Annotated in this window: 47 protein-coding genes (1 of these 47 only partly in view); 19 read left to right on the forward strand and 28 right to left on the reverse strand. The window is 67.8% G+C overall.

Translation table 11 applies throughout. The features are described from left to right. Positions 1 to 10 precede the first annotated feature (10 nt). Positions 11 to 2,596: an ATP-dependent DNA ligase gene (locus tag ABV606_RS03680; protein WP_353988391.1), complete on the reverse strand. Its 2,586-nt coding sequence runs from the start codon at positions 2,594 to 2,596 to the stop codon at positions 11 to 13. A gap of 76 nt (positions 2,597 to 2,672) precedes the next feature. Between ABV606_RS03680 and ABV606_RS03685 the strand changes: the two genes are divergently transcribed. After that, positions 2,673 to 3,935, forward strand: coding sequence for a Ku protein (locus ABV606_RS03685; protein ID WP_353988392.1), 1,263 nt, complete (start codon positions 2,673 to 2,675; stop codon positions 3,933 to 3,935). Positions 3,936 to 4,038: 103 nt separating this feature from the next. Here the strand turns inward: ABV606_RS03685 and ABV606_RS03690 are convergent, their stop codons facing one another. The 4 genes from ABV606_RS03690 to ABV606_RS03705 form a co-directional block, all read right to left on the reverse strand. After that, on the reverse strand, positions 4,039 to 4,569 hold the full coding sequence (locus tag ABV606_RS03690) for a septum formation family protein (protein WP_353988393.1): 531 nt from the start codon (positions 4,567 to 4,569) through the stop codon (positions 4,039 to 4,041). Between the two features lie 147 nt (positions 4,570 to 4,716). Continuing rightward, the gene (ahcY, locus tag ABV606_RS03695) at positions 4,717 to 6,183 is read right to left on the reverse strand and encodes an adenosylhomocysteinase (RefSeq protein ID WP_353988394.1); all 1,467 of its coding nucleotides are present in this window, start codon (positions 6,181 to 6,183) and stop codon (positions 4,717 to 4,719) included. 104 nt (positions 6,184 to 6,287) lie between these two features. Further along, complete coding sequence (locus ABV606_RS03700; RefSeq protein ID WP_435415367.1) at positions 6,288 to 6,998, reverse strand: response regulator; 711 nt, start codon at positions 6,996 to 6,998, stop codon at positions 6,288 to 6,290. Positions 6,999 to 7,051: 53 nt separating this feature from the next. Beyond that, positions 7,052 to 8,290 (reverse strand): sensor histidine kinase, encoded by a 1,239-nt coding sequence (locus ABV606_RS03705; protein ID WP_353988395.1) that lies wholly within the window; start codon positions 8,288 to 8,290, stop codon positions 7,052 to 7,054. A gap of 195 nt (positions 8,291 to 8,485) precedes the next feature. Here ABV606_RS03705 and ABV606_RS03710 point away from each other — a divergent pair, with 195 nt between their 5' ends. Then, complete coding sequence (locus tag ABV606_RS03710; RefSeq protein ID WP_353988396.1) at positions 8,486 to 9,178, forward strand: hypothetical protein; 693 nt, start codon at positions 8,486 to 8,488, stop codon at positions 9,176 to 9,178. 31 nt (positions 9,179 to 9,209) lie between these two features. On the opposite strand, the gene ABV606_RS03715 is transcribed toward ABV606_RS03710, so the two are convergent. After that, positions 9,210 to 9,440 carry a DUF3499 family protein gene (locus ABV606_RS03715; RefSeq protein ID WP_353988397.1) on the reverse strand — a complete coding sequence of 77 codons (231 nt, stop codon included), beginning with the start codon at positions 9,438 to 9,440 and terminating at the stop codon, positions 9,210 to 9,212. Positions 9,441 to 9,484: 44 nt separating this feature from the next. Between ABV606_RS03715 and ABV606_RS03720 the strand changes: the two genes are divergently transcribed. Then, positions 9,485 to 9,913 (forward strand): metallopeptidase family protein, encoded by a 429-nt coding sequence (locus ABV606_RS03720; RefSeq protein ID WP_281489219.1) that lies wholly within the window; start codon positions 9,485 to 9,487, stop codon positions 9,911 to 9,913. A gap of 51 nt (positions 9,914 to 9,964) precedes the next feature. Here the strand turns inward: ABV606_RS03720 and ABV606_RS03725 are convergent, their stop codons facing one another. From ABV606_RS03725 to ABV606_RS03735, 3 genes are all read right to left on the reverse strand, one after another. After that, positions 9,965 to 11,458 (reverse strand): DUF5719 family protein, encoded by a 1,494-nt coding sequence (locus ABV606_RS03725; protein WP_353988398.1) that lies wholly within the window; start codon positions 11,456 to 11,458, stop codon positions 9,965 to 9,967. Further along, positions 11,445 to 14,579: a glycosyltransferase gene (locus ABV606_RS03730; protein WP_353988399.1), complete on the reverse strand. Its 3,135-nt coding sequence runs from the start codon at positions 14,577 to 14,579 to the stop codon at positions 11,445 to 11,447. The genes ABV606_RS03725 and ABV606_RS03730 overlap by 14 nt, the downstream gene beginning before the upstream one ends. 115 nt (positions 14,580 to 14,694) lie before the next feature. Further along, positions 14,695 to 15,015, reverse strand: a complete 321-nt coding sequence (locus ABV606_RS03735; protein WP_353988400.1) for a WhiB family transcriptional regulator — start codon at positions 15,013 to 15,015, stop codon at positions 14,695 to 14,697. Between the two features lie 433 nt (positions 15,016 to 15,448). On the opposite strand from ABV606_RS03735, the gene ABV606_RS03740 reads away from it, so the two are divergent. The 3 genes from ABV606_RS03740 to ABV606_RS03750 all read left to right on the forward strand — a co-directional run bounded on the left by ABV606_RS03740 (position 15,449) and on the right by ABV606_RS03750 (position 19,474). After that, the gene (locus ABV606_RS03740; protein ID WP_353988401.1) at positions 15,449 to 16,657 is read left to right on the forward strand and encodes an acyl-CoA dehydrogenase family protein; all 1,209 of its coding nucleotides are present in this window, start codon (positions 15,449 to 15,451) and stop codon (positions 16,655 to 16,657) included. A gap of 39 nt (positions 16,658 to 16,696) precedes the next feature. Further along, the gene (locus ABV606_RS03745; protein ID WP_353988402.1) at positions 16,697 to 18,079 is read left to right on the forward strand and encodes an O-antigen ligase family protein; all 1,383 of its coding nucleotides are present in this window, start codon (positions 16,697 to 16,699) and stop codon (positions 18,077 to 18,079) included. Positions 18,080 to 18,178: 99 nt separating this feature from the next. After that, positions 18,179 to 19,474, forward strand: coding sequence for an O-antigen ligase family protein (locus ABV606_RS03750; protein ID WP_353988403.1), 1,296 nt, complete (start codon positions 18,179 to 18,181; stop codon positions 19,472 to 19,474). Positions 19,475 to 19,482: 8 nt separating this feature from the next. On the opposite strand, the gene ABV606_RS03755 is transcribed toward ABV606_RS03750, so the two are convergent. The 5 genes from ABV606_RS03755 to ABV606_RS03775 all read right to left on the reverse strand — a co-directional run bounded on the left by ABV606_RS03755 (position 19,483) and on the right by ABV606_RS03775 (position 26,812). Beyond that, positions 19,483 to 19,728, reverse strand: coding sequence for a hypothetical protein (locus tag ABV606_RS03755; protein ID WP_353988404.1), 246 nt, complete (start codon positions 19,726 to 19,728; stop codon positions 19,483 to 19,485). A gap of 156 nt (positions 19,729 to 19,884) precedes the next feature. After that, entirely contained in the window at positions 19,885 to 20,898 is a 1,014-nt protein-coding gene (locus ABV606_RS03760; RefSeq protein WP_353988405.1) for a glycosyltransferase family 2 protein, read from the reverse strand. Positions 20,899 to 20,902: 4 nt separating this feature from the next. Further along, on the reverse strand, positions 20,903 to 21,868 hold the full coding sequence (galE, locus tag ABV606_RS03765; RefSeq protein WP_353988406.1) for a UDP-glucose 4-epimerase GalE: 966 nt from the start codon (positions 21,866 to 21,868) through the stop codon (positions 20,903 to 20,905). Between the two features lie 19 nt (positions 21,869 to 21,887). Beyond that, the gene (locus ABV606_RS03770) at positions 21,888 to 23,939 is read right to left on the reverse strand and encodes an acyltransferase family protein (RefSeq protein ID WP_353988407.1); all 2,052 of its coding nucleotides are present in this window, start codon (positions 23,937 to 23,939) and stop codon (positions 21,888 to 21,890) included. Further along, positions 23,936 to 26,812 carry a hypothetical protein gene (locus ABV606_RS03775; RefSeq protein WP_353988408.1) on the reverse strand — a complete coding sequence of 959 codons (2,877 nt, stop codon included), beginning with the start codon at positions 26,810 to 26,812 and terminating at the stop codon, positions 23,936 to 23,938. The genes ABV606_RS03770 and ABV606_RS03775 overlap by 4 nt, the downstream gene beginning before the upstream one ends. A gap of 187 nt (positions 26,813 to 26,999) precedes the next feature. Between ABV606_RS03775 and ABV606_RS03780 the strand changes: the two genes are divergently transcribed. From ABV606_RS03780 to ABV606_RS03790, 3 genes are read left to right on the forward strand one after another with little or no spacing between them, the layout of a single operon-like run. Next, positions 27,000 to 27,602, forward strand: coding sequence for an acyltransferase (locus tag ABV606_RS03780; protein WP_353988409.1), 603 nt, complete (start codon positions 27,000 to 27,002; stop codon positions 27,600 to 27,602). Beyond that, a complete protein-coding gene (locus tag ABV606_RS03785) occupies positions 27,602 to 28,678 on the forward strand; it encodes a DegT/DnrJ/EryC1/StrS family aminotransferase (RefSeq protein ID WP_353988410.1) in 1,077 nt (358 codons plus the stop codon). Before ABV606_RS03780 ends, ABV606_RS03785 begins: the two co-directional genes overlap by 1 nt. Next, positions 28,675 to 29,658: a Gfo/Idh/MocA family oxidoreductase gene (locus ABV606_RS03790; protein ID WP_353988411.1), complete on the forward strand. Its 984-nt coding sequence runs from the start codon at positions 28,675 to 28,677 to the stop codon at positions 29,656 to 29,658. The genes ABV606_RS03785 and ABV606_RS03790 overlap by 4 nt, the downstream gene beginning before the upstream one ends. 47 nt (positions 29,659 to 29,705) lie before the next feature. Here the strand turns inward: ABV606_RS03790 and ABV606_RS03795 are convergent, their stop codons facing one another. Continuing rightward, positions 29,706 to 30,053, reverse strand: a complete 348-nt coding sequence (locus ABV606_RS03795; protein ID WP_353988412.1) for a DUF2304 domain-containing protein — start codon at positions 30,051 to 30,053, stop codon at positions 29,706 to 29,708. A gap of 4 nt (positions 30,054 to 30,057) precedes the next feature. Then, on the reverse strand, positions 30,058 to 30,723 hold the full coding sequence (locus tag ABV606_RS03800) for a glycosyltransferase family 2 protein (RefSeq protein WP_353988413.1): 666 nt from the start codon (positions 30,721 to 30,723) through the stop codon (positions 30,058 to 30,060). A gap of 70 nt (positions 30,724 to 30,793) precedes the next feature. Here ABV606_RS03800 and ABV606_RS03805 point away from each other — a divergent pair, with 70 nt between their 5' ends. The 4 genes from ABV606_RS03805 to ABV606_RS03820 are packed head-to-tail and all read left to right on the forward strand — an operon-like array spanning position 30,794 to position 36,168. Continuing rightward, positions 30,794 to 31,981 (forward strand): glycosyltransferase, encoded by a 1,188-nt coding sequence (locus ABV606_RS03805; protein ID WP_353988414.1) that lies wholly within the window; start codon positions 30,794 to 30,796, stop codon positions 31,979 to 31,981. Next, entirely contained in the window at positions 31,978 to 33,174 is a 1,197-nt protein-coding gene (locus ABV606_RS03810; RefSeq protein WP_353988415.1) for a hypothetical protein, read from the forward strand. Before ABV606_RS03805 ends, ABV606_RS03810 begins: the two co-directional genes overlap by 4 nt. 29 nt (positions 33,175 to 33,203) lie before the next feature. Then, entirely contained in the window at positions 33,204 to 34,316 is a 1,113-nt protein-coding gene (locus ABV606_RS03815; protein WP_353988416.1) for a glycosyltransferase family 4 protein, read from the forward strand. A gap of 34 nt (positions 34,317 to 34,350) precedes the next feature. After that, positions 34,351 to 36,168 (forward strand): ABC transporter ATP-binding protein, encoded by a 1,818-nt coding sequence (locus tag ABV606_RS03820; RefSeq protein WP_353988417.1) that lies wholly within the window; start codon positions 34,351 to 34,353, stop codon positions 36,166 to 36,168. A gap of 1 nt (position 36,169) precedes the next feature. Here ABV606_RS03820 and wecB read toward each other — a convergent pair whose 3' ends face one another. Both wecB and ABV606_RS03830 read right to left on the reverse strand, forming a co-directional pair. Next, positions 36,170 to 37,243 (reverse strand): non-hydrolyzing UDP-N-acetylglucosamine 2-epimerase, encoded by a 1,074-nt coding sequence (gene wecB, locus ABV606_RS03825; RefSeq protein WP_353988418.1) that lies wholly within the window; start codon positions 37,241 to 37,243, stop codon positions 36,170 to 36,172. Positions 37,244 to 37,265: 22 nt separating this feature from the next. Further along, positions 37,266 to 39,536: a glycosyltransferase gene (locus ABV606_RS03830; protein WP_353988419.1), complete on the reverse strand. Its 2,271-nt coding sequence runs from the start codon at positions 39,534 to 39,536 to the stop codon at positions 37,266 to 37,268. Positions 39,537 to 39,666: 130 nt separating this feature from the next. Between ABV606_RS03830 and ABV606_RS03835 the strand changes: the two genes are divergently transcribed. Continuing rightward, on the forward strand, positions 39,667 to 40,956 hold the full coding sequence (locus ABV606_RS03835; protein ID WP_353988420.1) for a nucleotide sugar dehydrogenase: 1,290 nt from the start codon (positions 39,667 to 39,669) through the stop codon (positions 40,954 to 40,956). On the opposite strand, the gene ABV606_RS03840 is transcribed toward ABV606_RS03835, so the two are convergent. The 8 genes from ABV606_RS03840 to ABV606_RS03875 all read right to left on the reverse strand — a co-directional run bounded on the left by ABV606_RS03840 (position 40,940) and on the right by ABV606_RS03875 (position 51,243). Further along, complete coding sequence (locus ABV606_RS03840) at positions 40,940 to 42,514, reverse strand: DUF2142 domain-containing protein (RefSeq protein WP_353988421.1); 1,575 nt, start codon at positions 42,512 to 42,514, stop codon at positions 40,940 to 40,942. The genes ABV606_RS03835 and ABV606_RS03840 overlap by 17 nt on opposite strands. Positions 42,515 to 42,601: 87 nt before the next feature. Further along, on the reverse strand, positions 42,602 to 45,094 hold the full coding sequence (locus tag ABV606_RS03845; protein WP_353988422.1) for a glycosyltransferase: 2,493 nt from the start codon (positions 45,092 to 45,094) through the stop codon (positions 42,602 to 42,604). Continuing rightward, on the reverse strand, positions 45,087 to 46,202 hold the full coding sequence (locus tag ABV606_RS03850; RefSeq protein ID WP_353988423.1) for a glycosyltransferase family 2 protein: 1,116 nt from the start codon (positions 46,200 to 46,202) through the stop codon (positions 45,087 to 45,089). The genes ABV606_RS03845 and ABV606_RS03850 overlap by 8 nt, the downstream gene beginning before the upstream one ends. 23 nt (positions 46,203 to 46,225) lie before the next feature. Continuing rightward, positions 46,226 to 47,149: a hypothetical protein gene (locus tag ABV606_RS03855; RefSeq protein ID WP_353988424.1), complete on the reverse strand. Its 924-nt coding sequence runs from the start codon at positions 47,147 to 47,149 to the stop codon at positions 46,226 to 46,228. A 44-nt stretch (positions 47,150 to 47,193) separates the two neighbouring features. Then, positions 47,194 to 48,693 carry an acyltransferase family protein gene (locus ABV606_RS03860; protein WP_353988425.1) on the reverse strand — a complete coding sequence of 500 codons (1,500 nt, stop codon included), beginning with the start codon at positions 48,691 to 48,693 and terminating at the stop codon, positions 47,194 to 47,196. Then, on the reverse strand, positions 48,690 to 49,559 hold the full coding sequence (gene rfbA, locus ABV606_RS03865; RefSeq protein ID WP_353988426.1) for a glucose-1-phosphate thymidylyltransferase RfbA: 870 nt from the start codon (positions 49,557 to 49,559) through the stop codon (positions 48,690 to 48,692). The genes ABV606_RS03860 and rfbA overlap by 4 nt, the downstream gene beginning before the upstream one ends. A gap of 110 nt (positions 49,560 to 49,669) precedes the next feature. Further along, on the reverse strand, positions 49,670 to 50,410 hold the full coding sequence (locus tag ABV606_RS03870) for an ABC transporter ATP-binding protein (protein ID WP_353988427.1): 741 nt from the start codon (positions 50,408 to 50,410) through the stop codon (positions 49,670 to 49,672). Further along, on the reverse strand, positions 50,407 to 51,243 hold the full coding sequence (locus tag ABV606_RS03875; RefSeq protein ID WP_281489180.1) for an ABC transporter permease: 837 nt from the start codon (positions 51,241 to 51,243) through the stop codon (positions 50,407 to 50,409). Before ABV606_RS03875 ends, ABV606_RS03870 begins: the two co-directional genes overlap by 4 nt. A gap of 154 nt (positions 51,244 to 51,397) precedes the next feature. On the opposite strand from ABV606_RS03875, the gene ABV606_RS03880 reads away from it, so the two are divergent. Then, complete coding sequence (locus tag ABV606_RS03880; RefSeq protein WP_353988428.1) at positions 51,398 to 52,339, forward strand: glycosyltransferase family 2 protein; 942 nt, start codon at positions 51,398 to 51,400, stop codon at positions 52,337 to 52,339. 200 nt (positions 52,340 to 52,539) lie between these two features. Here ABV606_RS03880 and ABV606_RS03885 read toward each other — a convergent pair whose 3' ends face one another. Further along, positions 52,540 to 53,145: a dTDP-4-dehydrorhamnose 3,5-epimerase family protein gene (locus tag ABV606_RS03885; protein WP_353988429.1), complete on the reverse strand. Its 606-nt coding sequence runs from the start codon at positions 53,143 to 53,145 to the stop codon at positions 52,540 to 52,542. 184 nt (positions 53,146 to 53,329) lie between these two features. On the opposite strand from ABV606_RS03885, the gene rfbB reads away from it, so the two are divergent. The 4 genes from rfbB to ABV606_RS03905 all read left to right on the forward strand — a co-directional run bounded on the left by rfbB (position 53,330) and on the right by ABV606_RS03905 (position 57,289). After that, positions 53,330 to 54,325 carry a dTDP-glucose 4,6-dehydratase gene (gene rfbB, locus ABV606_RS03890; protein WP_353988430.1) on the forward strand — a complete coding sequence of 332 codons (996 nt, stop codon included), beginning with the start codon at positions 53,330 to 53,332 and terminating at the stop codon, positions 54,323 to 54,325. Between the two features lie 2 nt (positions 54,326 to 54,327). Next, positions 54,328 to 55,212 (forward strand): dTDP-4-dehydrorhamnose reductase, encoded by an 885-nt coding sequence (gene rfbD / locus ABV606_RS03895; RefSeq protein WP_353988431.1) that lies wholly within the window; start codon positions 54,328 to 54,330, stop codon positions 55,210 to 55,212. A gap of 10 nt (positions 55,213 to 55,222) precedes the next feature. Next, complete coding sequence (locus tag ABV606_RS03900) at positions 55,223 to 56,401, forward strand: glycosyltransferase family 4 protein (protein ID WP_353988432.1); 1,179 nt, start codon at positions 55,223 to 55,225, stop codon at positions 56,399 to 56,401. 126 nt (positions 56,402 to 56,527) lie between these two features. Then, positions 56,528 to 57,289, forward strand: coding sequence for an HAD-IIB family hydrolase (locus ABV606_RS03905; RefSeq protein ID WP_281489174.1), 762 nt, complete (start codon positions 56,528 to 56,530; stop codon positions 57,287 to 57,289). Between the two features lie 77 nt (positions 57,290 to 57,366). Here ABV606_RS03905 and ABV606_RS03910 read toward each other — a convergent pair whose 3' ends face one another. Further along, positions 57,367 to 57,671, reverse strand: partial view of an LCP family protein gene (locus ABV606_RS03910; protein ID WP_353988433.1) — the 3' portion only. It continues 1,075 nt past the right edge of the window; 305 of the gene's 1,380 nt are visible here — the last part of the coding sequence; the start codon falls outside the window, past its right edge; its stop codon occupies positions 57,367 to 57,369.

Consider the following 57,671-nt stretch of genomic DNA (forward strand, 5'->3'; position numbering starts at 1 on the left):
TGCTCGACACCTAAACGCCGGCGTGCTCCTCGATGATTTGGTCGGGACGCTTGTCGGCCCGCAGGCCGCGCCACACGGGATGCCGGAGCCGGCGCGTGTCAGTCCACTCGGTGAAGCTGACCTCGCCGACCAGTTGCGGGCTCACCCACACGGCGTCGGCCGCGTCGGCGTCGGGAACCCCGGTGATCGCGGGCTTCGCCCGTTGCAGGGGCTCCAGCATCCGTAGGAGCGCTGCCCGGGATGCGGTGTCGAATCCGGTTCCGACGCGGCCCGCATAGCGAAGGGCATCGCCCTCGGGCACTGCCACCAGCAGCGAGCCGAGACTGCCCTTTCGCTCGCCTCGGCCCGGCCGCCAACCGCCGATGACCACCTCCTGAGTGCTGTGGAACTTGATCTTCGTCCAGGCGCCGCTCCGTCGCCCCTGCTCGTAGTCGGAGCCGACCCGCTTGGCGACCACACCCTCGAGATCGAGCGCACTCGCCGCATTGAGCGCGGCATCCACATCGCCGTCGAACGCCGGAGGCACGTCGAGCACGCCATCGACGGGCGTGATCGTCTCGCCGAGGGCCTGCCGTCGCGCCCGGTAATCGCGGCCGACCAGTGGTAGCCCATCGCGCTCGAGCAGGTCGAAGGCGTAGAAGCGGACGGGCACCGCGCGTGCTGCCGCGCGGATCTCGCCCGGTTTCGTTCGGTTCATCCGCTGCTGCAACCGGCCGAAGCTCGGCCGGCCGCGCGAGTCGAGCGCCACGATCTCGCCGTCGATCACGGCCGACGACGACCGAACGCCCTGCGCGATCGCGGCGAGTTCGGGGTACTGCGAGGTGAGATCGCGGTGATTTCGGCTCACCAGCGTCACCGCATCCCCGTCGACGGTCACGAGCGCCCGGATGCCGTCCCACTTCATCTCCACCGACCAGTCGCCGTCGCGAAGGTCAGCCCGCGTGCCGGCCAGCGCGAGCATCGTGCTGTAGCGGTGCGGGTCGGTGCGCTCAGCGGCCACCGGCTCGGTGGTGGTCGAGGCGTGGCTGGGTGCGACGATCGCGGCGGCGCGGGAGCGGGGCCGGCCGGCGCCTCCGGCATCCGGCTTGCGGCGATGGATGAGCCACTGGCTCTTCTCCCCCTCGCCCTTGGTGCGAATCAGGGCGAATCGCGCGGTGCCCCCGACACCCCCGCCTTCGCGACCGTGCAGAGTGACGAGCACCTCATCGTCTCGCCACTTCTCGAGCTCGTAGGTGCCGGCGTCCCAGATGGTCACAGTGCCGGCTCCGTACTCGCCTTTGGGGATGGTGCCGGCGAAGTCGCCGTACTCGAGAGGGTGATCCTCTGTCTGCACCGCCAGGTGGTTCCGTGCCGGGTCTTCGGGTGTGAGCCTCGGCACGGCCCAGCTCACCAGCACGCCATCGCGCTCGAGCCGGAAGTCGTGGTGGTGACGGGTCGCGTAGTGGTCCTGGATCACGAAGCGTCCGGCGGCATCCGCGGGCGGAGGAACGATCGAGCCGTCGTCTGCGGTGAACAACTGGCCCTCCGCCGCAGCGGCAGTGGTGCCCGAGACGGCCGCTTGCCCCGGCGGCGGCACGGGCTCTGGAGTGCGGCTGGCATCGCGCTTGGCCCGGTACGCATCGAGCGCTGAGGCGGCGGCGGGACGCGACATCCGCTCCCCTGTCTCAGTGTCGATGAGCCCGAGCAGCAGATCGCCCTGCCGGTCGAGACGCTCGAGCACCTGGCGGAAGTCGAGGTGCTCAAGGCCCGGCTGCTCGATCTCCTTCCAACTGCGAGGCGCCGCGACGGTGGGGCGCGCCCGACCTCGCAGCGAGTACGGCGCGATGGTGGTCTTCTTCGCGTTGTTCTGGCTCCAATCGATCAGCACCTTGCCGCGCCGCAGCGTCTTCTTCATATCGCTGACGATGAGATCGCGGTGGTCCGCTTCGAGCGCGCGAGCGATCTCCTTGGCGACATCGCTGAGTTGCGCCGAGGTGTACTTGCGGTCCACGTGCGCGTACAGGTGGATGCCCTTGCTGCCGCTCGTCACCGGCAGGGCGTCGAGTCCCATGCCCCGCAGGATGCCGCGAACAAGCAGCGCCACCTCGCTGCACTCCGCCAGCCCCGCCCCCTCGCCGGGGTCGAGGTCGAGCACCAACCGGTCGGGGTTCCCCTGCTTGCCGGTCTCGTCGAGCTGCCACTGCGGCACATGCAGTTCCAGCGCGCCGAGCTGGGCGCACCAGATGAGGGTGGCGAGGTCGTTCACGAGCGGATACTGCGCCACCCGACTGGTGTGCTGCACATGGCCGCGCGGTACCCACGCCGGGGTGGAGTCGGGCAGGTTCTTCTCGAAGAAGGGCTCCAAGGGCGCGGATGCTGTGCCGACGCCGTCGACCCAGCGCTTGCGGGTGGCGGGGCGGAACGCGGTGTGCGGCAGCATGAACGGCGCCACGGCGGTGTAGTACTCGAGCACTTCGCGCTTCGTGGTGCCCGTCTCGGGATAGATGATCTTGTCGAGGTGGGTCAAGCGGAGGCGGCGGTCGCCGATCGCGACGACCTGAGCGTCGCGTCCCCCGCTCGGCGCACTTCGCGCGGCGCGTGTGCTCGTTCGGGCCATGGGACATGGTGACCCGGACGCGCAAGCCCGCGCTGCGAGAGGTGGCACGAAGAGCCCGGCAGAGCACACTGTGTGCATGAGAGCCATCTGGAAAGGGGCGCTCACGTTCGGGCTCGTGAACGTTCCGGTGAAGTTGTACGCCGCTACTGAGGACCACGACGTGTCGCTGCATATGGTGCACGACCGCGATGGCGGCCGCATCCGCTTCCAGCGCCGCTGCGAAGTGTGCAACCAGGTCGTGAAGTACCAGGACATCGACAAGGCCTACGACGATGGCGAGCGCACGGTCGTGCTCACCGACAAGGACCTGGCGGCGCTGCCGGCTGAGCGGAGTCGTGAGATCGAGGTGGTCGAGTTCGTGCCGAGCGAACAGATCGACCCGATCATGCTCGACAAGAGCTATTTCCTCGAGCCCGACTCGGCATCTCCGAAGGCCTACCAGTTGCTGCTGCGCACGCTCGAGTCGACCGACCGCACCGCGATCGTGCGCTTCGCGCTCCGGCAGAAGACGCGTCTCGCTGCGCTCCGGGTGCGCGAGGGCGTGCTGGTGATCCAGACGATGCTGTGGGCCGACGAAGTGCGTGACGCGAGCTTCCCCGCGCTGGATCAGAAGGTACGCATCTCCGAGAAGGAGCTCGAGCTCTCGGCGGCGCTCGTCGAGTCGTTCGCCGATGACTTCGAGCCCGACCAGTTCGTGGATGAGTACCAGCAGGAACTGCGCACGCTCATCGAGGCGAAGCTCGAGCAGGGCGACGCCATCGACACCGAGGCGACATTCGGCGAGGCGCCAGAAGAGGAAGGCGGCGAGGTCATCGACCTGATGCAGGCGCTGCGAGCCAGCGTGGCCAAGGCGCGCGGCGGGGCGGATGCCGGCGGCGCAGCAGCCGGGGAGGAAGTCGGGTCCGACGAGGGTGACGCTGCCGACGTCGAGGTCGGCGCCGAGAAGCCGGCCACCAAGCGGCGCGCGTCGACGACCAAGGCCAAGACGGCATCCGAATCGAAGTCGTCTCGAACGGCTTCGAAAGCGACAGAAGCCGACGAGGCAGAATCCTCGGGAAGCCCGAAGACCCCGGCGAGCGGGAAGAAGGCGACCACATCGACCAAGAGCAGCGGCGGACGCAAGACGGCCGCATCGGCTGCGAAGTCCACGACCTCCCGCAAGACCACGGCGTCATCCAAGAGCACGGCGTCATCCAAGAGCACGGCCAAGCCTGCAGCGAAGCGACCGGCCGCGCGGAAGGCGACCGGCGCGAAGACCACGGCGGCGGCGGCGAAGACGACGGCACCGAAGGCGACGGCACCGAAGACGACGGCGCCGAAGAAGCGGAAGGCGAGCTGATCAGGGCCGGACGTCCAGCATCCGAGGCAGGTGTCGAATAAGGAGCCGGAACGATTCAGGGCCGGCGCGAACGCCGACCCTGAATCGAGAGAGTGCGCTGCGGTCAGCGAGCCGCCCCGGCCAGCGTGCCGCTCACGCGGCCCGTGGTGTCCCAGATCGCGCAGACGACCTCGCGGTCATCGGCGGCCCAGGTCTCGCCCGACGGAGTGATCGGGAAGACGTCGAGCACCGATTCCTCGTACGGCATGCCGACGAACTCCTCGAAGGGCGGCACGCACTGCTCGAAGGCGGCCATCATGATCGCCTCGTCGCCGGGGTACTCGCCGTCTTCCATGTCGAAGATGTGGAAGACCTCGTTGTCGTGCGACTCTGAACAGGGAACGGCCGGCACATGCGCGATCGACTCGGAGGTGGTGTCGTTGAAGCAGTCGCCGACCTGCAGCGCGAACACGTCGGCATCGCCCGACTCGGTGACCTCGCGGGTATCGGCATCGCGGGTCACCGTCTCGCCACCGGGCAGCGAGCATCCGCTCACGGCGAGCGCGAGAGCGAAGACGCCGACGCCGGCGGCGATGGAGCGACGGACGGCGGTGGCTGCCGGCTTCGGAGCGGCTGCGGAGCGCAGAGCAGTCATGGTTGAAGTTCCTTCCTTGGCGCACGCGCGTCCGGCGTGCGTGCCGGCGTAGGAAGGAGCGGCGTTCACCGGACCACGCTGTCACCCGAGCGACTCTCGGGTTTCACCCCCAGTCTAGGGGTGACCAGTCGGCTGGGACCGTCTGCGTCAGTACCGGTAGTGCGCCACCTTGTAGGGCCCCTCGACGGCCACGCCGATGTACTCGGCCTGCTCCGGCGTGAGCTCCGTCAACTCGACGCCGAGCGCCGCGAGGTGCAGCCGTGCGACCTTCTCGTCGAGGTGCTTCGGCAGCACGTAGACGTCGAGGTCGTACCGGTCGCGATGGGCGTACAGCTCGATCTGCGCGAGCACCTGATTGGCGAACGAGTTGCTCATCACGAACGACGGGTGCCCGGTGGCGTTGCCCAGGTTCATGAGGCGCCCCTCGCTGAGCACGAGCACGCTTCTGCCCGACGGCATCCGCCACTCGTGCACCTGAGGCTTGATCTCGATCTTCTCGGCCTGGCCCTCGGCGGCGAGCGCCTCGAGACCGGCGATGTCGATCTCGTTGTCGAAGTGCCCGACATTCGCGACGATCGCCTGGTGCTTCATGCCTTGCAGGTGCTCGGCGGTGATGACGTTCTTGTTGCCGGTGCCGGTCACGAAGATGTCGACCTGATCGAGCACGCTTTCGATGCGGGCCACCTGGTAGCCGTCCATCGCCGCCTGCAGCGCGCAGATCGGGTCGATCTCGGTGACGATCACGCGCGCACCCTGGCCGCGCAGCGCCTCGGCGGCTCCCTTGCCGACGTCGCCGTAGCCGGCGACGAGGGCGACCTTGCCGCCCATCAGCACGTCGGTCGCCCGGTTCAGGCCGTCGGGCAGCGAGTGGCGGATGCCGTAGCGGTTGTCGAACTTCGACTTGGTCACCGAGTCGTTCACGTTGATCGCTGGGAAGAGCAGCTCGCCCTGCTTCGCGAGCTCGTAGAGGCGGTGTACGCCGGTCGTCGTCTCTTCGGTGACGCCGCCGATGCCGGCGGCGACCTTCGTCCAGCGATCGGGCTGCTCGGCCAGCGAGGTGCGCAGCACGTCGAGGATCACTCGATACTCGTGGCTGTCGCCGGCATCCGCTTCGGGCACCGATCCCGCCGCTTCGAACTCGCGCCCCTTGTGGACGAGCAGGGTGGCATCTCCACCGTCGTCGAGGATCATGTTCGGCCCGTCGAAGCCCTCGGCGCTCCAGTCGAAGATGCGCGACGTCGCCCACCAGTACTCTTCGAGCGTCTCGCCCTTCCAGGCGAATACGGGCACACCGGCAGGAGCGTCGGGCGTGCCGCTGCCGACGACGATCGCCGCGGCGGCCTCGTCCTGTGTCGAGAAGATGTTGCAGCTCGCCCAGCGCACAGTCGCGCCGAGGGCGACGAGCGTCTCGATGAGCACGGCGGTCTGCACGGTCATGTGCAGGCTTCCGGCGATGCGAGCACCCTTCAACGGCTGCTCGTCGGCGAACTCCTCGCGCAGCGCCATGAGCCCCGGCATCTCGTGCTCGGCGAGGCGGATCTGGTGCCGTCCCGCCTCGGCGAGGCTGATGTCGGCGACCTTGTAGTCGAGAGCGGTGAGTGACGGCGAGACCATGGTGTCGATTCTCCCACTGCGGAGACTGTGCGGCTTGCGAGCACGGAGGCCGTGCGCGAAGGCGCAGGAGCGCGCGGGGCGCGCCGTGACGCGGCAAGGGCGAATCAGCCGTCGCCGCCGACTTCGACGAGCCCCGACTCGTAAGCGAATACCGCGATCTGCACGCGATCGCGAAGCGCAAGCTTGCTCAAGAGACGCGACACATACGACTTCACAGTCGCTTCACTGAGATGGAGCGCTCCTGCGATGTCGAGGTTCGAGCGCCCGCGCGCGACGAGCCGAGCGACTTCGACTTCGCGCTCGGTGAGACCCTCCAGCACTTCAGCAAGCCTCTCTCTTGCCGGATGGCGCCGGATGTGCCTTTCGATCATGCGGCGCATCACCGCCGGGGCGAGCATCGAGTCACCCGCCGCCACGACTCGAACGGCGTTCACCAGCCCCTCGGGTGAGATGTCCTTCAGCAGGAATCCTGATGCCCCGGCTTGAATCGCGGCGACCACGTGCTCGTCGAGGTCGAACGTCGTGAGCACGACCACCCGCGGCGGCGGTTGGAGCGCTGCGATGATTCGGCGTGTGGCATCGATGCCGTCGACTCGTGGCATCCGCACGTCCATCAGCACCACATCGGGCCGCGTGGCGATGGCAGCCTCGACCGCCGCGATGCCGTCGGCGGCCTCGCCGACGACTTCAAAGCCTGCGTGTTCCAGGATCAACCTGAATCCTGCTCGGACGAGGTCTTGGTCGTCGACCACGAGCACCCGCGTTGCAACTCGAGCATTCTGCGTATCTCCACCGTCGGGCGATGGAACCGTCACGAACGGCGCTGCTTCGAGGGGCGCAGCCGATCGCGGCTCCGCTCCGGCCCCCCTCATGCGGAATCCCTAGGAATCACGGCGCGCACGCGGAAACCGTCGGGCACCATCCCGGCTTCGAGTCGGCCGCCGTAGAGTTCGGCGCGTTCGCGCATTCCGATCAGGCCGTGTCCGGAGGCACGCGCCGAGCTCGCCCCGGGTGCTGCGCCATCGACTTCTGCGCGTGCTTCGCCGATGCCGGTGGCGCGCTGCCGACCGGAGCCGTTGTCGTGCACATCGATGGAGAGGGTCTCGGCGTCGCAGCGGACGGTCACTCGCGCCCGACCGCCATCGGAGTGCTTGCGCACGTTCGTGAGCGACTCCTGCACAATGCGGAATGCGGCGAGCGCGAGCCCCGGCGGGATGTCGTCGGGCGTGCCCGACACCTCGAGGTCGACCTCGAGACCGGTCGCGCGAGTCTCACAGACCAGTGCTTCAATTCCCGCCATCCCTGGTTGCGGTGCGAGCCCATCGGGCGCGTCGGAGTCTCGCAGCAGCGCCACAACGCGCCGCACCTCGTGAAGCGAACTCGTTCCCGCCGCGCGGATGGCTGCCAGCGCCTGACGAGCCTGATCCGGGTCGTCATCGACGACCGCCTGAGCAGCACCCGCCTGCACCACCATGACGCCCACCGAATGGGCCAGGATGTCGTGCAACTCGCGCGCGATGCGCGAACGCTCGCTGGCGACCGCGGCCTCGCTGTGCTCGCGCGCTTCGCGCTCGGCGAGACTGGCCCGCAGGGCAGCGGTGACCGCTCTCGATTCCGACACCCGGAGCCCCCAGCCCACGGCGAATGCGAGGACGCAGACCGACCAGTGGAACAGGATCTCGTCGATGCCTTGCAGAGCGGGCATGAACAGGTCGCCGAACAGCAGGGTCGCCGCGGCCGCGCCGGCTCCCAGCCACGGCGAGCGCCCTCGACCGTGCCTCGCAGCGCTGTACAACGCGAGCATGAATGGCACGACCTGACCCCAGAACATCGCCTGCATCGTGCCGAGCGTGAACACTCCGATGCCGAGCCAGAGCAGGAAAACAGCGGGCAGCAGTCGCGGCAAGCGGCGCCGCAGTGCAAGCACGCCGGAGACAGCCACCACCCCGAGCGTGCTCACGACGGGCGAGCCGTCGCCCAGGGCCGACCCGAACACGCCCCAGGCTTCTGCGACGCCTGCGATCGCAAGGACGAGCGCGAGCGCGGCATCCTGCACCGCCCACCAGGCGCGCCCGCGCCATACCGTGCGCCCGCGCTGTGACCCCATGGGGTCACGGTAGCGGCGCACGATGACGTATGCATCATCCCGTGGTCGATCGTGCACTCGACCACGGTCGACCGAGGTCGCTCCCAACGGGGCCCACGTGTGCCCTCGAGTCGGATTCGCCAGACACCGACGCTTCGTAGCGTGAGGCGCATCGCTCGACGGATCCACTTACGGGCTGAACCGACAGGAGTGCTGATGTTCCGCTTCGCTGAGTTCCATCGAACCGTCACCGCCGCATGCCTCGGCGTCTGGGCCGTGCTCTCGGTGGTCTTCGTCGTGACCGCGCCCCCGCTCGACGCGCCGGCGACCGCCGACGGCCCGGCATTCGCCGCTGCGGTATCAGCGCATGCGTTCCTCTGGTCGCAGGGCGCGTTGATCGTCGGCGTTCTGGGTGTCGCGCACCTGCTCCGCCGCCGCACTCCGGTGGTCGTCGCAGTCGCGGCCGCTTGCACCACCGTCGGAGCGATCGGCCACGCCGCATTCGCTGGCATCGAGTTCGTGAGAGGCTCCGGCGGGGCTGGTGCGGCGGACGCAGTGCAGGCGGCGGTCGACGGCTCCGCGGGTATCGTCGCGCTCGTGGCGCTCACTGGCACCGCGGTGGGCATCCTCACGCTGGCGATCGCACTGTTCCGCGCGAAGCAGGGTCAAGCGTGGGTGGCGGCGCTGCTGGTCGCCTGGCTGATCGTGGAGTTCGGGCTCAGTGGCATGGGCTTGTGGGCCATGCTGCTCTCAGCGGCAACGCTCGTGGCCGCGGGAGGCGGGCTGGCCGCAATGGTCGCGCGCAGCGATGTGCGATTCTGGGCGACCGCCCACGAAGTGGGCGCACCCCGGGCGCACGAAGAGGACGACTCGCGCGGTGGTGCGCGCGCTCGCTCGCCACGATTGTGAACGCCTGGGCATCCGATTCCGGTATGCGGAATCAGGCGTCGACGGCGCCCGGCAGCGGCTCGGTGACGAGCACGTGACGCACTACCTGCCAGCCCTGCGGCACCGACATCCGCTCGGCATGACGGGCGCACAAGTCGTAGCTGTGCGGCTCCGGGGCGAGGCTCAGCGGGCCGAGCACGGCCATCGAGTCGGCGTAGTCGTAGGTGAGCGTCGAGACCGCGTCTCGACCGCACGCGATCTTGCTGCAGGGTCGGGCACTCATGGCCCGACCAGCCTAGGCGCGGCCGCGGCGACTAGGCTTGCGCCATGCCACGAACCCGACACGCGGCGGCTCGGCGCAACGGCCGGCGCGACCGGCACCGCGGAATCCGATCCTCGGTCGCAGGCCCGTTCCTGCCTCCGTTGAACGGTCGTGTCGAGTTCTTCGACCTCATCGTCGCGTCGACGGCCGACTACCTCCGCGGAGTGTTCCCCGGGCAGCTGGAGGATGTGCGGTTCGAGGTGGCGGCACTGCCTGAGAAGAGCGCGGCGGATCGGCTCGAGCGGTGGCGCGTGTACCCGCGTGAGCGACGGATCGTGCTGTACCGCCTTCCCATTCAGCGCATGACGAAGCTGCACCGGAACGACGACTGGCACCGCCGTGCGGTGATCGAGAGCTGCGTGTTCCACGCGGTCGCCGAACTGCTCGGCCGCGACCCGTGGGAGATCTCACCGGACCGCTTCCACCACTTCTAGTCCGGCTGCTTCCCGACCGGGCCGCGCTGGCAGTCAGCGACGCTGTCGCCGCTACTGCAGCACGACGCGCACGCGCGGCTCCGCCGCCGCGGCCGCCGCCACCGGGTACGCGGCGAGTGCGCGGTCGCCCGCGAACACCACTGCGGCGTGCAGTTGTGGCGACTTCGGGTCGTCACCAGCAGCATCCGAGGCGCCGTCGATCGAGATCCTGTACGCCGAGACCGGCGCGAGCGGCATCACGGCTGCCCCTCCCGCCGCGATCTCGACGGTCTGAGTGTCGGCGCCCACGCGCTCGAGCGTCACGGTCGCGGGCGATGTCGACGAGTTGCTCAAGTGCAGCCGCGGAGCCGGCCCTGCTGGAACACTGAACTGCGTCGGTTCGACCAAGCGGGGCGCGGCAGCAAGCCACATGAAGTCACCAGCACGGGATGCCCCGGCATCCGCCGAGCCGCTCGATCCTGGTGAGCCAGTCGCCGCCGCCGACACCGTCGACACGCGAACGCCCGCCACGAGCGGCGCGTCGCTCTCGATGCGCACGACATAGTCACCGTCTTCGAGCTCGGTGAGGGGCACCTCGGTCACCACTCCTGGCTCGAGTTCGCTCTCGAGCGATCGGCCGACGCCGCCCGTGCTGACCGGGGCGATGCCGACGGTCGCCGTCACCGGCTCGTCGCCGACCGTCATGAGCCGCAGCACAGTCGCGAGATCGGCGAATCCCGCCGTCGCCAAGTGCTGCCGCACGAGTGCAGAGGCGCGCACCGTCACGCCGGGGATCGTCAGCCGCTCGCCTGGCAGGGCGGAGGCGACCCAATCGGCGCCGTCTGCGACGATGCCGCGTTCGGTGGTCTGCTGAAGTGTCGCTGTGATGCCCCCGCCTCGGCTTTGCACGCGCACGACCGGTGATTCCTCATCCGGGGCGAACGCGGCGAGCGGCACGAGGCGCTGGGCTCGCGGCGAGATGACGATGCCCGTGGCGCCCGGCGCCGCGATGGGGCCGCTTGCGCCGAAGAGCGAGATATCGACGGTGGCAGCGACCTCCGTGGGATTCGTGACGATGAGCACTCCGGTGCGCCCGACGGTGCTCGCTCCGCCGACGATCCACACGTCACTCGCCGGGGCGGCGCAGTCGGACGCCGCGAAGCCCCGCACGGCATCGCTGTCGGCGTGCTGCGATTGCGCGGCCGACACCTCGGCCGCGCCCACTCCGGGCTGGGTGACGAGACTCGGAGTCTCGCCGCCGGCTGTGCTGTCGATAGCGACGGCTTCGAGCGGTCCTGTGCTGGTCAGCTGGGCGGCGCCCACCGTATCGAGCGCGTTCGCGTCGTGACCGGACTCATCCCCGAGTCGCAAGAGCCCGCCAGGGCACGTGCGCGATTGCGCGCTTCCCACGGGACGGACATCTGCCTCGGACGGCTCTGCCTGCACGTGTGGAAGCGGCAGGAAGCTCGCCGCTCCGATGGTTGCTGCCGCGACGGCGATCGCGACGATCCCGCCGGCGATCCGCAGGCCGAGAGCCGCACGGCTCAGAGGCTCAGGCTCGTGCATCGGGCACCTCCTCCCGCGCTTCAGGAGGCGCCGCCTGCGTCTCAGCGCGCCCACCGGTCTCGGTCGCGCCTACGAGCACCGGCTCCGAGCGCGCGTCGCCTGACTCGCCGACGGCTGCCTTGTCGTCGGGCTCGGCCCGGCGGCGCCTGGACGCGGCGACGATCTCGGCATCCGTCGCGCGACGAATACGGCGGTGCCGCACTCCGGTCGGTAGCGCGAGCAGCAGGGTGAGCCCGATCACCGTGCCGACGACGATGTTCACCAGCAGCGGGCGGATGCCGGCATGCGGAAGCTCGAGGGGTGCGGTGCTCGGCTCCACCACCCGCCAGAGCGTGCCGTAGCGCGTCTCTCCCACCGCCACGAAAAGGTCGTTCTGGTCAAGCGCCTGAGCGGCTTGTGCCGTCGCATCACCGTGGGCGACTGCCGCCGTGCGTGCAGAAGCGGTGGCTGATGAATCGGCCCCGGTTCCCGGCGTCGCCAGCACGACGAAGCCGATCTTCAACGCGTCGAGCGCCGGGCGCGCATCGTATCCACTCGGCACCGAGAGGTTCGCGGCGAGTTCGCCGATCAGGGCGGCGCGCTCGGCAGCCTCGGCATCTGAAGCGCGCCCCGACGGCGATGCCGCAGCGAGCGTCGAACGCTGATCGAGCGAGGCGCCGGCGCCGCGCTGCAGCTCGGCGGCGAATCCGCTCGAGTCCGGCAACGCCCGCAGCAGCAGCGTCCCGAGCTCTGGATCGCGGGCCGCCTCAGCCGTCACGTAGGCGGGGAGCATCGAGCCGTCCGTGCCCCGGAGGGCAGCCGTGCCCAGGTGTGGGGCAGCGATGAGCGGCGATGCGAGCAGCATCAACGAGATCCCGCTCACGAGCCCTGCGGGCGCCACAGCGACGCGCATGGCGTCGAGCGCCGCTGCCGCTGCGATCGTGATGCCGAGCCAGTAGAGGCTGAGGCCTGCGCCGGGCCAGATGGTGAGCGGCTGGCCGTCGACGGAGACGAGCGCGAGGTGCGAGCAGGCCACCGCGGTCACGTAGCCGAGCAGCGCCAGCACGAGCGCGGGCAGTGCGATGCGCGCCGAGCGCAGGAACATCGCGAGCAGCGCCAGCACCGCGATGGGCGCGGTGAGCGCTGCGACGACGACCGCCGTTACCGGTGTGCCCTCGAAGCCGAGCGCCGCGGCGATGGCCGACCATCCGTGCAGGCCGAGCTGAGGTGCACCGAGGGCGAGCTGCCACCCGGAGTCGATGGCACCGGAGGCGGGAAGCGCTGGCACTCCGGGCTCGGCGAACACGGCGAGCGGCGTTCCTTGGCGCAGGTGGTCGATGAAGTACGGGGCGAAGAGCACGAGTGCAGGAATCGGCGCGATTGCGAGCCGATGGATCGAGCGAGGGCGGGTGGCCATCGAGATCACCCAGGCGATGAGCAGTGCCGGCCAGAGCATCGGAGCGCAGGCCACGACGCCGGCGAACAGCAGTGCCGCGGCCCCGGCTGCCGTCCAACTGCGCAGCGCGAGGAGGCCCGCGAGCAGGAGCCACGGCAGCACCGCGTGGGCGATGGAGGCGCCGAGGTGTCCCTGTGTCAGACCGGTCAGGAGGGGCGGCGCGAAGGCCCACGCGAGGGCGCCGACGTTGGGGGCCCACGATCGCTTCGAGAGCCGAGCAATGACCAGCCAGGCGCCGATGGCGGCCACCGGCATGGCGAGCAGCGTGACGGCGATGATCGCGGTGGAGGGAGACCAGAATGCCATCGAACCGAAGACGGCGAGCACCCAGGCGAAGGGGTCTGCGGCACCAATGAAACCGGCGCCGGCATCCCTCCAGCCCACTCCCGTGTTCGACCAGAGTTCACCGGGCGTGGCGCTCAGCGGCGCGAGTCCACCTCCGCTGAGCGCTGCGGATGCCGCGAACCCGCCGAACGCGACGACCGCTGCCACAGCGGCGAGCAGCGCCACCCAGGCGCCTCCGCCCGTGAAGAAGTCGGGATGCTCTTGAGCACCGTGCGGCCGCAGGGTGCCGATCGCTCGCTCGTACCGGTCGCGCTCATGAGCTCGCAGCTCGCGCTTCTCGGCGATCGTCATGCGGAGCGGGCTGACCGCGGGCCAGCCCGCCGAGCGGTGCCGGCGCAGGTTCCTTCGCGCCGGGAACACGCGTGCGCCGCCGAACATGACCGCGAGGGCCGCGGCGAACTCACCGGGGATGAAATCGGGCCGTTTGGAGATGAGGTGCCCGAGCGAGCGCAGGATCGCCAGCGGCAGCAACGAGAGCCAGTGGATCGGCAGCGCGGCGGCCGGCGCGTACACCATCCGACGGTGCAGTTGCGCCGTCCTCGCGATGCGGTGCTGCGCGATGCCCGACACCGCTCGACGTCCGAAGAGTTCGGGTCCGCCGGCGCTCAGCACCCGCGCGTCCGGCACGCCCACCACCCGGAACCCCGCGAGGCGCGCTCTCACACAGAAGTCGAGTGCGGCATCGGCACTCGGCAACGCGGGGTCGAAGCCGCCGAGCGAAGCCCAGACGGAGCGGCGCACGAGCATGCCGCCCGCTGCGACACCGAGCACATCACTCTTCGTGTCGTGCTGCCCCTGGTCGAGCTCATCGCGCACCGTGATCACCGATGTGCCGTACTTCGTGAGCGTCTCACCCCATTGCGAGATGACGCCGGGGTCATCGAACCGCATCAGCTTGGGGCCGGCGACCGCAACGGAGGGAGCGACCTCGATCGCGCTCAACAGCGCGGCGAGGGCGTGCGGCTGGGGCGCGTTGTCGTGCGCAAGCAGCCACAGCCACTCGTCGTCGGCGGTTGAAGCGCCGCTCGGTCCGGCGGGCGTCGCGGCCGCACCGGGAAGGAGCGCCGACACTGCCGAAGCACCGGATGACGCCGGAACGGATGCGGGGGCCACTCGCAACGCCGCACTGACGGCGGCCCCGAAGCTCGGCCTGCCTTCGACGCGTATGACCTGCGCGGCGCCCGATTCCGAAAGGATCGCCCCCGAGTCGTCACTCGACGCGGCGTCTACGGCGATGAACGCGTCGGGGCGGCGCGACTGGGATTCGAGCGCCTGAAGGGTGCGCCGCAAGTACTTCGCGCCATCTCGGGCGACGACGATCGCAGTGACTCGGGCGGACATCGGTACGAGCCTAAGTGGGGCGCAAGCCGGGGAGGGACTGACACACGCGGGCGGCTCGGAACGCGTCAGCGACCGGGCTCCCGCTCAGCGGCATCCGCGATACTGCGACGCGGAGTCAGACCGCTCGGCGGCGCAGCTTGCGGCGTTCCCGCTCAGAGAGCCCGCCCCAGATGCCGAAGCGCTCGTCGTTCGCAAGCGCGTATTCGAGGCATTCGGAGCGCACTTCGCACGAGGTGCAGATCTTCTTCGCGTCACGGGTCGATCCGCCCTTTTCGGGGAAGAAGGCCTCGGGGTCGGTCTGAGCGCAGAGGGCGTCGGTCTGCCAGGCGAGCGGATTGTCTTCTTCGACGATCGCCGGGCGGATGCCGGGGATACCCAGCCTCACGGGGTCGACATACCAGTCGTCGGGCACTCCGCTGCGGTATCCGCTTGCCATCTGCCTGCTCCCCTCAAGGTTTCTGGACTCGCTTAGCGATAATTACACTCTTGTAGTTCACGCGCGTCAAGTCGCGGATTCTAGAACTCTCAACTCAGGTCTGAAGGTTGCGCCGCGCCGATGAATGTGTCACAAATCGCTGAGCGCGCCGTTTTGCCTCGAACTCGCCTTCACTACGAGCCCGAATCCCGCTGCCCTTTTCGCCCTGAACGACCGCCGACGCGCTAGAGCGCTGACACCCGACGGCCCGCCCAGAAGCGGGAACTACCCGCACGCCGCCTGAGCCGGGCGACAACCGAGCCAGACGGTGCACCTGCCGCGTTGGTGGAAATCATCAACGGTATGTCGCGGCATCCGCACTCGGTTCTACAGTGAGCAGCATTCGGGCGCCGAGAGCACTGCGCCCGGTCGAACCTCAGCGATGGAGCAGGCAATGGCGCACACCTCGACGACGGACGCCCCGGCGAAGTACACGCCGGTCGTGGGCGACTTCTACGACTTCTCGAGCCTCTTGAGCGAGCAGGAGCGCTCGCACCTCGCGGCGCTGCGCGAGTACCTCGAGCGCGAAGTGCGGCCGATCGTCACCGAGCACTGGGTGAACGCCACATTCCCCCGTGAGCTCGTGAGAGGACTCGCGGATGCCGGCGCCACCGGGTTCGCCTGGCCCGAAACGAGACGCTTCGAGAACTCGGCGGTGTTCCGGGGGTTCATCACGATCGAGCTCGGGCGGATCGATGCCAGCGTCGCCACCTACATCGGCGTGCAGAACGGACTGGTGATGGGCACCTTGGGCGTGTGCGGCAGCGAGGCGCAGCGCGCGGAGTGGCTGCCGAAGCTCAACTCCGGCGAGGTGGTCAGTGCGTTCGGCCTCACCGAGCCCCTCAGCGGCAGCGACAGCGCCCAGGGGCTCCGCACGACCGCGAAGCGCGAGGGCGACCACTGGGTGCTGAACGGCCGGAAGCGCTGGATAGGGAACGCGACGATCAGCGACATCACGATCATCTGGGCGAAGGATGCCGATGACGGCAACGTCAAGGGGTTCATCGTGCCGAACGACACCCCGGGTTTCACCGCGACCAAGATCGAGAACAAGCAGAGCCTGCGCATCGTGCAGAACGCCGACATCGTGCTCGACAACGTGCGAGTGCCGCACGAGTTGAAGCTCGAGCACGCGAACTCGTTCAAGGACACCGCGAAGGTGCTGCGTCTCACTCGCGCCGAGGTGGCCTGGGGCGCGGTCGCGAACGCGATAGGCGCGTACGAGGTCGCCCTCGAATACGCCAGGGAGCGCGAGCAGTTCGGCAAGCCCATCGCCGGGCACCAGCTCGTGCAAGACCTGCTCGCGAAGAGTCTCGGCAACATCACCGCCTCGCTCGCGATGTGCGTGCGCGTCTCGCAGATGCTCGACGAGGGCACGCAGCGAGATGAGCACTCGGCTCTCGCGAAGGCCTACGCGACAGCGCGAATGCGAGAGACGGTCGCCTGGTGCCGCGAGCTGTTCGGCGGCAACGGCATCGTCTCCGAGTACGACGTGGTGCGGTTCTTCGCCGACGCCGAGGCGCTGTACTCGTACGAAGGCACGCGCGAGATGAACACCCTGATCGTGGGCCGGGCGATCACCGGTCACGCAGCCTTCGTGTGACCCGCCAGCGTCGTCGAGGCACCCCAGTACGCTCGAACCATGAGCGAACGAGCGGATGCCGCGCACGTCGCGCCGCGGCCGGTTGAGCCCGTGCGGCTGGCCGATGGCCGTGGCATCCGGCTCCCTCCGCTGCACGACGGCCGAGTCATGCTCGGTGCGGCCCTGCTGTTCACGGGCGTCGGCGGTCCGGCTCTTCGCAATGCCCTCGGCTGGTGGGCGTGGGGCGCGATCGTCATCGCCGGCCTGCTCACGGCGATCGTCTGGCTCGTGCGCGAGCGGTGCCGCGTCCCGTGGGGCGCGGTGCCGTATTCGCTGCGGCTCTGGTTGATCCTCGCCGCTCTCAGCCTCATCTGGTCGCACTACCGACTCGAGACGCTGCTTGGCCTGTCGCTGCTGGTCGCCGCCGTAGTGGCCGCCATGCCGCTGGCAACCCTCCTGACGCGCAGTCAGATGCTCGACGCGCTCGCGTTGATGTCACGGTGGCTGCTTGGGCTCTCGATCGTGTTCGAGCTCGTCGTGGCCTGGTTCATCCGGCATCCGATCGGGCCCGCCTGGATGGACAAGTCGCCCGACGATCTGCTGAAGCTCGAGATGTGGTCGAGGAACGTGCTGTTCGTCGACGGCAAGATCCAGGGCGTGCTCGGCAACTCCACCATGCTGGGCACCGCGGCGGCCATCGCTCTCATAGCGTTCGGCCTGCAGTGGTGGCGCGACCGACACGTGCGCGTCTGGCACGGAGCATGGGCGCTGCTCGCGCTCACGATCGTGGCGCTCACCCGCTCGGCAGGAGTGATCGTGGCGCTGCTCGCCACGGCGGCGGCCTTGGTGCTCGCTCTCGCCACACGGCGCACGAGCACGAGGCGTGCCCGCGGCATCCTGACTCTCGTGATGCTGGGAGCGGCAGGGATCGTGGTCGCCGTGATCGCCTTCTTCACCGAGCCGGTGCTTGAGCTCTTCGGCAAGGACTCGACCCTGACCGGCCGCACCGGCATCTGGGAGACCGTCGTGGGCCTGGCGGCCCAGCATCCGGTGGTCGGGTGGGGCTGGACCGGGTATTGGATGCCGTGGACCGAGCCCTTCGACGGTCTCGTCGTCGTGAACGGGGTCGAGCAACTGCACGCGCACAATGCGTGGCTCGACGTGTGGCTGCAACTGGGGTTCATCGGCGTGCTCGCCTTCGCGATGCTCGTCGCTCGCGTGTTCATGCGGGCCTGGCTGGCCGCGACGAGTCGGCCGCGGCGCTCGCTGACCGACCCTCGCCCGTTCAAGCCCGAGACGCTGCTGCCGCTGCTGGTGGTGGTGTTCCTGGTGGTGCAATCGGTGTCGGAGAGCCACTTGCTCGTCGAGGGGTGGTGGGTCGTGTTCGCCATGCTCGCGATCGGTCTGAGCGCGCGCGAGTTCAGGGATCCCGAGTTGCGCTGATGGCGGCCGTGATGCCGCTCGATCGCCCCAGCCTTCTGCGCGCCGGGCACACCGCTCGGCGCACGGCCGGCAGGCGCACTCACAGGTAGCGTGGTGCCGATGAGCCGCCACGCTTCGATCCGCAGCTCGCTGAAGGCGTTCTTCGGCGATGCGCGGCTGGCTGGGGCCTTGACGACGACCGCGCTGGGGCTCGGGGTGTTCGCATTCGCGCTGGAGCGGATGATCGGCGAGGCCGGGCTGATCGCGATGCTCGTGACGCTCGTGCCGCTGTGCGCCGGATCGCTGATCGCTCGGCGTGCCACAGTCGAGTGGCTCGCCGTCGTGCCGATCTCGATGCTCGTCTTCCTCGGCTGGGCGGCCCTCTCCGTGTTCTGGAGTCAGTACCGGCAGGAAACGCTCGGCGGCGTGGCCTATCTGCTGGCGTTCACCGCACTCGGCCTCATGGTGGCGTTGACACGCGACACGATCCAGATCATCCGCGCGGCCGGAGATGTGCTCAGAGTGACGCTCGGCCTCTCGCTCGCCCTCGAAGTGCTCAGCGGGCTGCTGATCGATGTGCCCATCGCATTTCTTGACATCAGGGGACACATCGCGCGCGGCGGACCGATTCAGGGCATCGTGGGCAGCCACCACGAGGTCGGTTTGCTCGCCGTGATCGCCGGCATCACGTTCACCATCGAATGGCGCACGCAGTCCATCTCGCGCGGGCTCGCGGTCGGGTCGCTCGCTGCGGCGGGCTTGACGCTGCTGCTGGCTCGCTCGCCCGTGTCGTTCGGCACTGCCGCCGTCGCGATCACGGCCACCGCAGTGCTCTATGGGGTGCGTCGGCTGAAGCCGGCGCAGCGCACCTTCTGGCAACTCGCCATCCTCGGGGCCGCCGCTCTGATCGCCCTGGCGGTGTGGATGCTGCGCTCCCCTATCGTCACAGCGTTGAACGCGACCGGCGATCTGAATCTGCGGCTGAGGCTGTGGCAACAGGTGTGGGCGCTCGTGCCGCTCCACCCTCTGGAGGGGTGGGGCTGGATCGGCCAGTGGGATGCCGGCATCTCGCCGTTCTCACTGTTCAACACGGTGAGCCGGCAGACGCTCACGTCAGCGGCCAACGCCTACCTCGACGTCTGGTTCCAGCTCGGGCTCGTGGGGATCGCCGCCTTCGTCGGGATGCTGGCGCTCGCGTTCGCGCGTTCGTGGCTGCTCGGCGCCCGCCAGCGAAGCGTGGTCTACACCTGGCCGGCGGTCGTGCTCGCCGCGCTCATGACCTCGGCATTGGCGGAGAGCAGCATCCTGTACGAGTTCGGATGGCTGGTGTTCGTCGTCTGCTGCGTGAAGGCCTCGCAACGGCTCAGTTGGCGGAACGCGTTCCAGCGGCCCCTCGAGCAAGACCCGCTGACGTAGGCGTTCGTCTACTGGTCGGGGTCGCCGAAGACGCGGCGTGTCAGCGCCTGGACGTCGCGATCCAGGTAGTCGAAGCGGCGGTTCATGGATTCACTGAGGGCCCTGATCTCGGAACGGAGCTCCGACCGAAGGCTATCGAATCCGTTCTGCACGAGTTTCACGAACATCGTCGAGAGCAGCGTGAGCATGCCGAACAGTCCGGCAGCAAAAACGCCGATCAGCACCCAGACTTGTGGCTCGGTCGCGGTGATCACCCTTCGATTGTCAGTGATGTGATCGAGAAAGGCTAGGCCGTTCCATCGTCGCGTGGGCGATTGCCGCGCAAACTCCGGATAGCTCTCGCAAGGGTCTGCATGTGGAGGAGGCTCGCGCGGACAATGTCACGTGTCGACGCCTCGCCGGGCTCGATCTCAGGCGGGTTGCAGCACGTCGCGAGCGATGTCGAGGTCGCCCTGGCTCGAGAGCACGCGATACGAGCCACGCCGCCACTGACGCAGCACCGGCCCGAGGCGCAAGAGGCGGGCGCGAGGATAGTGGGCACGAGCCGCCTCGAACGAAGCCTTCTGGCGCGCCAGGCGCAGCACACGCTCGTCGACAGAGGACGCGCCGGCACCGGCACGAGCACCGGCACCGGCCGCAGAGAGCGCTTCGAGGCGCGACCGCAGCACGGCGGAGCGCTCGGCAAGGCGCTGATAGCGATCGGCGCGGGGTTCCAGCATCCGGCCGATCTTGTAGCGCAGCGTTGGCTTCTGCACACCGATCTGGTTGCTGCCGTGCTGGCGGTAGTCGATCAGTTGCGCTTCAAGGGCCTGCGTCGCGCCGATCGCCGCGGCCACGATCGCGAGCCACTCGTCATGCACCCACTCACGAGGAAAGGGCAAGGCCGCTTCGAGCAAGGAGCGCCGGAACACCACCGTTGCACCGGTGGCGAGGTTCCGTCGCAGGTAGGCGTCGAAAGCTCGGCCGTGGTCGATGAGCTCGAGCTCGGCGGGCGAGATGCGGAGCCCTTCGAAGAGCGTGACGCCGAGGGGCCGGCCGTCGGCATCCGTCAGTCTGGCATCACTGTGCTGCAGCAGCAGCCGGGGCGACCGGTCGAATTCGCGCAGCGCGCGATCGAGGCGGTCGAAGTGCCAGACGTCGTCCTGGTCGCAGAGGGCGATCAGATCGCCCGAGCAGGCACGCACGGCGCGTTCGAAGTTGGCGGTGACCCCGAGCGGCGACTCCTCGGGCTCGAGCACGACCAGGCGCACGCTCGACCCTTCAAAGGCGACACGGATGATGGCGAGGGTCTGATCGGTCGAACCGTCGTCTGCGACGACTACCTCGTCAGGGAGCCGGCTCTGCGAGAGGATGCTGCGCACCTGCTCATCGACGTATCGTTCGCCGTTGTAGGTGCACAGCGCGACGGAGACGGAGTAGGGCACGGCTTCAACGGTAGCGGTGCGCCGACCACGCCGAGGCGACGATCTCTGCGACGCCGCGCTGGGCCCGCCAGCCGATGCGCTGCTCGATGCGCGACGCGTCCGCCACCAGTGCGGGCGGATCGCCTGCGCGACGCGCCAGCACCTCGGGCTCGAGGGTCGACCCAGCTTCGCGCAACACCTGCTCGACGATGACGCGCACAGATGAGCCGAGCCCCGTGCCGATGTTGAACACCTCATGCCGGGCCGGACCATCGGCAAGCGCGTCGAGCACCGCGAGGTGGGCCTCAGCGAGGTCGAGCACGTGCACGTAGTCGCGCACGCACGTGCCATCGGCTGTCGGATAGTCGTCGCCGAAGATGCGCGGCGACTCGCCCGTCTCGATGCGCTCGATCACCATCGGAACGAGGTTCAGCACCGCCGTGTCGCCGAGATCAGCCCACCCTGCGCCGGCGACGTTGAAGTAGCGCAGGCTCGCGCCACGAAGGGCGCCCGCAGCGGCGACATCGCCGACCAGCCACTCCCCTACTAGCTTCGTCTGACCGTAGGGATTGACCGGCCGGGTCGGCGAGGCTTCAGACACCAAGGGGTCTTCGGCGTGGCCGTACACCGAGGCCGACGACGAGAACACGAAGCGCTCGACTCCTACCGCCTCAACAGCTCGCAGCAGGTTGACCAGGCCGCCCACGTTCTGCTCGAAGTACCACAGTGGCCGCTCGACCGACTCGCCCACCTGCTTCTTCGCTGCGAAGTGCACGACCCCGTCGACGCGAGCATCGCGCAGGAGCGCTTCGAGTCGCTGATGCGCATCGCTCGCAGTGAGGTCGAGTTCGTGAAACTCAGCGCCTCCCACGCGGTCGCGGTCGCCTGTGCTGAGGTCGTCGACGACGATCGGCGTGTCGCCGCGCTGCGCGAGAAGCCTCACGACATGCGCACCGATATAGCCGGCACCGCCGGTGACGAGGACTCTCACGGCTTCAGTCTAAGGACGGCTATCCGAGGAGCGGACGGAGGTGGGCCCAGAGCGGCTCCGCGAGTTGCGCCGCCGCGGTCGCGGTCAGGTGATGGGCGTCCCGGTAGAGCAGGGTGGTGCCCACGATCATTCCGCAGGCATCCGGGGTGCAGAGCCGGTCGTCAAGGGCCACCACCGTGGCGCCTGCCGATTCGGCCGCATCTGCTTCGGCGGTGATCCACTCCCGGTCGAGCGCGGTCTTCGCGTCGACATCGCAGGCGCGCGCGTCGTCGAGGTGAGCCGAGAGGCAGATCGCGGGAGTGGCGCCGACATTCGGGGTGTCACTGATCACGAGGACCTCGCTGAGCGCAAGACGGTCGACGACCAAGCGGACGCCGTCGGACCATCTTGTCGGCGTGAGACCACCGTCGGGCTGGTCGGGCTGGTTGGCCATGTTGGAGAGCACGACGAGTTGTGGCGGCTCGGCATTCAGGTGCTGGATCACGGCGTTCCGCCAGGTCTCGCACTCCGAGTAGGGCACGCCCCTCGTCGTGATGGGCACTTCCACTGAGGGGCAGGACGACTTCGTGTAGCTGTCGAGCCGGAACGAGTGCTCGATCGCAAGGCGCTCGAGCGCAGGGAACCACTGCGCCGCGTGCGAATCACCGAAGAGCGCGACCACGGTGTCGGAGTCGGTATCGCCGTAGGAGCACCGTTGCACAGCGGTCTGCGAGACGTCCAGGTGGCAACCGTCGGGGTAGATCCTCGGAATGTCGTCCGAGACCTCCGCGAGCGAGGGCTCGAGGTTGCTGGGCACGAAGCCGGTGAATCGGGGCTCCCCGGAGTCCGCGACGGTGACCGAGGCGTCGCCCTGTCGCCCGGAGTCGCTGGGAACCGTGCCCGCGAGGCCGATCGCAGTGATCGCCAGCGCTGCCGAAGCACCAGAGGCCCCGAGCGCCATCGCCAGATTCCAGCGCGGACGAAGTGCGCTGAGCCACCGGTTGCGACGAACAGGGTCCTCGACGAACTCGTACAACAGCCAAGCGAGCGGCACGGCGATCAGCGCGAGCAGGATCGGCCAGACAGGGTCCAGCGGGCGGCCGGCCGCGGCCGCGGGGATGACCTGCAGCGGCCAATGCACCAGGTACAAGGAGTAGGAGATCGCACCGACCCACATCACCGGCCGCAGGCTGAGGAGACGCCCGGGGGAATACGGGGTCTCGACCTGGAGCAGGAAGATCAACGCCGCGGTGCCGAGCACCGGCACCAGCGCAGCCACACCAGGAAACGCCGTTGTGGCGTCGAAGAGAAGAGCGGCCGTGAAGATCGCGGCGAGTCCAGCCCAAGCCAGGATGGCCCGAATTAGAGGATGAATCCGCTCTGCAAGCGCCGGGCCGCCGATCGCGATGACAGCGCCGGCTCCGAGTTCCCAGGCCCTGGTGGGAAGACTGAAGAATGCCCAAGGCTGCGAACGGTACGTGAGCCACCACCCGACAGCGAAAGAGATGAGCATGAGCACGGCCACGATCGCCGCAGTCACTCGGCGCGACTTTCGAGCGATCAGCCAGACGACGAATAACACCAGCGGCCAGAACAAATAGAACTGCTCTTCGACGCCGAGCGACCAGTAGTGCTGGTAAGGCGACGGGGCGGTCTCCGCGAGATATTCCGTGCCCTCGACCGCGAACGCGAGGTTCGGAACATAGAAGGCGGTCCAGACGGCGTCGATCAGGGTCGAAGGACGCAGGGCCGGCGGCATGAAGACCGCCGAGGCGACCAGGGTGAGCACCAGGACGACGAAGGATGCCGGGAGAATGCGCCTGACCCGCCTCGCGTAGAACAGGCCGAAGTCCAGCCGTCCGTCCCTCGCCAACGAGCTGAGCAGGTGGTTGGTGATCAAGAAGCCCGAGATGACGAAGAACACGTCGACACCGACATACCCGCCCTCGAGTCCCAGCACTCCGGTGTGGAAGACCAGCACGAGCAGCACGGCCACCGCACGAAGACCTTGGATGTCTGTGCGGAACGGCGCGCGCTTGATCGGCGCGCTGGAACTCGCCGCTACCTGCGGCGCAGCGGTGCTGGAAGTCACCTGGTGATTGTTCCACCCTGGAATGACTGAGTGCAGAGAGCACCGGAGCAGGAGGGGTTCGCGGTCGGCCAGCCCAAAGCCCCGCCGTTGCCGCCGAGACGCCACCACTCGGCCCGCACCGCACCCCACACCGGGAAGACACCTGCCGCGCTCGAGTAGATCGTTCCCCGCTCGAACGTCTGCCCACCGCCAGGCCCGTTCGGGTTGACCGGAATGTCGATGTACCCGGTCGTCGCCTCACCCAACTGCGCCTTGAACGCCGAGGCCACCGACGCATACGCCGGATGCACCGCCGGCTGCAGAACAACGCTGGAAGCCGAGGTCTGCACCAGCTTCCCGCCCTGGAACTGCTGCGAGCACAGCCCGCTCGCGCACTCCGGGTTGCCAACCGGCCACCCCAGCGCACCGCCATTGCCACCCAGACGCCACCACTCGGCCCGCACCGCACCCCACACCGGGAAGACACCTGCCGCGCTCGAGTAGATCGTTCCCCGCTCGAACGTCTGCCCACCGCCAGGCCCGTTCGGGTTGACCGGAATGTCGATGTACCCGGTCGTCGCCTCACCCAACTGCGCCTTGAACGCCGAGGCCACCGACGCATACGCCGGATGCACCGCCGGCTGCAGAACAACGCTGGAAGCCGAGGTCTGCACCAGCTTCCCGCCCTGGAACTGCTGCGAGCACAGCCCGCTCGCGCACTCCGGGTTGCCAACCGGCCACCCCAGCGCACCGCCATTGCCACCCAGACGCCACCACTCGGCCCGCACCGCACCCCACACCGGGAAGACACCTGCCGCGCTCGAGTAGATCGTTCCGCGCTCGAACGTCTGCCCACCGCCAGGCCCGTTCGGGTTGACCGGAATGTCGATGTACCCGGTCGTCGCCTCACCCAACTGCGCCTTGAACGCCGAGGCCACCGACGCATACGCCGGATGAGCCGACCACTTCACGACGAAGGTGGACGGCGACGACTGGACGAGGGTTCCCGTTTGGAACGCTTGTTGGCAGAGCGCGCCGCTGTCGCAGGCCTGGTCGCCGATGGGCCAGCCGAGCGTGCCGCCGTTCCCGCCCAGTCGCCACCATTCCGCACGGAGCGCACCTGAGACCGCGAACGCTCCAGCCGAACTCGCGTAGACGGTTCCACCCTGGAACGTCTGACCGGATCCATCACCGTTCGGGTTCCCGGTCACGTCGATACGGCCGCTCGTCGCGAGGCCGAGCCGGCCGCGAATACCGCCCGCCCGCTCGTAGGCCTCGGTGTGAGTTCCCTGCACCGTCACACCGGTGGTGAACACATGACCGCCTTCGAAACGCTGGCCGCAACCGCCGGTGAGACACTCCTGGGCGGCGATCGGCCATCCGAGCGGGCCGCTGTTGCTCCCATTCGACCAGTAGACCGATCGCAGAGGATTGCTCACCGCGAACGTCCCGTGCGCAGCAGTCGAGTAGATGGTCCCGCGCTCGAACGCTTGGCCGGCACCGGGACCAGTTGGAGCCGTGACGCTGATAGGGCTGCCGAGCGGCACACCGAGCGATCCGTTGACGCCCCCGTGTTCCCTGTACACCGTCCAGTACGCGCCCTGCACTGAGTAACCGTCGCCGCCAGTCTCGGCGATAGCGCCGCCTTGGAACTGCTGGGCGCAGACAACGCCCACGCACTTGCGTGCGCTTGTCGGCCATCCGAACGAGCCTGAGTTGCTGCCGTTCGCCCAGTACTCCGCACGGACGGCCCCGTACACCGCGAACGCACCCGCCGCGCTGGAGTAGATCGTTCCGTACTGGAACTGCTGGCCGGCTCCGGGCCCGTTGGGAGTGCTCGGCACGTCGATGAGCTTGCTCGTGGGCGCGCCCATGGGGCCGCGCTCGGCTCCCGTCGCTCGGTACACCGTGTCGTAGGCGCCGACGACGCCGAAGGCACCAGTGGTGATCGTCCAGTAGATGGAGCCGTTCTGATGACGCTGGAAGCACGTCGTCGTCGCGAGAGTGCAGTTCTCCTTGAGGGTGATGGCGCCAAGCGGACCTGTGGCGCCGCCGAGTTCGGCGAAGGCACGAGCGACGTCGTCGGTGCCGTCCACACCGGTCGGGTTGCCGAACCAGTCGGTGTACATTCGCCAGAAGTTGCGGTTGCCGTATGAAGAGCAAGTGTCGCCGACGCCGTAGAGGTTGGCCAGCGCTGCGGCATTCGGTTGGTAGGGCGTGTAGTGGTACAGCGCCGCGGTCGCGAAGTTCTGAACGCGAACGCCGGACGTGCCGCAGTTGTTGTACGGGTGATAGAGGATCTGGCTGATCTGGCCCGGCGGGTACTTGCCGTAGAAGCTGCTGCCAGGCGTGCTGTAGCCGATGCGGTACCAGCCGAACTGCCAAGCAGCGTTGTACACCTGGTTGTAGAACCCGTAGTAGCGCGAGTCGCATGAGGCGGTATCGGGGCAGCCATAGCCCATTGCCTTGCGGAGTTCGAGGTCGGTCGGTGCGGTCTTGCCGATGAGTCCTTGCTCTTTGTGAAGAGTGACGAGAATCACCTTCGCGCTGATGTTGCACGCCTGCTGCACTTTGAAGATCACCGCAGCGGCGCTCTCCCCCGGAGCTCCCCGATACGCCTTGCACGGGTTGTTCGCGGCACGATCGAAGGTGTCGACCCGCAGCACAGGCAGGCAGTTGCTGTTGCGACAGGTGCCCGTGTTCGCCTCGAGAAACGCCTGGATCTCGGCCTGCGTCATCGCATCGTCGTCGTAGAAATTGGCGTCGCTGATGATGTACCCGGCGTCGAAGTCGGCAGCGTTCGCAGCCTCGGCCGAGTCGTGCGCGCCAGGCGCGCCGACGACCAATCCCACGCCGAGTGCCAGCGCAGCTGCGATGGCAACCAGCGACCGCACAATGGGCGCTCGTCGTGTTTCTCGTCGTCCCCGCTTCATCAACTGCCCCCCGAACACGAGAATCAGGGTACGTGACTTCCCTTCGAATCCCTCTGCAAGATCGGGCGATTCCGGATCACGGTTGCCTCAATCCGACCGGTCGTAGGATTGAGGGCGCTGATCCCTCATAACGCGACTAGGAGTCTGCTTGTCTTCGAGCAATATCCATGCGACGGCCGACGTAGCCGATTCGGCCCGCATCGCCGCATCGTCGCGTGTCTGGCACTACGCGCAAGTTCGTGAGAACGCTGCCCTCGGCGAGAACTGCATCGTCGGCCGCGGTGCCTACATCGGACCGGGAGTCGATGTCGGCGACAACTGCAAGATTCAGAACTATGCGCTCGTGTACGAGCCCGCTCGCCTCGAGCACGGGGTCTTCATCGGGCCCGCCGTCGTCTTGACCAATGACCACTTCCCCCGGGCGATCAACGCCGACGGCTCCCCGAAGTCGGCCGACGACTGGCACCCGGTCGGGGTGCACATCCGTGAAGGCGCGTCGATCGGCGCGAGTGCCACGTGCGTCGCGCCGGTGACCATTGGGCGGTGGGCGCTCGTCGGGTCGGGATCCGTCGTCGTCAAGGACGTCCCGGATTTCGCGCTCGTGGTCGGCAGTCCGGCCCGGCGCGTCGGCTGGGTGGGCAAAGCCGGCGAGCCTCTCCGACGCGAGGGCGATAAGGACTGGATCTGTCCGGTCAGCGGCGAGAGATACCGCCAGACCGACGAGAACACGCTCATCGAAGTGGAGAACTGATGATTCCAGCAGCACGCCCAGAGATCGGCGATGAGGAGCGGGCCGCAGTCGATCGGGTCATGCGCTCCGGCATGCTGGCTCAAGGTCCCGAAGTCGCCGCGTTCGAGGCCGAGTTCGCCGAGATCGTCGATGGACGCGAATCAGTGGCCGTCAACTCCGGCACGTCGGCACTTCACATGGCGTTCCTCGCTGGTGGCGTGGGCGCAGGCGATGAGGTGATCGTTCCCTCCTTCAGCTTCGCTGCGACCGCGAACGCCGTGGCGCTCGCCGGCGCGAAGCCGGTGTTCGTCGACATCGAGCCGAGTCACTTCTCGATCGATCCTGCGGCTGTCGAAGCCGCCATCACCCGCCGCACCAAAGCCGTGATGCCAGTGCATCTCTACGGCCACCCGGCCGACATGGTCGCTTTGGCCGAGATCGCGGACAAGCACGGCCTGCAACTCTATGAAGACGCCGCGCAAGCGCATGCCGCTTCGGTCAACGGCATGCCGGTGGGCGCTTGGGGCCTGGCCGCCTCATTCTCGTTCTACCCGACGAAGAACATGACCTCGGGCGAAGGCGGAATGATCACGACCGGTTCGAGCGAGCTGGCGCGCGCCGCCCGAGTGCTCCGCAACCAGGGCATGGAGCGCCGCTACGCCAATGAAGTGGTGGGCTTCAATACGCGGATGACCGATATCCACGCAGCCATCGGGCGCGAGCAGTTGAAGAAGCTGGCGGGTTGGACCGCGCGCCGGCAGGCCAACGCGGCGTACTTCGACCAGCACCTCGAGGGCGTGATCGTCCCGCCCGTCGCCGAAGGCGCAGTGCACGTCTACCACCAGTACACGATCCGCGTGGTGGGCCACGACAGGGACCGTTTCGCCGAGGAGCTGGCCAAGCGAGGCGTCGGCTCCGGCGTCTACTACCCGACGCCGATTCACCGACTGCCCTCGTTCGCCGAGAAGGCTGACCTGCCGGTGACCGAGGAGGCTGCCGGGCAGGTGCTGTCGCTCCCGGTGTATCCATCACTGACAGACGCCGAGCGCGATGCCGTCGTCGAGGCCGTGAACGCAGTGGCGGGAGCCGGCGCGTGACCGCTGCGCTCAAGGCCGGAGTGCTCGGGCTGGGCATGATGGGTCGCAACCACTGCCGAGTGCTCAACTCGCTCGAGGGCGTCGATTTCGTCGGCGTGTACGACCCGGCCGACGGTGTCGATCCGAAGGTCGAGGGCAAGCCCGTCACCAAAGACCTGGATGCCTTTCTCGCCACGGTGGACTACTGCGTCGTCGCCACTCCGACCGTGTACCACTTGGACATGGGCCGCACGCTCGCGGAGCGCGGCGTGCACGCGCTCATCGAGAAGCCGGTGGCGCACACTGCAGAGGCTTCGCGAGAGCTGGTCGAGCTCTTCGCCTCAGCAGGACTGGTCGGCGGGGTAGGGCACATCGAACGGTTCAACCCGGCGCTCCAGTCGATGCGGAGCCGCCTGCAGGACGGTGTGCTCGGCGAGATCTACCAGATCGCCACGAGGCGCCAGGGCCCCTTCCCCGGCCGCATCGCGGATGTCGGCGTCATCAAGGACCTCGCCACGCACGACATCGACCTCACCGCTTGGGTGAGCCAACAGTCATATGTGTCGGTCAACGCTCGCACGACGCACCGCAGCGGGCGCCCGCACGAAGACATGGTCATCGCGATCGGCACCCTGAGCAATGGCACCATCGCATCGCACACGGTCAACTGGCTGACCCCGTTCAAGGAGCGGACGACGATCGTGACCGGCGAGAAGGGCGCTCTCGTCGCAGACACGCTCACCGCTGACCTGACGTACTACGCCAACGGCGTGGAGCAGCTGAGTTGGCCCGGGATCTCGGCATTCCGGGGTGTCAGTGAAGGCGACGTCATCCGGTACGCCCTGAACAAGAAGGAGCCTCTCCGCGCCGAGCACGAGGCCTTCCGCGACGCTGTGGCAACCGGTGACACCAGCGGAATAGTGACCCTCGCCGAAGGGGCTGCCGTCGTCGATATCGCCGAGCAGCTCATCGCCGACGGCACCGCGCACCGGCTCGCCTGAACCGCGACGTCACCCACCAGCGTCGGCAGGAGCTGCCGGGAGACGACTCAGTCGCGCTCCTGGGTCGGATGCTTCGCGCGCTCGAGCGCGAGCTGGCGCGCCAGCTCGGTCATGTCTGCTTCCATCCGGCGGAACCACCGATATGTCGATGCGGCGAAGCCGAGAAACGCGAGCACGGTGATGTAGAGCAACAGGTCGGCGCCGCGCCCGATGCCCAGTCGGTTCGCGACCCAGGTCCAGGCCTGGGGGAAGAACACCGACAGTCCCGCCGCGATGATGAACAGGAACATCAGGATGCGTCTGATCGCCTGGTGACGACTGCCGCCGCCCCTGACCATGAAGAAGGCCGCGATCACGATGACGACCGCGGCAAGGACTTGGAAGATGATGGTCATTGGCTCACCTGAACAGGATCTCGACGAGGATGTTGACCGAGTTCAGCAGCGACTGACCCTTGGCGCGCGAGTACTCGGTGTAGACGATGTGGGTCGGATATTCGGCCCAGCGAGCGTTGAGGTCGCTGATCTGGTCGATGAGCTCGGATGCGTGGGCCATCCGGTTCTGCTTCAACCTGATCCGCTGCAGAAGACCCCGCCCGATGACGCGAAGACCGTTGTGCGCATCGGTCAGCGCCATGCCGGTAGTGGCGCGCGTGTAGGCCGCCGCCGTTCTGAGAATCGCGCGCCGCAATCCGGTCAACGAAGTGCGGTCGTCCAAGAACCGTGACCCGATCACCACGTCGAGGTTCTCATCGCGCAGCTTCTGGACCATGCCCTCGGCGTCGGCCACCTGGTGCTGGCCGTCAGCGTCGAAGGTGATCACCTCGGTCATCTCCGGGTCGGCGAGCGCGAAGTCGAAGCCGGTCTGAAGACTCGCGCCCTGGCCCAGGTTGATGGGGTGCGTGATCACGACCGCACCGGCAGCCAGCGCTGCAGCCGCGGAGTCGTCGGAGGAGCCGTCATCGACGCAGACTACGTGGGGGAACGTTCGTCGGAGCTCTTCGATCACCGAGCCGATGACTGATCCCTCGTTGTACATCGGGATCACAGCCCAAGTTCGGCCCATGATCACCAGTCTCCCATAGCGCGTCCCGAGAAACGGCCCAAGCAGGCGGAGCCGGTAGGCTTGGCCCGCCATGATCCCGTCGAAGACCGCTCTTGTCGCTGTCGAATCGAACATCAGCCGCGATCCTCGAGTACGGCGGCAGGTCGACTGGCTCGTCGACGACGGGTGGGTCGTCGACACCATCGGTCTCGGCCCGTCTTCCACGCAGACCGTGCGCGATCACTTCGAACTGGGGTCGGCGCCCAAGTGGACTCGCGGTCCGCTCGGCTCGCTCCTCGCCTATGGCCTGCTGCGCCGAGGATGGACCTTCGCTGCGCTCACGCGCACGCGGATCCCGCCCACCGTGCGCGATCGAGTGCGCAGCGGTGGGTACGACCTCATCATCCTCAATGACCGTCATTTCACGCCCTGGGTCGCAGACCGACGAGACTTCGGCGACGCCAACCGCTCGACCCATGTGCACCTCGACTTGCACGAGTACTTCCCTCAGGATCTGCGCGGCAAGTCCCTATGGGCCCGTCTGGCGGGGCCGAGCTACCGATGGGCGCGCAAGACGTTCGCGCACCCCCGGTTCGATTCGCGATCCACGGTGAACACGGGCATCAGCCGCCTGTACGCCGGTGAGTTCGGAATCCCCGAACCAGCCGTCATCAGAAACAGCCCGCCATTCGTCGAGCAGAGCCCGAGCCCCGTCGTCGATTCGGCGATCCGCCTGCTTCACCACGGAATCGCGAGTTGGGACCGCGGCCTGCGGCAGATGGTCGATGCCGTGCGCATGTGCGAACCTCGCTTCTCGCTCACGCTGATGCTGCTCGGCGACCAGGGGCTGATCAACGAGCTCAAGGACTACGCAGCCGATCTGGGCGACCGTGTGCGGGTGGTACCGCCCGCACCGATGGAGGAGCTCAGCCGGGTGGTGAACGACTTCGACATCGAGATCATGTTCTACCGTCCGACGACGCGGAACCTCGAGCTCGCTCTTCCGAACAAGTTCTTCGAGGCCGTCCAGGGCCGATTGGGTCTCATCGTCGGTGAGAGCCCGATGATGGCCGAGATCGTCCGCGAGTATCAGAACGGCGTCGTCGTCAGCGGTTGGGACGCTGCGGACCTCGCCCGCGCGCTCGATGCCGTCACAGTCAACGACGTCGTGCGCTTCAAAGCCGCCTCCGAACGCGCGGCACAGGACCTCAACGCAGACGTCGAACGCTCGGTGTTCCTGTCGGTCGTCGCGGGCGAGCGCGCGAAGGGGCAGTCGTGAACCTCGCACCCGGCGGCACGGCTCTGATCATCGTGCTCTCCGAGGCGCGCAGCGATCCTCGTGTTCGAAGGAAGATCACTTGGCTCACAGAGGCCGGATGGAGCGTTGATACGCTCGCGCTCGGCCCGACTCCATCCGACGAGGTGCGTGACCATTTCGCGCTGGGGACGCCGCCCCGATGGACGACCACTCGACTGGGCTCCTTGCTGTTGTACGGATTGCTGCCGTCCCGAACTGCCTTCAAGCGCTTCGCCGTCAGTCGCTTCCCGGAAGAGGCGCGCTCACGCATCGCCGCGGGCCATTACGACCTGATCGTCTTCGATGACACCGACTACATCCCGGTCGTCAAGGTGCGTTCACTGTTCACCCGCGCCACAGCCCGCGCTCATGTGCATCTCGACCTGCACGAGTTCCGTGAGCCTCGACTGAGGCTCACCCCGTGGCGACTGCTCACGCGGCGGTACTACCGGTGGCATCGGCGCATCATCGGAGCTCCGGTCTTCCAGACACGCTCGACCGTCTCTGGACGGATCGCCGACCTGTACGCCGCCGACTTCGGATTCCAACGACCGACCGTCATCCGAAGCATCCCGCCGTATCACGATCTGAGTCCGAAGCCCGTCGACCCGTCGAACATCAGACTCCTCTTCCACGGGCTCGCGAGCTGGGCTCGAGGCTTCGACCAGATCTTCGACGCGATGCGCGAGCTGGACGACCGGTTCACGATGACGTTCATGCTCACGGGCAACCCGGCGAACATCCGGCGGGTCGAGGAGTCGGCGCGGGCCTTCGGCGATCGGGTGCGCGTCGTGCCGGCGGTGCCGATGACGCGGGTGAGCACGGCGGTGAACGACTACGACCTTGAGATCATCTTCCTTCCGCCGGTCACTCGGAATGTCGAGTACGCCCTGCCGAACAAGCTGTTCGAGGCGGTACAGGGCCGATTGGGTGTGGTGATCGGAAGAAGTCCCATGATGCTCGAACTCGTGGAGCAGTACTCCCTGGGTCCGATCATCGACGGCTGGACCGGGCGCGATCTCGCCGCAGGCCTTTCGTCGCTCACCGCGGAGCAGGTCTCCCAGTTCAAGGAGAACGCTGATCGCGCAGCGCATGAGCTGAGCGCCGAGCGCGAAGGCGAGCGTTTCCGCGCTCTCGTCGGTATCGCTCAGAGCAAATCATCGGCGGCGCCGTGAGCGTCCCGAGAGCTGTAATCGCGAGCCGCGTGTACGAACCCGAGCCGACTGCGGCCGCGTACCGGCTCGGACACCTGGCAAGGGCGCTTCGAGCCGCGGGATTCGAAGTCGAGGTGCTCACCTCGCGGTCGCCGAACGAGCGCCGAAGCACGCCCGACGTCAAGCGCTGGCCTGTGCTGCGCGATCGATCAGGCGCTGTGCGCGGCTATGTGCAGTATCTGAGCTTCGATGTGCCCCTCTTCTTCCGGCTGTTGTTCGCCAAGCGCGCCGACGTCGTCGTGGTCGAGCCGCCGCCCACCACGGGTCTCGCCGCCCGGCTCGCCTGCGGCATCCGTCGTATCCCATACGTCTACTTCTCGGCGGACGTCACATCGTCAGCGTTGGAGGCAGTGAAGCCTCATCCCGTCGTGAAGCGAGCGGTGCGGTGGATGGAGCAGCACGTGCTTCGCCGGGCGCGGCATGTGCTTGCAGTATCCGAGGGCGTGAAGGATCAGCTGCGAGCCTTGGGCGTCGATGACGCGGACGTGACCGTCGTCGGAATCGGCATCGACACCGAGCGATTCGCGGCGTACGGGGCTGCGGAGAGCCCTGGGCATCGCTACCTGATCTATACGGGGACCATGTCGGAGGTGCACGGCGCTGAGGTCTTCGTGAGGGGCTTCGAGGCGGTCGCCGATTCGTTCCCCGACGTGCACCTGTACATGTTCGGCGGCGGCGTGGAGGTGGAAGCGCTGAAGCGCAGAGCCGAGCCGATCTCGAACCGGGTCCATTTCCCTGGCGTCATCTCGGCTGAGCGCACCGCCGCCTGGATCCGCGGCGCAGTTGCTGCGCTCGCGTCAGTGCGCCCCGGACGAGGCTACGACTTCGCATTTCCGACCAAGGCTCTCAGCAGCCTGAGTTGCGGCACGCCGGTGATCTTCGCCGGCGTCGGTCCGGCACGAGCCATCATCCCGGAAGCGGATGCCGGATGGGTCACCGACTGGGATGCCGAACAGGTCGCCTCAGCGATGCTGGCAGCGCTGTCCGCGCCGTCGCCGCGCCTCTCCGAACAACAGGTCGCCTGGGTGGATGAGCAGTACTCACTCGAGGCAGCGGCGAACCGAGGGGCTGCGGCGATAACCGCTGCGCTGCATCGACGGTGAAGCCTTTGCGGATCGGGCCGTCAGTAGACTGCCCATGCCTTGCCCCTCATCGAACACCGGGAGCCGAGCGTTGAAGTCGACATGGCGGCTGTATCGCGAAGTGCTGGACATCCTTCCCGGGCGCGCTCGTCGGTTCCTATTGGTGTACTCGATCGCGCTGGGCCTGCTGTCGATGCTCGACGCCGCGGCACTCGCGCTCCTGGCGATCATCATGGGGCCCGTGGTCGCAGGCACGAGCCTTCGGCTTCCCGTGCTCGGCACTATCGATTCGACGGGTCTGATCTGGCTGCTGGCAGTGGCCGCGGCCCTCATCATCCTCAAGGGTCTGCTCGCGCTGACGCTGACCTGGCGAGCCACGCGCGCTTTCGCTCGCTATGAGCTCGAGCTCGGCGCGCGACTCTTCGACACCTACCTCGGGTCGTCCTGGGTCGAACGGCTCCAACGCAATTCCTCCGACATCGTGCGTCTCACCGACGCCAGCGTCGCGACCACGATCTCCGGCTTCATCCTTCCGATCACGACCATCGTTGGCGAGGTTCTGAGCTTCGTGACCATCGTGGCGGTGCTCGCCGTAGCACAGCCCTTGGTCGCTCTCATAGCCCTCGCGTATCTGGGGCTGCTCGGTGCGTTCCTCTTCTTCTGGGTGACGAAGCGAGCGAGGCAGGCGGGCCAGGTGGCTCTGCGTTACTCGCTTCGCAGTTCCCGACTCATCACAGAGATGGTGGGTGCGCTGAAAGAGGTGACCCTTCGAAACAAGGCGTCGGAAGCAGCGAGCGTGGTCCGCTCGAACCGGGTGCACAGCACGCGCGCGCGGGCCAACGCCCAGTTCCTCGGTCAGGTGCCCCGTTACGTCATCGACTCGGGCATCATCGGCGGGTTCGCGATCGTCGGAGCCGTCGGGTTCTTCATGGACGGGCTGAGCGGTGCAACGCTCTCGATCGCGCTCTTCGGACTCGCCGGTTTCAGGCTCGCACCTTCGATCGTGCGGTTCCAAGGGATCGTGAATCAGGTGAGTGTCAGCAAGCCGCACGCCGAGAAGGTCATGGAGGAGATCCGGCGATCAGAGTCAGCAAGCGTTCACGCTGCGACCGGCCAGCGGCCTCTGCCCGAGAATCCCCGGGCGATCGAGTTCGAGCAGGTCGGATTCAGGTATGCGCCGAAGGCTGCCGAGGCGGTGCGCGACATCGACATCCGGATCCCGTTCGGCTCCGCGGTCGCGTTCGTCGGGTCGTCGGGGGCGGGGAAATCGACCATGATCGACCTGCTGCTCGGCCTCGTCGCCCCCACCAGCGGACGCATCGCAGTCGACGGCGTCGACCTCGCGGAGCTCCGCGAGGCGTGGCGCGACAACGTCGGCTACGTGCCTCAGGACGTCTCTCTCTTCGACGCGAGCATCGCACAGAACGTTGCGCTCACGTGGCAGAACGACTATGACGAGGAGCGAGTGCGCGAATCGCTCCGACTCGCCCAGATGCTCGACACCGTGGAGAACAGACCGGGTGGCATCAGCGCTCCGATCGGTGAGCGCGGTCTGGCGCTGTCTGGCGGCCAGCGCCAGCGCCTCGGAATCGCCAGAGCGCTGTATGGCATGCCCAAAGTGCTGGTCATGGACGAGGCGACCAGCGCGCTTGACACTGCGACGGAAGCTGCGGTGACAGAGGCCTTCCGGGCGTTGCGCGGGAAGATGACCATCGTGACCGTCGCCCATCGGCTCTCGACCGTGATGGAGGCCGACACGATCTTCTTCATGCGTGAGGGAACCATCGTCGACCACGGCACCTTCTCGGAGTTGCTCGAGCGCGTGCCGGACTTCGCGAACCAGGCGCGACTCGCAGGGCTGGCCGGCGAGTGAGCTACTGCCGCGCGGGCGACTGCGCAGCGATGAGCGCTTCGACGACCCGCTGAGCCGCGCTGCCGTCGCCGTACGGAGTCGCCTCCGTTTCCGCAGGGCGTGGTCGATTGGCCGCGGAACCCAGTTGCTCGAGGTCGTCGCCCACGAGCTGATTCCAGCCCAACTCGACGGTCTCGACCCATTCGGTCTCGCGCCGAACTGTCGTGCACGGGACTCTCAGCAGGAACGCCTCTTTCTGAAGCCCTCCGGAGTCGGTGATCACCCCCGCACTGCTCGCGACTGCCGAGACGAGGGCTGGATACGCGAGTGGTTCCACGACCCGGATCGACCCGCGCTCGAGATCGACCCCCCATCGCTCCGCCGCAGCGCGCAGGCGTGGGTGCGCGGCCAGCACGACGGGAAGGTCGAGCGATGAGAGCTGCTCGACGATCACTCCGAGCCGGTCTCGGTCGTCGGTGTTGTCAGGACGATGCAGCGTCGCCAGCAGGAAGCGACCCGGCTCCACCCCGGCGGGAAGCGGGAGGGACTGACCGGCCACCCTGTCACGAACCGCGTACAGCACATCCGTCATGACATCGCCGACGAGCACCGACCTTGACGCGAGCCCCTCGGAGGCGAGATGCCGCATGGCCACCTCGGTCGGAGCGAGCAGCAGGTCGGCTGCGTGATCCGTGAGCACCCGATTGTGCTCTTCGGGCATCCTGCGATTGAAGGAACGCAGTCCTGCTTCGAGGTGAGCGACGGGCATGTGCAGCTTGACCGCCGCAATGGCGGCAGCCAGCGTCGAGTTCGTGTCTCCGTACACGAGCACCCAGTCGGGCGCGTACCGTTCGAGCAGAGGTTCGAGACCCGAGAGCATCGCACCCGTCTGCGCACCGTGCTTGCCTGAGCCGACAGCGAGGTTCACATCGGGAGCGGAGATGCCGAGGTCCCTGAAGAAGACGTCTGACATCAGTTCGTCGTAGTGCTGCCCGGTGTGGACCACGATGTGCTCCGCGCGGCTCCGCATCGCCTCGGCTATCGGCGCCAGTTTGACGAACTGCGGCCGCGCGCCGACAACACTCAGTACTCGCACTCGATCAATCCTAGAAGTCGCATCACAAGAGCTTCGCCGCGACCATGAAGCGGATCGGGCCGTCAACGGCGAGCAGGCCGCGGGGGTCTCGAGTGAGCACCGTGAGGGGATGCCCGAATCGGCGGCGTGCGGCGAGGAGCCTGCGCAGTTCGGCGGTCGACCGGTCGCCAGCGAGCAGAGCATCCACCAGGGCTCGATCGGCGAGTGAGAGCGGACGCTCGAAATCGGGAGCGGTCTCGCGGCAGTGGCGGATCAGTTCGGCGATGTAGGCACGATCGTCGTCGGTCCAGCGATCGGCGTCCGTGCGCAGCAACGCGGCCGAGAAGACGTGGACTCGAACGCTCTTGGTCACGATTGCTCTGCGAGCCAGGCGCGGAAGGCCGCGCACCCAGGAATCGGTGATGAGCTCGCGGACGGCTCTGAGCTCGTCATCGGCCCGCCGCACGGTGAACGTCACGCGACTCTTCGCATCGGCGCCGACGACATAAGACGGCATCCCCCGGCCGTATGCGGTTCGCCTCCCGAGGAACCAGAGCTTGACACCGAACAACTGGTCGGAGCCGGCGCGCAGTCGCGACGGCATGTCGAGTTGGAGCGAGTCGACCACATCGCGGCGAATGAGACCGAGCGGCGCCGTGCGGTACGCAAGCCGGTCTTTGATGGGATGCAGCGGGCCGCGACGCCAGGGCCGCACAGGGGGCGTGCGCACCTTCGCTCCGGAGGCGTGCCGCTCGGGCGGGATGAGCGCGGTCAGATTCGCGGCGACCGCAGCATCCAGCCATGCCTTCAGCGCGCCCGGCTCGAGCGTGTCGTCCGAACCCATGATCGAGACGTAACGCGCGGTTGCGCTGCGGATGCCGTGCATGAACGGCCCCGCCGGGCTCGAGTGCCCGTCGTGGAGTTCGAGCAGCCGGCACGCTGCGAGGGCTTCGGGCGTGAGCACCGCCGCGATCTCGTCGGCCGCGATGTTGTGGCACACGACGTTGATGCGCAGTTCGCGGCCGGGCTCGAGCCCGGACTCGAGCAGCGAGTCGACGGTGCGCTGGATCGGCCGTGACGGGTCGTGAATGGGGATCACCATGTCGACCAGCGGCTGCTGCAGATCACCGCCAGGCGCGAGGAACTCGCGGAGCGCTTCGGCCGAGCGGCGCCCGTCATGGGCGTCAGCGACGAAGGCCGGCCCCTCCGCAGCGAGTCCGCGGTAGCGATCGGGCTCGGCGAGGATGTCGCGCAGCACCTGCTCCAGGGTCGACGCAGTCGCCTCCACGATGGGGAGGTCTCGGCCGATCACCTCGCGCACCTTCGACCTGGCGTGGTCGCTCACGTGGCCGACGACGACGCGGCCGGCAGCCATCGCCTCGCAGGCCGCGACGCCGTAGTCGCCGAGCCGGAACTGGTCGAGCACGATGTCGGCCGTGCGGTACACCTCCGGCATCCGCTCGTATGGCACCTTCTCGATGCGCCGGTACTCGATGAGGCCCTCATCGGCGAGCCGCTGCACGATCGGGTCGATGAGTTCGGAGCCCTTGACCGAACCGCTGCTCGGTGCATGCGCTACGACCGGCCGCTCGCGGAGCAGCGGGGGCTCAGCCATGCCCCAGCGGCTTCCGTCGACGACCACCGGCAGCCAGGTGGCATAGGGCACGTCGAGCAGCAGGTCAGGCGTCGAGACGAACACCGGCGCCCCGAGCGCGTCGAGCAGGCGCCGGTTGTCGATCGCGTTGCGCTCGAGGGTCGGCGCGACGTCGGCGAGCGCATCGTTGAAGGGCGATTCTGGGTCTCGCTCCTGATGTCTGCTCGGCAGGCGGATGTCGGTGCCGTGGCACAGCATCGCGACCTTCACGCCGCGCTTGCGCAGGTACTCCACCTGGCCGGCGACGGTCTCATCGAGCACCGCGCCGAAGGGCTGCTTCTCGGCCTCGACGATCACGTGGGTGAAGTCGCGAGCGACGCTCTCCCTCTGCCGACGCTGCCAGGTTCGCGACGCAGCGTAGAAGCCCAGCGGCACGACATCATCGGCAGGGTGCCTGAAATCGCGCCCCACGCGGCACACCATGCTCGCCGCGCCGGCGCCGTCGATGTGGCGCTCGATCGCACGCGCCCATTCGTAGCCCTGACCGGCGTAGTTCGTCGGGGCGATCAGTACTCGCACGTCGCCGTCGGGGCGAGAAGTGGGGGCCGGCATCTCGCGAGGGTCGAAGCGGAACTGGCCGGGGAGGATGCGCCCCAGCAGCGGCTCGGGAATGAGCCGCAGGATCCTGCCCGCGACCCGCTTCGCCGTCTTCGCCAGCATCCGTCTCCTCAATACTCGGGCAGCCAGACGACGCGGCTTCTCAGGGCCGCGCCACACCGCTCGCACTAGAATCGACGGGTTGCGTCGCTCTACCAGCGCGCGCCTCCGTCAGCTTAGAGGAAGCTACTTCGTGAAGATCGCTGTCATCGCCCTCGGCAAGATCGGCCTCCCCCTGGCCGTGCAGTTCGCATCGAAGGGACACGACGTCGTGGGCGTCGATGTGAATCCCACCACTGTCGAAGCCGTGAACGCGGGTCGCGAACCCTTCCCCGGCGAGGCTCACCTGCAGGAGCTGCTCAGCGAGCTCGTACCGGCGGGCAAACTGCGTGCGACCACCGACTACGCCGACGCCGTGCCCGGCGCGGATGCGATCGTGCTCGTCGTGCCGCTGTTCGTCGACCAGGACGCGAAACCGGATTTCGGCTGGATGGATGCCGCGACTCGCTCACTCGCTGAGCACCTCACGCCCGGCACCCTCGTCAGCTACGAGACCACTCTCCCGGTCGGCACCACGCGCACGCGGTGGAAGCCCATGCTGGAGGAGATCAGCGGCCTCAAGGAGGGCGAGGACTTCCACCTGGTGTTCTCACCCGAGCGGGTGCTCACCGGGCGCGTGTTCGCCGACCTGCGCAAGTACCCGAAGCTCGTGGGCGGCCTGAGCGACGAAGGCGCGCGCCGCGCGATCGAGTTCTACGAGGCAGTGCTCGACTTCGACGAGCGCGACGACCTGCCGCGCCCCAACGGCGTGTGGGATCTCGGAAGCGCTGAGGCCTCGGAACTCGCGAAACTCGCCGAGACGACGTACCGCGACGTGAACATCGGGCTGGCGAACCAGTTCGCGCTCTACGCCGCGAAGAACGGCATCGACATCTACAAGGTCATCGAAGCCTCGAACTCGCAGCCCTACAGCCACATCCACCAGCCGGGCATCGCGGTCGGCGGGCACTGCATCCCCGTCTACCCCCGCCTGTACCTCTGGAACGACCCCGAGGCGACCGTCGTACGAGCAGCACGTCAGGCGAATGCCGACATGCCTGATTACACGATCGGGATGCTGGAGGGCGCTCACGGCGACCTCGCCGGCCAGCGCATCGTGGTGCTCGGCGCCGCCTACCGGGGCGGCGTCAAGGAGACGGCCTTCTCCGGCGTCTTCGGCGCCGTCGAGGCCCTCAAGCGGCGCGGTGCCACCGCCCTCGTGCACGACCCCCTGTACTCGAACGACGAATTGGAAGCGCTGGGCTTCGAGCCTTACCGGCTGGGCGAGCCGGTGGACGCGGCCGTGGTGCAGGCAGACCACGCCGAGTACCGGCAGCTCTCGGCGGACCAGCTGCCCGGCATCCGCACCTTCATCGACGGCCGCCGCGTGAGCAGCGCCGAGCAGTGGCCCAGCGTGACCTACCGGGTCATCGGCCGGGGCTGACGAGCACCGGCTGCGGCCCCGCGGCGAAGTCGCGGAGTTGCCGGCCGACACTCAGCTCCCGCAGCAGCACCCACACGGCGCCCGCCCAGGCGAGCACGCCGATCGCGAACCAGGCCATCGGTGACGGCCCGAAGCCCCACCACCACTCGATGTCGGCGTTGAGGTTGGCTCCGCCGACATCCGACCCCGTCACATAGCGGCGGATGTTCGTGTGCAGGGCAATCGCGACGGCGTAGACGAGGGCGAGCCCGAGCACGATGCGCTGCGCCCGGGTGAAGCCGATGGGTCTCGGCGACGTCGGCAGCAGCATGATCCCGGCGAAGAGCGCGATGAGCGGCAGCACGTAGCGCGGCTGCACCTGTTGCCCCACCATGTGACCGCCCTGCGCGAGCACATAGATGGGCACGAGCACGAGCGTGAACAGCACGCCCGCCGCTGCGATCCCCTTGCGCCAATCGAGTTGCCGAGCCCCGGTGAACGTCACCGCGACGAAGACGCCGACCGCGGCGAACAGCACGCCGGCGGGCATGAAGGTGTCGAGCCAGCCGAGGCCCCAGTAGCCGAAGACTCCCGCCCAGAGACCCGGGAGGTGCGTCAGGTTCGTGACGATCTGACTGACGACGTCTCCGAGCCCGGGAGGCGCAGCCGCCACATCGCGCGCCGGCGAGTTCGCCACGGCGCCGCCGAAGCCGCTGATGCCGGATGACGACTGGCGCGCCGAGAAGAAGAAGAACAGGCAGACCACGGCGGCCGCGAGCGGCAGGATCGACCGGACCAGGTACGACACCGTGGGGCGGAAGGTGAGCACGACGACCGCGGCGATACCGACGCCGACGTAGACGGCGGCATCCGCTCGGGCTCCCGCAGCCATGAGCACCGTGATGCCGAACAGCACCCCGAGCAGCACGCGCCGCGGGCCCGCGGTCTCGTACCAGCCGAGCAGTGCGAGCCATGAGATGCCGACGCCCATGATGGCCCACGCGCTGGGGTTGTTCGACGACAGCAGGAAGAGACCCAGCGGCACCGTCGTGATCAGCCACGTCCACAGCAGAGTGGGCCGACGCACGGCAGGCAGCAGAGCGAAGAGCGCGGTGCTGAGCCCGACGAAGAGCAGCACGTTGACGAAGCGCATGAGCAGCACTGAGGCGACCAGGTCGTCGCCGGCGAACAGGCTCATGAAGCCGTAGTAGATCGGCGGGTAAGCCCCGGCGAAATCGCCCCGCTTGGTCTCGACCGTGGCTCCGCTGTCGAACGGCTCCTGGCACGCGGCGCTCTCGGCGGGCTCGGCCATATAGCAGGCCGAGTCGACGAGCGGCTCGGGAACGACCCGGGTGTTCTCCTGCTGCCCCGGCGCGCAATCCTCTCCCCCGTCAGCGCACCAGATGCTGACCAGGTGGAAGTCGTCGTCGGGGCTCGAACCGACCGGAGAGGCGAACACCCACGCGGTCATGGCGATGACAGCAAGCAATGGGGCCAGCCACAGCAGTCGCAATCGCGGTCGCCGAGCGGCGGGCTTCTCGGTCACGGCAGGGATCGGCGGCTCGACGTCGCTAGGCATGGCCCCGTCATCCTATCGGCAGCGCTCGCTGGGGCCGCTGTGCACCGAGGCTCTCGAGCCCTTGCAGCCGAGCCGTCGAGCGGTCGGTCATCGCGACCGGAGCCGAGCCACCACCTTGCGGACGACGACCCTCGGCCCCCCGTGCCGCAAGTGGTGCATCGCCAGCGAGACATTGTGAGCGAGCCCGTAGGCCTTCTTGGTGCGGCGGCGCTCGGTCGGTGCCTCTCCTGCGGCCATCCGCTGCTCGACGAGATCGGGCGCGCGCCGCGGATCGGCGACGAACCGCACGAGCGGCTCGAGGGTGTTGCTCCAGAAGAAGCGCTCACGCACTCGACGGATGTTCTCGCGGCTGCGGGCGATCAGTTCGTCATCGAAGAGGATGCGTTCCAAGGCCTCGGTGAGCGAGCCGACATCGTCAGCGGGCACCACGACGCCGAGTTCCTCACTGCGCACGAGGTCTGCGAACGAATCGCCGTCGGTGACCACCATGGGGAGTTCCGCCCACAGGTAGTCGAGGATGCGGGTGCGGAACGAGAACGTGGTCTCGACATGCGCGAAGTGGGTGCTGACACCGGCATCCGCTTCGGTCAGGTAGTTCTGCCTGTCGGCGAACTCGACCCACGAGTCGTTGAAGAACACGGCGCGATCGAGCACTCCGAGCTCTGCGGCGAGCGCGCGGGACTCCCGCACGATCGCCATCTCGGGAACCCCCGGATGCGGATGCTTGGTGCCCTGGAAGAAGAGGCGGACCCCATCCCGGCGCTCGGCGAGGGCGGCCACCGCGCGAATCAGTGACTTCGGATCGAACCAGTTGTACAGCCCACCGCCCCACAGCAGCACCTTGTCGTGCTCGCCGATGCCGGGCAGCACACCCTTGAGCACCTGTCGCTCGTGCCGAGGCGCCGTGCTGTCGAGCCCGAAAGGGGCAAGCGCGATCAGCCGCTCGAGGTCGGGATCGTCATGGTAGTTCGCTGGGTTGATCCGGCCGAGCGCCGAGAGCTGCCCCAGGTAGAAGAGCCGCTGGCGGTCGGAGGCGCAGAGGAAGAAGTCTGCCTTCGCCAATTGCTGATTCATCACCCGGGTCGCGTCAGCGACCTGCTTGTCCCAGGTGGCCGCCGGCAGCTCCCTGCCCTGCTCGAGCTGTTCCAGGTGCATGGGGTCGTAGATGTCGGCCACGACGATCTTCGAGGTGTGCTGCAGTGCGTCGAACGCGGCCATCGCGTGACCCTGGAAGACCACGATGTCGGCCCACTGCTCGAGCGGCTCGAACGCCCTGTTGTCACCCGCGCGAACATGCTTGAGCTCGAACGGGGCGGAGACGCCTGTTTCAAGTCGGGCGAGCGTGACCAGGGTCACGGCATGCCCGTGCTCAGCGAGGGCGGCGGCCATGTTCCAGGCGCGGATCGCCGGGCCTGCCATCTTCACGCCGATCGGGTCGCCGGTGATGATCAGCACCCTGCGCTGCGGCGCGGGCTCGAGCACCGGGAATGCGTCGACGAGGCTGCGATACCCCCCCAGATACGACTTGTCATCGGCGGCGACGGCGTCGACGCGACCGAAGAGCGACCAGATGGCTCGGTCCGAGATGCGCCGTGACGCTTGAATCGCATCGCGGTCGCGCGTCAGTCCAGGCAATTGCTCGACGAACTGGTCGATCGCGTAGACGGTCGCGACGACCTCTCGGGATACCGGTTCCTGCCGCTCCCGCTCGTCATGCGCGGCACTTCGGTAGTCGTACGACGTCGAGTCGAGTCCCGCTTCGGCGACCGAGCGGCGGATCGCCAGCGACAGCGCTGCGGGCAGGATCGCGTCGAGCGTCTGCTGCTCGAGGTTCTTGTAGAGCGCGAACAACGCGTTGCGCTCCAGGAAGTAGCGCTCCCTGTGACTGCCGAACTTGTCGGCCGCGGCGTGGTGCCGGTGGTACGCGATCGACGAGGGCTCGTAGCGGAAGCGGCGGCCGCTCAGGTTCAGACGCCAACCGAAGTCGACGTCTTCGTAGAACATGAAGAAGCGTTCGTCGAACCCGCCGAGCTCGAGATAGGCGTCACGTCGCACGAACATCGCGGAACCAGTGCCGAACAGGACGTCTTTGGCATCGAGCCCGACACCGGATGCCGCGTCGCCCACGAACGGCTTGTACCCCTTGCCGAACCAGGTCAGCGCCGAACCGACGTAGTCGACGGTCTCGCCGTTCCAATCGAGCACGCGGCTCGCGACGGCGGCGATGCCGGCATCCGCTCTGAAGGCCTCGACCGCAGCCGACACCCACTTCGGGCCGGGTTTGGCATCGCTGTTGAGGAACGCCACGAACTCGCCCCGGCTGGCCTTCACCCCGAGGTTGCAGCCGCCGGCGAAGCCGAGGTTGTCGGGCGACTCGACCAGCGTCACACCGGGCAATTCGGTGCGGAGGCGTGCGGCGCTGTCATCGCCTGAGCCGTTCTCGACCACGACGATCTCGAGGCTGCTCGCGGGCCAGTCGACCTCGGCGAGGTGACGCACAGCCTCGATGGTGTCGTCGGCGCCGCGGAAATTGACCAGTACTACGGATACGAGCGGTGAATCGACCCCGCTGTCAGCCACGCCGTCTTGTCCTTCCCAGCATCCGGCGCAGTCTATTCCGTGCCGTGGCCGCGTAGTGCACAGCCGGGCCGACGATGCGCCACATCCAGCGCACCGACCGGCGCAACTGGTTCCCCGCGAAGAGGAAGCGGAAGCCCTCCAGAGCCTCGTTGAACAGCACGATCTCGCGGATCGCCTTCATCGAACCCGGCGGCAGCATGAAGACGGCGTGCTCGATCTTGTCGATCACGAGCTGCTCGGATGCGAGCCAGCGCTCGCGGGTGTGGGCGGTATACGACGACTCGCCGCCGCTCCAGCGCCGGTAGGTAGCGGTGAGGGATGCGATCTCGGTGACACCGGCGGTCAACGACCCGCGCAGCACCATGTCCCAGTCCTCGGCGACTTCGAGATCCTCATCGAAGCGCATGCCGTACCGGGTGAACAACGTGGCAGGGAAGGCGAACGTCATGAACGGCGAGTGATTCACGAGCATGTGCTTCAACTGGTCGAAGTGCTGGGCATGCTCGGCTTTCGGCCATGAGGTAGACCTGAACCCGGCCTGACCGCCTGACCACACCTCCGGCTCCACCGACTGGTTCGCGACGGTCGATCGCATCAGGCGGCCTTCATGCGTGCGCGCCGCGGTGTGGAACTCTTCGACCCAGTGCGCGAAGAGCAGATCGTCATCGTCGTAGAACGCGAGGTACCGGCCGTTCGCGGCTTCGACACCCACATTGAGCGGGCGCGAGCGAGTGCCCCCGGACACTTCGATGAGGCGCACCCGTTCGCGGAACCCATTCGGCTGGCGCTCCAGGATGCTCCCGACTCCCTCGAGTCCCTCCGGCAGCGCGTTGTGCGCGACGAGCACGACCTCGAAGTCCTGATCGGTCTGCGCTGAGAGGCAGAGAAGCGCGTCCTTCAGGGATTCCAGGCGCTTTCCCTGCGTCCGCACGACAACCGTGAGGAACGGCGACGATTCGTCCGGCGCCCCGATGTATTCGCGGACAGCCCGGAGACGTCGGGCGAACTCGGGATCGACGTGCTCGCGCGCGATCATCAGATCGAGCATCGCGACGAAGTTGGATTCGGGCGGGTCGACGGGGGTGTCGATGACGGTGGAGTCTGTCATTTCGGCTGCTTCCCTCGAGATCGTCAGAATCGGTTCGTCGAGTAATTACCGTCGACGAAGGTGGCGACGCGGTGCTCGGGATCGAGCGGCGCCGGCATCGCGCCCTCGCGCTCGCGCCGTGCGATCTCGGCGACCACGCGACGCGCGACGTCTGAGCCCTCGGCCTCGAACTGCTTGAGGATCGATCGCGCGATATCGGGACGCGAGTATTTGAACGGAAGGAGCACTGCTGCCTCTGCCGAGTAGTAGTGCTCGGTGTCGCTCGCCTGCATGTCGCCCGCGGTGGACAGGCGCTTGTCATGGAAGACCCGAGCGGCGGGCTCGTGAACCACGCGATGCCCGGCGAGCCGCAGGCGCCACGAGAGGTCGACGTCATCGCAGTACATGAAGAACGTCTCGTGATCGAAGCCGCCCACCTGGTCGAACGCCTGGCGCTGCAGCATCGAGCACGCCCCGGAGGCCCATGAGGTGTCGAAGCTTCTCGGGTCGTACTCCTTGGGGTGCTCGAACGGGATCTGCCGACCGTCCGCGAGCGCGATGTCGCCCGCCACGGTGCGCGCGAGCGCGCCGACGCTGTCGGCGCCGAGCATCGAGTCGGGGTTGAGCACGAGCAGCAGGTCTCCTGTCGTCGACTTCGCCAGTCGGTTGTGACCGCCCCCGTGGCCGAGGTTCTCATCGAAGAACTCGACCGTGAGCGTGCCGCCCGCTTGCTCGACATGAGACCGGATGCCGTCGGCCTGGGAATCGGTCAGTGCAGGTTGCGGCGAGCAATCGCCGAGTGCCAACGTCCAATCGCCGATGACGCCGTCTTCGCGCGCCCACTTCACGCTGTTCGCCAGGGCCTCGGCGGCTCGGATGAGCCCGTCGGCGTCGTTTCGGTAGAGGACTTGCTGGATCACCAGGCTCCGCGGCTGATCAGCCGGGCCGGTCGAGTCGGTCACCGTCACTCCCACATTGTGACAGGGTGGGCGATTCTGTTCCTGAGTGCTGGTCAGGGCTTGGTGAGCTGCGTGGTCTCGTCCGATTCCTCAGGCAGGCTGACCGCGGTGTCATCGGTCGCGCCTGCGAGCACCGGAGCCGCGGCCAAACTGGTCGGAGGCGCAGAGGGTCGTGCGGAAACCGCGGGAGCATCGACGGGCGAATGCGGCGGTTCTTCGGTCAGCACCGGAGGTGTGAGCGCCGCTTCCACGGGGTCGGCCAGGTCGGAGGCGATGCGAGCAGCGTCGATGAGGGCGTCATCGATGACGGCGCTGTCGATGGGGCTGTTGCCGACTGCGCCGTGCAGAGCGGCGGCTCCCCGCTCCCGGTCGCCGAGCTCGGGCTGCTTGCTGCGGCGCGGCATCCTGTCGAGCCAGTACCGCGCTCCTCGGCCCGGTCCCCAAGACTTCGCACGCATGGCGCGCTTCTCCACGAGGTGCCAGCTCACCCAGGCGCAGCCGAGTGAGAGCACGAGTGCGAGACCGATATAGGGAACAAGACCGAACCGTTGCGCGCCGAAGTGCGCCAGGAGTTGCTGCACGACGAACCCGTAGATGTACACGCCGTACGAGTAGTCGTTCACCTTGCCGACGCGCTGGAGCGCCCGCGGCAGCCTCGCGGCGAGGTAGAGCACGAAGTATGCACCGGCGATCGTGCCGATCGTCGAGAAGCCGCCGAGCCGCAACGATCCGATGAGCACGCTGCCGGCCAGGATGCCGAGCCTGTCGTCGAAGGGCACCTCTCGGGAGTAGGCGGCCAGCACGGCCCCGACAAGGAACGTGAAGCCGAGGGTGCGCGAGTACGGGTCGGCGAGCAGCGGTAGCAGCGTCGCGATCGCCTGCGCGTCGACCGCCGCCGCGACGACCAGGATGAGGAAGCCGACGGCGAGCGCGGGCGCGACGACCCGTACCCATCGCATCAATCCGAACGCGACGAGCACGGCGACGAGCAGGTAGCAGTTCCACTCGTAGATCAGGGTCCAGATCGAGCCGTTGAAGACGCTTCCGCCGGTGAGCTCCCCGTAGGGCGTGGTGCCCGCCAGCAGGTCGCCGATGCCGAATGAACCGATGTTCAGAGTCCAGTTGGCAGCGAGATAGGCCAGCAACGCGGCCACCGACAGATCGGCGAGGTTGTCACCGTTCGAGACCCACACGATCGGCGCAGCGATGAAGGCGGTCACCAGCAGCACGAGCCAGTAGGCGGGGAAGATCCGGAGCGAGCGGCGCCACATGAACTGCACGACGTCGCCCGACATGCCGCTCTTGGTGATCAAGTAGCCGCTGATCGCGAAGAACCCGGCGACGGCGAGGCCTCCGAGTGACACCTGCCCCTGGGTGAATCGTCGGAAGAGGTCTCCCTCGAATCCTCCGAGTGGGAACGCGTGGTCGACGATGACCAGTGCGGCCATGACGAGACGGAGCAGCCCCAGCGAGTTGTTCGAGCCGTTGAGCGCCTGGCCGATACTGACGGTCTTGCGAGTCGCCTCCGACGACGTAGCGGAGGCGACCGTCACCGCTCGCGCCTCAGCAGCGTGGTGATGTACTGCCCGTAGCCGCTCTTGAGCAGCGGTTCGGCCAGCTTCTCGAGCTGCGCGTCGTCGATCCAGCCTGCACGCCAGGCGATCTCCTCGATGCAGCCGACCTTGAAGCCCTGCCGGTCCTCGATGACCCTCACGTACTCGCCGGCCTGCATCATCGACTCGAACGTGCCGGTGTCGAGCCAGGCCACGCCTCGGTCGAGCACCTGCACCTTGAGCTTGCCCGCCTCGAGGTAGCGCTGGTTCACATCGGAGATCTCGAGCTCGCCGCGGGCGCTCGGCGTGATCGACTTCGCGATCTCGATCACCTGGTTGTCGTAGAAGTACAGGCCGGGCACCGCGTAGTTGCTCTTGGGGCGCTGCGGCTTCTCCTCGATCGAGAGCGCACGCATCTCATCGTCGAACTCGACCACGCCATACGCCGTGGGGTTCGACACGTGATAGGCGAAGATGAGCGCACCATCGATGTCGGTGTGCTTGCGCAGGTTCGAGCCCAGTCCGACCCCGTGGAAGATGTTGTCGCCGAGCACGAGCGCCACGCTGTCGTCGCCGATGAACTCCTCACCGATGATGAACGCCTGGGCGAGACCGTCGGGAGACGGCTGCTCCGCGTACTCGATGCGGATGCCGAGATGAGAACCGTCGCCGAAGAGGGCGCGGAACTGCTCGTTGTACTCCGGGGTGGTGATGATCAGGATCTCGTTGATCCCCGCCATCATCAGGGTCGACAAGGGGTAGTACACCATCGGCTTGTCATAGATCGGCATGAGCTGCTTCGAAATGCCCTTGGTGATGGGCCACAGCCGGGTGCCGGAGCCGCCGGCCAGAATGATCCCGCGCATCTTCCCCCGTTCAGTGATCGAGTCTGCGTGGCCGCCGGCGGATTCCACCCCCCTGCGGGCAGCATGTCGGCTGCTGGCCCAACGCTCGGCACAGTCTAGTCAGGGGATTTTCAAGCGGCGCCGTGCGCGCCCTTGCCGCCGAGGTACGCCTCGATCGTCGAATCGACGTCGCCCACCGTCATCAAGTGGCCCTTGTTGAGCCAGGCGGCGTGGTCGCACATGTCGCGCACGGCTTCCATGGAGTGGCTCACCAGGATGACGGTGCGCCCCGCCTCGCGGAAGTCGCGGAACTTCTGCAGGCACTTCTCCTGGAACTCGGCATCGCCGACGGCCAACACCTCGTCGACCACCAGGATGTCGGGTTCGACGCTGATCGCGATCGAGAAGCCCAGACGCACGTACATGCCCGACGAGTAGTTCTTCACCGGCTGGTCGATGAACTGCTCGACTCCTGAGAAGTCGACGATCTGGTCGTACTTGCGGTCGATCTCCTTCTTCGACATCCCGAGGATCGAGCCATTGAGGTAGATGTTCTCGCGACCGGAGAGTTCGTGGTGGAAGCCTGAGCCGACCTCGAGCATTGCGGCCATGCGCCCGTTGTAGCGGATGCTGCCAGAGGTGGGCCAGTAGATCTTCGCGAGGCACTTCAGCAGCGTGGACTTGCCGGAGCCGTTGCTGCCGATCAACGCGAACGTCGAGCCCTCCGGCACGTCGAAGCTCACGTCCTTCAACGCCCAGAAGTCTTCGTGCACCGAACGGCGCCGGCGCATGATCGCTGACTTCAGCGTCTGATTGCGCTCGTGGTACAGCCGGAAGCTCTTGCTGACCTGATCGATCTCGACGGCGTTCATAGCGCTTCGGCGAATCCCTTCTCCTTGCGTGCGAACACCCAGAAACCCAGCGCGAGCGCGAGCAGAGCGCTCACGATGCAGAAGGTGAGGTCACCGAGATCGGGCCAGCGGTTGTCGTAGAGCAGTTGCCGGAACACGGCCACGAACCGCTCCATGGGGTTCAGCCGGAAGATGTCGAGCAGGGTGATCGGAGTCCCGAGCAGGCCGCCGACATCGTTGGAGAGGTTCCGGACGAGCGAGAGCGGGTAGATGATCGGCGTCAGGTACATCCAGAGCTGCAGCACGATGCTCAGCAGGTGCTCGGTGTCGCGGAAGTACACATTCGCCACGGCGACGAGCAGTGAGACGCCGGCCGCGAAGACGGCGAGCAGCAGCATCATCAGCAGCACGAGAGGCAACCACGGCAGCACCCAGGCGCCGACGATCATCAGGGCGATGACGAGCACGGCCATCTCGAAGAGCCAGTTGTACCCGGATGCCGTCACCAGCGACAGCGGCAGCACGACGCGCGGGAAGTACACCTTCTGAATGAGCCCAGCGTTGCTCACCAGCGAGTCGACGCCGCCGCTCACCACCTTGGCGAAGAACAGCCAGGGCAACAGCCCGCAGAGCAACCAGAGGGCGAAGACATTGAGCCCGCTCGGATCGCCCGGGTCGGGCTGAACTCGGAAGATGAAAGCGAAGATGAAGGTGTAGACGACCATCATCGCGAGCGGATTCGCGAGCGACCAGAGCTGGCCGAGCAGGGTGCGCTTGTACTTGCCCTTCACCTCACGGAGGGTGAGGTACATCAGCAGCTCGCGTGAATCGAGCACTGTTCGCAGGTAAGACATCGGGCCTCGTTCGGTGGTCGGCCGGGTTCTGGCCGCAGACCCTCAATAGCGTACCGAGCGCCGGCTGGACCCCTGCCACAGTCGCAGCGGTCAGCAGCATCCGCCGCGGCCCCAGTCCGGGGCGCAGACGCCGACAGTAGGATGAGAGCCGCCCATGACCGCTTCCTCCTCGACCCCGCCTCCGCGCCTCGGCGTGATCACCGTCGGATACCGGTCGGAAGAGGAACTGGCCCGTTTTCTCCCCACTGTTCAGGCGGCCACCGCGAAGCCGGTGGAAGTCGTCATCGCCGACAACCGGCCGACCTGGAGCGACGGACGGGGTGGTGTCGTCGCCGCGACGGCACCGAGCCCCGCGCACGTGAACGCCACCGAGCAGCTGGCCGTGGCATCCGGTGCTCGGTATCTGTCGATCCCCGCGAATCCCGGGTACGGCGGTGCGATCAATCGTGCCGTGACCGAGCTGCCCGGGAGCGTCGAGTGGGTGCTCATCAGCAACCCGGATGTGCTGCTGGAGCCGGGAGCGATCGACGCACTGGTCGAAGTCGGCGACACCGATCCCTCGATCGGTGCGGTGGGCCCGGCGATCCTGAACGAGGACGGCACGATCTACCCGTCTGCGAGGCGCATCCCGTCACTGCGGAATGGGGTCGGCCATGCACTCTTCGTGAACGTGTGGCCCGGCAACAGATGGAGCCGTGCCTATCTCGACGCGCCCGACGCCGATGGCGCGCAGCGGGATGCCGGATGGCTCTCGGGCGCCTGCGTGCTCGTGCGGCGGTCGGTGTTCGACTCGATCGGCGGCTTCGACGACGGCTACTTCATGTACTTCGAAGACGTGGATCTGGGGTACCGGATCGGCAAGGCGGGGTATCGGAATGTGTATGCGCCGCAGGCGCGCGTGCTGCACACCGGCGCTCATTCGACGAGCGGCGAGTCGGCCGCGATGATCGACGCGCATCACCGCAGCGCAGCGCGCTTCCTGGCACGACGCTACCCGGGTGCGGCGCTGTGGCCCGTGCGCGCCGCCTTGCGCGTGGGGCTGTGGGTGCGCTCGCAGCTCGCGAAGCGGCGGGCTCGGGCGGCCGCTGCTGACTGAGGCGCCCCTCGCTCGGCCGGTCACCTGCGTCTCGGCATCTGCTGGCGCGTCACCTGCCGCTCGACCGCGGTCGCGCGCGTTGGTGCGAGGGTTCGCTGCAGACCGCTGGGTTGCAACGCGCGCGGATGCAGCAAACCCTCGCGAGAGCTGGGGGTCTGGCGCGGTGGCGCCAGAGTCGACGCACGAATACGGGGCGAACGTCAGCGCGCGTTGAGCTCCGCGTAGAAGGCGCGCGCGGCGTCCCAGGTGGGGAGCAGGCCGGATGCCGCGGCCTCCGCCAGCGACGGGGCCTCGGTGTCTTTGGGTGACAGCAGCGGCTCGCCCGCGGCATCCGGGAACACCAGCGCCACCTCGGGGTCGAGCGGGTTGATGCCGTGCTCGCGGGGCGCGTTGTACACGTCGGTGACGAGGTAGCTCACGGTGGCATCGTCGGTGAGCGCGACGAAGCAGTGCCCGAGACCCTCGGCGATGTAGATCGCACGGCGGTCCTGGTCGTCGAGCAGCACGGAGTCCCACTGACCGAACGTCGGCGAGCCCACGCGGATGTCGATCACGAAGTCGAGCACAGCACCGTGGGTGGCCGTCACGTACTTCGCCTGGCTGGGCGGGATATCGGCGAAGTGGATGCCGCGCACCACCCCGCGCTTCGACACGCTCGTATTCGCCTGGCGCAGGTCGAGCGAGTGCCCCACCGCCTCTTCGAGCCGGTCGAAGCGGTACCACTCGAGGAAGACGCCGCGGTCATCGGCGAACTGCTTCGGCGTGATCTCGTAGGAATCGGGGATGCTCAGCTCGCGAATCTGCACGAGGGCGAGTGTAGTCAGCGGCGCAGTGAGACGCTCTCGCTCAGGCGATCACGGAGGCGGCCTCGGTAGACTCGGGCGGTCGCCGGTGGGATGCCTGCGGCATCCGTTCATCGCATCGACCGCGACCGCGCGAACCGGCCTCCTCGGCTCGCGCGCGACGGCCGAACGAGCAGGAGCAGCATTCGTGAAGATCCTTGTCACCGGCGGTGCCGGGTTCATCGGCTCGAACTTCGTCCACTACCTCATCGAGCACTCCGACCACACGGTGACCGTGCTCGACAAGCTCACCTACGCCGGCAACCTCGCCTCGCTCGAGGGTCTGCCCGACAACCGGTTCCAGTTCGTGAAGGGCGACATCTGCGACGCCGCGCTCGTCGACGAACTGTTCGCGAGGCACGACGCGGTCGTGCACTACGCGGCGGAGAGCCACAACGACAACTCGCTCGACGACCCGAGGCCGTTCCTCGACACGAACATCGTCGGCACCTATACGCTCCTCGAAGCCGCGCGTCGCCACGACATCCGGCTGCATCACATCTCGACCGACGAGGTCTACGGCGACCTCGAGCTCGACGACCCGCAGCGCTTCACCGAGACGACGCCATACAACCCGTCGAGCCCGTACTCGTCGACCAAGGCGGGCAGCGACCTGCTCGTGCGCGCCTGGGTGCGATCGTTCGGCGTGAAGGCCACGCTCTCGAACTGCTCGAACAACTACGGGCCGTACCAGCACGTGGAGAAGTTCATTCCGCGACAGATCACCAATGTGCTGCTGGGCGAGCGTCCGAAGCTCTACGGCACGGGCGAGAACGTGCGCGACTGGATCCACGCGAACGACCACAGCTCGGCGGTGCTCACCGTGCTCGAGAAGGGGCGCCTCGGCGAGACGTACCTGATCGGCGCCGACGGCGAGCGCAACAACAAGCAGGTCGTCGAGCTGATCCTGCGCGAGATGGGGCAGCCGGCCGACGCCTACGACCATGTGAACGACCGACCGGGGCACGACCTGCGCTACGCGATCGACCCGAGCAAGCTGCGCGATGAGCTGGGATGGCGACCGGCGTTCGCCGACTTCGAGGCGGGCCTTGCCGACACCATCGCGTGGTACCGCGCCAACGAGGCGTGGTGGATGCCGCAGAAGTCGGCCACCGAGGCGCGCTACCAGGCGCAGGGCCAGTAGCCATGACGCGGATTCTGGTCGCGGGCGCGGGCGGCATGCTCGGGCACGACCTCATGACGGTGCTCGAGGGCCGGGATGCCGTGGGCCTCGGCCGCGCAGAGCTCGACGTCACCGATCTCGCCTCCGTGCGGGCCGCGGTGCGCGAGACCGGTATCGGCTCGGGTGACGCCATCATCAACGCTGCGGCGTACACGAGGGTCGACGACGCCGAGGCCGACGAGGATCGCGCATACGCGGTGAACGCGACCGGCGCCCGGCACCTGGCGATCGTCGCGGCAGAGGCTGGGGCTCGCCTCCTGCAGGTGTCGACCGACTACGTGTTCGACGGCACCGCGTCCACTCCCTATGCCGAAGACACCCCGCGCAATCCCGTGAGCGCGTACGGCCGTACCAAGGCCGAGGGCGAGCGTCTCGCGCTCGAGGCGCACCCGGCGGGCGCCTTCATCGTGCGCACCGCGTGGCTGTACGGCGAGCACGGCGGCAACTTCCCCGCAACGATGCTGAAGCTGGCGGCATCCCGCCCCACCGTCTCGGTCGTGACCGACCAGGTCGGCCAGCCCACCTGGACCATGGATCTCGCGAAGCAGCTCGTGGCCCTCATCGACGCCGACGCGCCCGCCGCGGTCTACCACGGCACCAACAGCGGGCAGGCGAGCTGGTACGAGTTCGCTCGCGCCGTCTTCGGGGAGGCCGGGCTGGACCCGGCGCGAGTCGAGCCGACGGATTCGGCGAGCTTCGTGCGTCCGGCCCCGAGACCCGCGTACTCGGTGCTCGGGCATGACGGCTGGGCGCGGGCGGGCGTGCCCCCGATGCGAGACTGGCGCGAAGCCCTCTTCGAAGCCGTCTCGACCGGAGCCATCTCATCGGGAGACAGCACCGCGCAATGAGGGTCGCATCATGATCACGCTGCGCGTCGTGCTCGACGACATGCGCCTGCCCGGAAGCATCGGCAGGTACTCGGAAGAGCTCGCACGGGCCCTGATCGAGACCGCCCCGGCCGGATGCGGTGTGGTGGGCATCGTGTCGGCCGCCCACGACTCCGAGATCAAGGCGATCGAGAAGGTGCTGCCCGGTCTCGAATCGCTCGTGCGGTTGCGCATGAGCCGACGCGCGCTCCAGACACTGTGGGTCGCGGGCGGCAAGTTCGAGCAGCTGGTGCCGAACGGCGCTCGCCGCCTGCTTGCAGACACCGGCGGGCTCAGCGGCATGCTGCACTCGACGAGCCTGCTCGCCCCGCTGCAGGCGAGCGACCGGCTCGAGGCGCGCGGCCGGCAATCTGCGGTGACGATCCACAGCGCCGCCGCCTTCACCAACCCGGCCACGATGTCGACCGCCGAGGTCGCGTGGCAGCGGGCCATGATCAAGCGCGCGGCCAAGCACGCCGACGCGATCGTGGTGCCCACGCACAGCACTGCCGAGCAGCTGTCGCACTTCGTCGACGTGGGTGAACGGGTGCGGGTGATCAGCGCGGCCGTCAGCTCGAAGCTGCGAGTGCCCATCGACGCCGACGCGCGCGCGGCGGCGCTCGACCTGCCCGAGCGATACCTGCTGACGACGGGCAGCCTCAATCTGGCGCGCGGACTCGGCGATCTCATCACGTCGATGGCGACCGGTGCGGCTCCTGACGTTCCGCTGGTCATCACCGGCGCCTCGGATGCCGCGCGTGAGGCGATCGAGCAGCACACCGCATCGCTTGGCCTCGACTCGTCGCGCGTGCGCGTCTACGGCAGGCTGACCGACCAGGAACTCGCCGTCGCGCTCGACCGGGCGACGGTCTACGTAGCGCCGACGGTCGACGACGGCATCGGCCTGCCGCTCATGGAGGCGCTCTCGTTCGGCGCTGTCTCGGTGTACTCGGATGCCCCGGCGCACCTGGAGGTGGCGGCGGGCGCCGGCCTCGCGGTTGCTCGCGACGACCGCCGCAACTACCCCGAGCGCCTCGCCATCGCGATCGGCGAAGCGCTCAGCGACGGAGAGCTCGCGGCACGCCTCTCGGTGCTCGCTTCCGACCGCGCCAGGGCATTCAGCTGGCGCGACTCGGCCGAGAAGGTGTGGCAGCTTCACGCCGACCTCTAGCACGGCGCTTCTGGGGCTGGTCGCTTCTGGCCTGGTCGCTTCTGGGCCGCGGCATCCTCCGTTCACTCCCCCGCCAGGCCCGACTCATCGCCGGTTCTGAGGGCGCCCCGGGTACCATTGAACGCCATGCCATTCGAACTGATCGCCTTCGATCTCGACGACACGCTCGCGCCATCGAAGTCGCCGCTGCCCGACGAGATCGCCCACCGCCTGGGTGAACTGCTGCAGACCACCGAGGTCTGCGTGATCTCCGGCGGGCAGTTCGAGCAGTTCCGCAAGCAGGTGGTCGATCGGCTGCCGCAGCTCGACGACGAGGCGCTCGCACGACTGCACCTGATGCCCACCTGCGGCACCCAGTACTTCAGGCACGGCGAGTACGGCTGGTCGGCGGTCTACGCCGAGCACCTCACCGACGACGAGAAGCAGCGAGCACTCGACGCGGTCGAGGAAGAGGCTCGCCGGCTCGGCTACTGGGAGACCGAGACGTGGGGTCCGATTCTCGAGGACCGCGGCTCGCAGATCACGTTCTCCGCGCTCGGCCAGTCCGCTCCCGTCGACGCGAAGGCCGCGTGGGACCCGACGGGCGAGAAGAAGAATGCCCTGCGCGCCGCAGTCGCCGAACTGCTCCCCGACCTGGAAGTGCGCTCGGGCGGATCGACCTCGGTCGACATCACGCGCAAGGGCATCGACAAGGCCTACGGGATGCAGCGGCTCTCAGACGTGACCGGCATCCCGCTCGACGAGATGCTCTTCGTGGGTGACCGGCTCGACCCCGACGGCAACGACTACCCCGTCAAGGCGATGGGGGTGCGCTGCCACGAGGTGAGCGGCTGGGAAGACACCGCGGAGTTCCTCGGCGAGCTCATTCCGCAGCTCATCGCGCGCTGACGCGCGGCCGCGAGGCGAAGCGCAGCGAGTCGGGACGAAGCGCAGTTCGCGCAGCGCCGGTCGACCCGCCGCGGCGGCTACTGCTCCTGCTCGCGAGGCGCCACGGCATCCGCCACGAGCGAGTGCGCGACGTCGAAGTCGGGCATCACATTGTCGATCGTCGGCGGCACGAGGTCGAGCTCTGTCACCGGTTGCTCGCGTGACTTCTGCGCCAGTTCGACGAAGCGACCCAGCATGGGCTGGGGAATATCGGTCTTCACCACCTGCACGCCCGCTGACGCGACCGCCTGGAACTTGCTGAGCACGTTTGCGGGGTCGGCCTGCGCGAGGATCGCCTCCTGCACCTGCCGCTGCCGCTCCATGCGGTCGAAGTCGGTGGTGT

The organism is Ruicaihuangia caeni, assembly GCF_040536845.1.
Taxonomy (GTDB): domain Bacteria; phylum Actinomycetota; class Actinomycetes; order Actinomycetales; family Microbacteriaceae; genus Ruicaihuangia; species Ruicaihuangia caeni.

Excerpts from the sequence above, each read along its gene's own strand:
- ABV606_RS03680 (WP_353988391.1), bottom strand. The coding sequence starts at position 2,596 with ATGGCCCGAACGAGCACACGCGCCGCGCGAAGTGCGCCGAGCGGGGGA.
- ABV606_RS03685 (WP_353988392.1), top strand. The coding sequence starts at position 2,673 with ATGAGAGCCATCTGGAAAGGGGCGCTCACGTTCGGGCTCGTGAACGTT.
- ABV606_RS03690 (WP_353988393.1), bottom strand. The coding sequence starts at position 4,569 with ATGACTGCTCTGCGCTCCGCAGCCGCTCCGAAGCCGGCAGCCACCGCC.
- ahcY (WP_353988394.1), bottom strand. The coding sequence starts at position 6,183 with ATGGTCTCGCCGTCACTCACCGCTCTCGACTACAAGGTCGCCGACATC.
- ABV606_RS03705 (WP_353988395.1), bottom strand. The coding sequence starts at position 8,290 with ATGGGGTCACAGCGCGGGCGCACGGTATGGCGCGGGCGCGCCTGGTGG.
- ABV606_RS03710 (WP_353988396.1), top strand. The coding sequence starts at position 8,486 with ATGTTCCGCTTCGCTGAGTTCCATCGAACCGTCACCGCCGCATGCCTC.
- ABV606_RS03715 (WP_353988397.1), bottom strand. The coding sequence starts at position 9,440 with ATGAGTGCCCGACCCTGCAGCAAGATCGCGTGCGGTCGAGACGCGGTC.
- ABV606_RS03720 (WP_281489219.1), top strand. The coding sequence starts at position 9,485 with ATGCCACGAACCCGACACGCGGCGGCTCGGCGCAACGGCCGGCGCGAC.
- ABV606_RS03725 (WP_353988398.1), bottom strand. The coding sequence starts at position 11,458 with ATGCACGAGCCTGAGCCTCTGAGCCGTGCGGCTCTCGGCCTGCGGATC.
- ABV606_RS03730 (WP_353988399.1), bottom strand. The coding sequence starts at position 14,579 with ATGTCCGCCCGAGTCACTGCGATCGTCGTCGCCCGAGATGGCGCGAAG.
- ABV606_RS03735 (WP_353988400.1), bottom strand. The coding sequence starts at position 15,015 with ATGGCAAGCGGATACCGCAGCGGAGTGCCCGACGACTGGTATGTCGAC.
- ABV606_RS03740 (WP_353988401.1), top strand. The coding sequence starts at position 15,449 with ATGGCGCACACCTCGACGACGGACGCCCCGGCGAAGTACACGCCGGTC.
- ABV606_RS03745 (WP_353988402.1), top strand. The coding sequence starts at position 16,697 with ATGAGCGAACGAGCGGATGCCGCGCACGTCGCGCCGCGGCCGGTTGAG.
- ABV606_RS03750 (WP_353988403.1), top strand. The coding sequence starts at position 18,179 with ATGAGCCGCCACGCTTCGATCCGCAGCTCGCTGAAGGCGTTCTTCGGC.
- ABV606_RS03785 (WP_353988410.1), top strand. The coding sequence starts at position 27,602 with ATGATTCCAGCAGCACGCCCAGAGATCGGCGATGAGGAGCGGGCCGCA.
- ABV606_RS03795 (WP_353988412.1), bottom strand. The coding sequence starts at position 30,053 with ATGACCATCATCTTCCAAGTCCTTGCCGCGGTCGTCATCGTGATCGCG.
- ABV606_RS03800 (WP_353988413.1), bottom strand. The coding sequence starts at position 30,723 with ATGGGCCGAACTTGGGCTGTGATCCCGATGTACAACGAGGGATCAGTC.
- ABV606_RS03805 (WP_353988414.1), top strand. The coding sequence starts at position 30,794 with ATGATCCCGTCGAAGACCGCTCTTGTCGCTGTCGAATCGAACATCAGC.
- ABV606_RS03820 (WP_353988417.1), top strand. The coding sequence starts at position 34,351 with ATGCCTTGCCCCTCATCGAACACCGGGAGCCGAGCGTTGAAGTCGACA.
- ABV606_RS03830 (WP_353988419.1), bottom strand. The coding sequence starts at position 39,536 with ATGCTGGCGAAGACGGCGAAGCGGGTCGCGGGCAGGATCCTGCGGCTC.
- ABV606_RS03840 (WP_353988421.1), bottom strand. The coding sequence starts at position 42,514 with ATGCCTAGCGACGTCGAGCCGCCGATCCCTGCCGTGACCGAGAAGCCC.
- ABV606_RS03850 (WP_353988423.1), bottom strand. The coding sequence starts at position 46,202 with ATGACAGACTCCACCGTCATCGACACCCCCGTCGACCCGCCCGAATCC.
- rfbA (WP_353988426.1), bottom strand. The coding sequence starts at position 49,559 with ATGCGCGGGATCATTCTGGCCGGCGGCTCCGGCACCCGGCTGTGGCCC.
- ABV606_RS03870 (WP_353988427.1), bottom strand. The coding sequence starts at position 50,410 with ATGAACGCCGTCGAGATCGATCAGGTCAGCAAGAGCTTCCGGCTGTAC.
- ABV606_RS03875 (WP_281489180.1), bottom strand. The coding sequence starts at position 51,243 with ATGTCTTACCTGCGAACAGTGCTCGATTCACGCGAGCTGCTGATGTAC.
- ABV606_RS03880 (WP_353988428.1), top strand. The coding sequence starts at position 51,398 with ATGACCGCTTCCTCCTCGACCCCGCCTCCGCGCCTCGGCGTGATCACC.
- rfbD (WP_353988431.1), top strand. The coding sequence starts at position 54,328 with ATGACGCGGATTCTGGTCGCGGGCGCGGGCGGCATGCTCGGGCACGAC.
- ABV606_RS03900 (WP_353988432.1), top strand. The coding sequence starts at position 55,223 with ATGATCACGCTGCGCGTCGTGCTCGACGACATGCGCCTGCCCGGAAGC.
- ABV606_RS03905 (WP_281489174.1), top strand. The coding sequence starts at position 56,528 with ATGCCATTCGAACTGATCGCCTTCGATCTCGACGACACGCTCGCGCCA.